At 70.5% G+C, this 55,337-nt stretch carries 51 protein-coding genes and 4 pseudogenes (1 of these 55 running past the window's edge); 29 read left to right on the top strand and 26 right to left on the bottom strand.

The features are described from left to right. The 3 genes in view from ACWIF2_RS08830 to ACWIF2_RS08820 are tightly spaced (at most 57 nt apart) and all read right to left on the bottom strand, a layout consistent with a single transcriptional unit that may run on beyond the window. On the bottom strand, positions 1-979 hold the 5' portion of the coding sequence (locus ACWIF2_RS08830) for a GH1 family beta-glucosidase (RefSeq protein ID WP_454359424.1). It extends 344 nt beyond the left edge of the window; the window shows 979 of its 1,323 coding nt (coding positions 1-979); its start codon is at positions 977-979; its stop codon lies off the left edge, out of view. Positions 980-1,036: 57 nt separating this feature from the next. Then, positions 1,037-1,303 carry a protealysin inhibitor emfourin gene (locus ACWIF2_RS08825; RefSeq protein ID WP_454359423.1) on the bottom strand — a complete coding sequence of 89 codons (267 nt, stop codon included), beginning with the start codon at positions 1,301-1,303 and terminating at the stop codon, positions 1,037-1,039. A gap of 20 nt (positions 1,304-1,323) precedes the next feature. After that, complete coding sequence (locus ACWIF2_RS08820; protein WP_454359422.1) at positions 1,324-2,385, bottom strand: M4 family metallopeptidase; 1,062 nt, start codon at positions 2,383-2,385, stop codon at positions 1,324-1,326. 343 nt (positions 2,386-2,728) lie between these two features. Between ACWIF2_RS08820 and leuA the strand changes: the two genes are divergently transcribed. The 6 genes from leuA to ACWIF2_RS08790 all read left to right on the top strand — a co-directional run bounded on the left by leuA (position 2,729) and on the right by ACWIF2_RS08790 (position 10,766). Further along, complete coding sequence (gene leuA, locus ACWIF2_RS08815) at positions 2,729-4,450, top strand: 2-isopropylmalate synthase (RefSeq protein ID WP_454359421.1); 1,722 nt, start codon at positions 2,729-2,731, stop codon at positions 4,448-4,450. Between the two features lie 186 nt (positions 4,451-4,636). Continuing rightward, a complete protein-coding gene (locus tag ACWIF2_RS08810; RefSeq protein ID WP_382493448.1) occupies positions 4,637-5,335 on the top strand; it encodes a tellurite resistance TerB family protein in 699 nt (232 codons plus the stop codon). A 166-nt stretch (positions 5,336-5,501) separates the two neighbouring features. Continuing rightward, positions 5,502-7,592 (top strand): MMPL family transporter, encoded by a 2,091-nt coding sequence (locus ACWIF2_RS08805; protein ID WP_454359420.1) that lies wholly within the window; start codon positions 5,502-5,504, stop codon positions 7,590-7,592. A 100-nt stretch (positions 7,593-7,692) separates the two neighbouring features. Continuing rightward, positions 7,693-8,871, top strand: coding sequence for a sensor histidine kinase (locus ACWIF2_RS08800; protein WP_454359455.1), 1,179 nt, complete (start codon positions 7,693-7,695; stop codon positions 8,869-8,871). Next, positions 8,868-9,530, top strand: coding sequence for a response regulator (locus ACWIF2_RS08795; RefSeq protein WP_454359419.1), 663 nt, complete (start codon positions 8,868-8,870; stop codon positions 9,528-9,530). The genes ACWIF2_RS08800 and ACWIF2_RS08795 overlap by 4 nt, the downstream gene beginning before the upstream one ends. 39 nt (positions 9,531-9,569) lie before the next feature. Continuing rightward, positions 9,570-10,766, top strand: coding sequence for a sialidase family protein (locus ACWIF2_RS08790; protein ID WP_454359418.1), 1,197 nt, complete (start codon positions 9,570-9,572; stop codon positions 10,764-10,766). Here ACWIF2_RS08790 and ACWIF2_RS08785 read toward each other — a convergent pair. The 5 genes from ACWIF2_RS08785 to ACWIF2_RS08765 are packed head-to-tail and all read right to left on the bottom strand — an operon-like array spanning position 10,763 to position 17,300. Further along, positions 10,763-11,695, bottom strand: a complete 933-nt coding sequence (locus tag ACWIF2_RS08785) for a dihydrodipicolinate synthase family protein (protein ID WP_454359417.1) — start codon at positions 11,693-11,695, stop codon at positions 10,763-10,765. The two genes, ACWIF2_RS08790 and ACWIF2_RS08785, sit on opposite strands and share 4 nt — an antisense overlap. Beyond that, positions 11,692-12,711, bottom strand: coding sequence for an oligopeptide/dipeptide ABC transporter ATP-binding protein (locus ACWIF2_RS08780; protein ID WP_454359416.1), 1,020 nt, complete (start codon positions 12,709-12,711; stop codon positions 11,692-11,694). The genes ACWIF2_RS08785 and ACWIF2_RS08780 overlap by 4 nt, the downstream gene beginning before the upstream one ends. Then, positions 12,708-14,681, bottom strand: coding sequence for a dipeptide/oligopeptide/nickel ABC transporter permease/ATP-binding protein (locus tag ACWIF2_RS08775; protein ID WP_454359415.1), 1,974 nt, complete (start codon positions 14,679-14,681; stop codon positions 12,708-12,710). The genes ACWIF2_RS08780 and ACWIF2_RS08775 overlap by 4 nt, the downstream gene beginning before the upstream one ends. Beyond that, a complete protein-coding gene (locus tag ACWIF2_RS08770) occupies positions 14,678-15,640 on the bottom strand; it encodes an ABC transporter permease (protein WP_454359414.1) in 963 nt (320 codons plus the stop codon). Before ACWIF2_RS08770 ends, ACWIF2_RS08775 begins: the two co-directional genes overlap by 4 nt. Positions 15,641-15,671: 31 nt before the next feature. Continuing rightward, complete coding sequence (locus ACWIF2_RS08765; RefSeq protein WP_454359413.1) at positions 15,672-17,300, bottom strand: ABC transporter substrate-binding protein; 1,629 nt, start codon at positions 17,298-17,300, stop codon at positions 15,672-15,674. 244 nt (positions 17,301-17,544) lie between these two features. On the opposite strand from ACWIF2_RS08765, the gene ACWIF2_RS08760 reads away from it, so the two are divergent. From ACWIF2_RS08760 to ACWIF2_RS08745, 4 genes are all read left to right on the top strand, one after another. Then, a complete protein-coding gene (locus ACWIF2_RS08760) occupies positions 17,545-18,258 on the top strand; it encodes a FadR/GntR family transcriptional regulator (RefSeq protein WP_454359412.1) in 714 nt (237 codons plus the stop codon). A gap of 40 nt (positions 18,259-18,298) precedes the next feature. Next, complete coding sequence (locus ACWIF2_RS08755) at positions 18,299-18,742, top strand: phosphatase domain-containing protein (RefSeq protein WP_454359411.1); 444 nt, start codon at positions 18,299-18,301, stop codon at positions 18,740-18,742. A 108-nt stretch (positions 18,743-18,850) separates the two neighbouring features. Further along, a complete protein-coding gene (locus ACWIF2_RS08750; RefSeq protein ID WP_454359410.1) occupies positions 18,851-20,020 on the top strand; it encodes an abortive phage infection protein in 1,170 nt (389 codons plus the stop codon). 12 nt (positions 20,021-20,032) lie between these two features. After that, on the top strand, positions 20,033-20,470 hold the full coding sequence (locus ACWIF2_RS08745; RefSeq protein WP_454359409.1) for a VOC family protein: 438 nt from the start codon (positions 20,033-20,035) through the stop codon (positions 20,468-20,470). Here the strand turns inward: ACWIF2_RS08745 and ACWIF2_RS08740 are convergent. From ACWIF2_RS08740 to ACWIF2_RS08725, 4 genes are all read right to left on the bottom strand, one after another. Next, positions 20,467-21,957: an alpha/beta hydrolase gene (locus ACWIF2_RS08740; RefSeq protein WP_454359408.1), complete on the bottom strand. Its 1,491-nt coding sequence runs from the start codon at positions 21,955-21,957 to the stop codon at positions 20,467-20,469. The two genes, ACWIF2_RS08745 and ACWIF2_RS08740, sit on opposite strands and share 4 nt — an antisense overlap. 80 nt (positions 21,958-22,037) lie before the next feature. Continuing rightward, positions 22,038-22,463 (bottom strand): N-acetyltransferase family protein, encoded by a 426-nt coding sequence (locus ACWIF2_RS08735; RefSeq protein WP_454359454.1) that lies wholly within the window; start codon positions 22,461-22,463, stop codon positions 22,038-22,040. Between the two features lie 24 nt (positions 22,464-22,487). Then, positions 22,488-22,685, bottom strand: coding sequence for a DUF397 domain-containing protein (locus tag ACWIF2_RS08730; RefSeq protein ID WP_454359407.1), 198 nt, complete (start codon positions 22,683-22,685; stop codon positions 22,488-22,490). Continuing rightward, a complete protein-coding gene (locus ACWIF2_RS08725; RefSeq protein WP_454359406.1) occupies positions 22,667-23,497 on the bottom strand; it encodes a helix-turn-helix domain-containing protein in 831 nt (276 codons plus the stop codon). Before ACWIF2_RS08725 ends, ACWIF2_RS08730 begins: the two co-directional genes overlap by 19 nt. A 116-nt stretch (positions 23,498-23,613) precedes the next feature. Between ACWIF2_RS08725 and ACWIF2_RS08720 the strand changes: the two genes are divergently transcribed. Genes ACWIF2_RS08720 through ACWIF2_RS08705 form a run of 4 tightly spaced genes read left to right on the top strand, consistent with a single transcriptional unit; the run spans position 23,614 to position 25,694 of the window. Further along, positions 23,614-23,820 carry a hypothetical protein gene (locus ACWIF2_RS08720; RefSeq protein ID WP_229845541.1) on the top strand — a complete coding sequence of 69 codons (207 nt, stop codon included), beginning with the start codon at positions 23,614-23,616 and terminating at the stop codon, positions 23,818-23,820. Beyond that, complete coding sequence (locus ACWIF2_RS08715; protein ID WP_189723394.1) at positions 23,817-24,032, top strand: hypothetical protein; 216 nt, start codon at positions 23,817-23,819, stop codon at positions 24,030-24,032. Before ACWIF2_RS08720 ends, ACWIF2_RS08715 begins: the two co-directional genes overlap by 4 nt. A 44-nt stretch (positions 24,033-24,076) precedes the next feature. Beyond that, positions 24,077-24,823, top strand: a complete 747-nt coding sequence (gene recO / locus ACWIF2_RS08710; RefSeq protein WP_189723392.1) for a DNA repair protein RecO — start codon at positions 24,077-24,079, stop codon at positions 24,821-24,823. A gap of 40 nt (positions 24,824-24,863) precedes the next feature. Further along, positions 24,864-25,694, top strand: coding sequence for an isoprenyl transferase (locus tag ACWIF2_RS08705; protein ID WP_391097412.1), 831 nt, complete (start codon positions 24,864-24,866; stop codon positions 25,692-25,694). Between the two features lie 215 nt (positions 25,695-25,909). Here the strand turns inward: ACWIF2_RS08705 and ACWIF2_RS08700 are convergent, their stop codons facing one another. From ACWIF2_RS08700 to ACWIF2_RS08685, 4 genes are read right to left on the bottom strand one after another with little or no spacing between them, the layout of a single operon-like run. Next, a complete protein-coding gene (locus tag ACWIF2_RS08700; RefSeq protein WP_454359405.1) occupies positions 25,910-26,326 on the bottom strand; it encodes a Fur family transcriptional regulator in 417 nt (138 codons plus the stop codon). 59 nt (positions 26,327-26,385) lie between these two features. After that, complete coding sequence (locus ACWIF2_RS08695) at positions 26,386-27,288, bottom strand: metal ABC transporter permease (protein WP_382493391.1); 903 nt, start codon at positions 27,286-27,288, stop codon at positions 26,386-26,388. Continuing rightward, entirely contained in the window at positions 27,288-28,055 is a 768-nt protein-coding gene (locus ACWIF2_RS08690; protein WP_454359404.1) for a metal ABC transporter ATP-binding protein, read from the bottom strand. Before ACWIF2_RS08690 ends, ACWIF2_RS08695 begins: the two co-directional genes overlap by 1 nt. A 20-nt stretch (positions 28,056-28,075) precedes the next feature. After that, positions 28,076-29,035, bottom strand: a complete 960-nt coding sequence (locus ACWIF2_RS08685) for a metal ABC transporter substrate-binding protein (RefSeq protein ID WP_454359403.1) — start codon at positions 29,033-29,035, stop codon at positions 28,076-28,078. Between the two features lie 194 nt (positions 29,036-29,229). Between ACWIF2_RS08685 and ACWIF2_RS08680 the strand changes: the two genes are divergently transcribed. The 5 genes from ACWIF2_RS08680 to ACWIF2_RS08660 all read left to right on the top strand — a co-directional run bounded on the left by ACWIF2_RS08680 (position 29,230) and on the right by ACWIF2_RS08660 (position 34,015). After that, a complete protein-coding gene (locus ACWIF2_RS08680; RefSeq protein ID WP_454359402.1) occupies positions 29,230-30,612 on the top strand; it encodes a glycine--tRNA ligase in 1,383 nt (460 codons plus the stop codon). Between the two features lie 136 nt (positions 30,613-30,748). Further along, positions 30,749-31,360, top strand: coding sequence for a LysE family translocator (locus tag ACWIF2_RS08675; RefSeq protein WP_454359401.1), 612 nt, complete (start codon positions 30,749-30,751; stop codon positions 31,358-31,360). 79 nt (positions 31,361-31,439) lie between these two features. Next, positions 31,440-32,444 carry an aldo/keto reductase gene (locus ACWIF2_RS08670; protein WP_454359400.1) on the top strand — a complete coding sequence of 335 codons (1,005 nt, stop codon included), beginning with the start codon at positions 31,440-31,442 and terminating at the stop codon, positions 32,442-32,444. A gap of 25 nt (positions 32,445-32,469) precedes the next feature. Then, on the top strand, positions 32,470-33,057 hold the full coding sequence (locus ACWIF2_RS08665) for a TetR family transcriptional regulator (RefSeq protein WP_454359399.1): 588 nt from the start codon (positions 32,470-32,472) through the stop codon (positions 33,055-33,057). A gap of 91 nt (positions 33,058-33,148) precedes the next feature. Continuing rightward, positions 33,149-34,015, top strand: coding sequence for a GNAT family N-acetyltransferase (locus tag ACWIF2_RS08660; protein ID WP_454359398.1), 867 nt, complete (start codon positions 33,149-33,151; stop codon positions 34,013-34,015). A gap of 18 nt (positions 34,016-34,033) precedes the next feature. Here ACWIF2_RS08660 and ACWIF2_RS08655 read toward each other — a convergent pair. Next, positions 34,034-34,192, bottom strand: a pseudogene (locus tag ACWIF2_RS08655) (IS982 family transposase); the annotation flags it as partial. A 133-nt stretch (positions 34,193-34,325) separates the two neighbouring features. On the opposite strand from ACWIF2_RS08655, the gene ACWIF2_RS08650 reads away from it, so the two are divergent. The 5 genes from ACWIF2_RS08650 to ACWIF2_RS08630 all read left to right on the top strand — a co-directional run bounded on the left by ACWIF2_RS08650 (position 34,326) and on the right by ACWIF2_RS08630 (position 38,285). Further along, entirely contained in the window at positions 34,326-35,513 is a 1,188-nt protein-coding gene (locus ACWIF2_RS08650; RefSeq protein WP_454359397.1) for an epoxide hydrolase family protein, read from the top strand. 141 nt (positions 35,514-35,654) lie between these two features. Continuing rightward, complete coding sequence (locus ACWIF2_RS08645; protein WP_454359396.1) at positions 35,655-36,254, top strand: molybdopterin-dependent oxidoreductase; 600 nt, start codon at positions 35,655-35,657, stop codon at positions 36,252-36,254. Then, positions 36,224-36,967, top strand: a complete 744-nt coding sequence (locus ACWIF2_RS08640; protein WP_454359395.1) for a ferredoxin reductase — start codon at positions 36,224-36,226, stop codon at positions 36,965-36,967. Before ACWIF2_RS08645 ends, ACWIF2_RS08640 begins: the two co-directional genes overlap by 31 nt. An 11-nt stretch (positions 36,968-36,978) precedes the next feature. Next, positions 36,979-37,275, top strand: a complete 297-nt coding sequence (locus tag ACWIF2_RS08635; protein WP_454359394.1) for a DUF6510 family protein — start codon at positions 36,979-36,981, stop codon at positions 37,273-37,275. Between the two features lie 272 nt (positions 37,276-37,547). Next, positions 37,548-38,285, top strand: a complete 738-nt coding sequence (locus tag ACWIF2_RS08630) for a flavodoxin family protein (RefSeq protein ID WP_454359393.1) — start codon at positions 37,548-37,550, stop codon at positions 38,283-38,285. 66 nt (positions 38,286-38,351) lie between these two features. On the opposite strand, the gene ACWIF2_RS08625 is transcribed toward ACWIF2_RS08630, so the two are convergent. Then, on the bottom strand, positions 38,352-39,017 hold the full coding sequence (locus ACWIF2_RS08625) for an RraA family protein (protein ID WP_454359392.1): 666 nt from the start codon (positions 39,015-39,017) through the stop codon (positions 38,352-38,354). A gap of 271 nt (positions 39,018-39,288) precedes the next feature. On the opposite strand from ACWIF2_RS08625, the pseudogene ACWIF2_RS08620 reads away from it, so the two are divergent. Beyond that, positions 39,289-39,581: pseudogene (locus ACWIF2_RS08620) on the top strand (hypothetical protein); the annotation flags it as partial. 45 nt (positions 39,582-39,626) lie between these two features. Here the strand turns inward: ACWIF2_RS08620 and ACWIF2_RS08615 are convergent. Together ACWIF2_RS08615 and ACWIF2_RS08610 are read right to left on the bottom strand one after the other, a co-directional pair. Further along, positions 39,627-39,833 (bottom strand): hypothetical protein, encoded by a 207-nt coding sequence (locus tag ACWIF2_RS08615; RefSeq protein WP_382493367.1) that lies wholly within the window; start codon positions 39,831-39,833, stop codon positions 39,627-39,629. Between the two features lie 116 nt (positions 39,834-39,949). Next, positions 39,950-40,149, bottom strand: a pseudogene (locus ACWIF2_RS08610) (MFS transporter); the annotation flags it as partial. Between ACWIF2_RS08610 and ACWIF2_RS08605 the strand changes: the two are divergent. Then, positions 40,125-40,395 (top strand): annotated as a pseudogene (locus ACWIF2_RS08605) (MmyB family transcriptional regulator); the annotation flags it as partial. The pseudogenes ACWIF2_RS08610 and ACWIF2_RS08605 overlap by 25 nt on opposite strands. On the opposite strand, the gene ACWIF2_RS08600 reads toward ACWIF2_RS08605, so the two are convergent. The 3 genes from ACWIF2_RS08600 to ACWIF2_RS08590 form a co-directional block, all read right to left on the bottom strand. Further along, a complete protein-coding gene (locus tag ACWIF2_RS08600) occupies positions 40,364-42,133 on the bottom strand; it encodes a caspase family protein (RefSeq protein WP_454359391.1) in 1,770 nt (589 codons plus the stop codon). The pseudogene ACWIF2_RS08605 and the gene ACWIF2_RS08600 overlap by 32 nt on opposite strands. Beyond that, the gene (locus ACWIF2_RS08595) at positions 42,130-42,522 is read right to left on the bottom strand and encodes a hypothetical protein (protein WP_454359390.1); all 393 of its coding nucleotides are present in this window, start codon (positions 42,520-42,522) and stop codon (positions 42,130-42,132) included. Before ACWIF2_RS08595 ends, ACWIF2_RS08600 begins: the two co-directional genes overlap by 4 nt. Before the next feature lie 204 nt (positions 42,523-42,726). Continuing rightward, positions 42,727-44,181: an MFS transporter gene (locus ACWIF2_RS08590; RefSeq protein WP_454359389.1), complete on the bottom strand. Its 1,455-nt coding sequence runs from the start codon at positions 44,179-44,181 to the stop codon at positions 42,727-42,729. A 78-nt stretch (positions 44,182-44,259) separates the two neighbouring features. Between ACWIF2_RS08590 and dusB the strand changes: the two genes are divergently transcribed. Next, complete coding sequence (gene dusB, locus ACWIF2_RS08585; RefSeq protein WP_454359388.1) at positions 44,260-45,393, top strand: tRNA dihydrouridine synthase DusB; 1,134 nt, start codon at positions 44,260-44,262, stop codon at positions 45,391-45,393. Here dusB and ACWIF2_RS08580 read toward each other — a convergent pair whose 3' ends face one another. The 3 genes from ACWIF2_RS08580 to ACWIF2_RS08570 all read right to left on the bottom strand — a co-directional run bounded on the left by ACWIF2_RS08580 (position 45,394) and on the right by ACWIF2_RS08570 (position 50,702). Then, a complete protein-coding gene (locus ACWIF2_RS08580) occupies positions 45,394-47,190 on the bottom strand; it encodes a sulfatase-like hydrolase/transferase (protein ID WP_454359387.1) in 1,797 nt (598 codons plus the stop codon). A 165-nt stretch (positions 47,191-47,355) separates the two neighbouring features. Beyond that, positions 47,356-49,293 carry an amylo-alpha-1,6-glucosidase gene (locus ACWIF2_RS08575; RefSeq protein ID WP_454359386.1) on the bottom strand — a complete coding sequence of 646 codons (1,938 nt, stop codon included), beginning with the start codon at positions 49,291-49,293 and terminating at the stop codon, positions 47,356-47,358. After that, complete coding sequence (locus ACWIF2_RS08570) at positions 49,290-50,702, bottom strand: MGH1-like glycoside hydrolase domain-containing protein (protein WP_454359385.1); 1,413 nt, start codon at positions 50,700-50,702, stop codon at positions 49,290-49,292. Before ACWIF2_RS08570 ends, ACWIF2_RS08575 begins: the two co-directional genes overlap by 4 nt. A 121-nt stretch (positions 50,703-50,823) precedes the next feature. On the opposite strand from ACWIF2_RS08570, the gene ACWIF2_RS08565 reads away from it, so the two are divergent. Together ACWIF2_RS08565 and ppdK are read left to right on the top strand one after the other, a co-directional pair. After that, positions 50,824-52,062: an ROK family protein gene (locus tag ACWIF2_RS08565; protein WP_454359384.1), complete on the top strand. Its 1,239-nt coding sequence runs from the start codon at positions 50,824-50,826 to the stop codon at positions 52,060-52,062. Positions 52,063-52,467: 405 nt separating this feature from the next. Next, the gene (gene ppdK / locus ACWIF2_RS08560; RefSeq protein ID WP_454359383.1) at positions 52,468-55,215 is read left to right on the top strand and encodes a pyruvate, phosphate dikinase; all 2,748 of its coding nucleotides are present in this window, start codon (positions 52,468-52,470) and stop codon (positions 55,213-55,215) included. Positions 55,216-55,337: the final 122 nt, after the last annotated feature.

Below are 55,337 nucleotides of genomic sequence, written 5' to 3'. Positions count from 1 at the left end.
GCACGACCGGCCAGCCGAAGTCCGTGACCGGGTGGCCCGCGATCTCCCGTACGGAGAAGGGCAGTTCGGCGGGCATGGAGACGCCGCCGAACTCGATCTCCGTGCCCTGCGGGGCGCCCACCCGGGTCGGCGCGTAGTAGTTGACGCCGTACCAGTCGACCGGCTCGGCGATCACCTTCAGATCGGCCTCGACGTCCCCGGGCATCAGCTCGCCGATGCCGTCCGGATACCGGCCCAGCAGCAGCGGGTCCGCGAAGAGGCGGTTCAGCAGCAGGTCGTAGAACTCGGCCGCCTCCACGTCCGCCGCCTCGGTCGAGGCCGCCCAGGTCGGGCCGTGCGAGTTGGCGACGCCGATGTCCGTGGCACCCGAGGCGCGCAGGGCCCGGACGGCCAGGCCGTGGGCCAGCAGCTGGTGATGGGCGACCGGCAGCGCGTCGAACAGCAGCTTCCTGCCCGGTGCGTGCACGCCCAGGGCGTGGCCCAGCAGGGTGTGCTCGGCCGGCTCGTTCAGGGTGATCCACTTCGTCACCCGGTCTCCGAGCCGGTCGGCGACCAGGGACACGTACTCGGCGAAGCGGGCGGCCGTGTCCCTCTCCAGCCAGTCCAGGTCCGCCGGCAGGTCCCAGTGGAACAGGGTCGGCACCGGGCGGACGCCCGCCGCGCACAGGTCGTCCACCAGCCGGTCGTAGAAGTCCAGGCCCTTCTCGGAGCGCACCCGCGGCCAGGAGACCGAGAAGCGGTACGCGTTCACGCCCAGCTCCGCCAGCAGCGCCACGTCCTCGCGGTGGCGGTGGTAGTGGTCGCAGGCCACCGCCGCCGTCGAGCCGTCCTTCACCCGTCCCGGCTCGGCCGTGAAGGCGTCCCACACGGACGGCTCACGCGCGTCCGCGGCACCCTCGATCTGATGCGCCGAGGTCGACACGCCCCAGAGGAAACCGGCCGGGAAACGGGGGATCGGGTTGCCTGCGTCAGTCACCATGCGCGGATCATCCGTACCGGTGGTAACTCAAGTCAACAGGCCGCCGCCCAGGACCTGTTAAGCCCCTTCCTTCAGGACCCGTGAGATCAGCTTGCGCTGCTCGTCCGTCAGCCGGGGGTCGGAGCAGTAGACCGTCTTGCCGTCCACCGTGAGCTGGTAGCTGAAACCGTCCGGCACCCCGACCGGCGGAGTGCCCCGGCCGGCGGCCACCGCCTGCTCGGCCAGGGCGTGCCATTCGGCGGCATCGGGGCGGCCCGAGGTGTCCACCTCGGCATGCCGCTCGATGCCCGCGAACCCGCCTGTGCGCCTCACCTGAATCCGCATGGCACCTGTCTAGTACGGAACTACAGGGTCCGCACCCCGACCTGCTCCCAGGCCTTCGAGACGGCGTCCAGTTCCTCACCGTCGCCGAAGCGCTCCCGCGCGGCCTTGACGGTGAGCGTGGCGAAGTCGGTGAACATCGCCTGCTCCTTCAGTTCGCCGCCGGTCAGTACGTCGTACCAGACCTGTCCCGCGCGCTCCCAGGCGTGGCCGCCGAGGGCCGTGGCCGCGAGGTAGAAGGCGTGGTTGGGGATGCCCGAGTTGATGTGGACACCGCCGTTGTCGCGGCCGGTGCGGACGAAGTCGTCCATGGTCGCGGGCTGCGGGTCCTTGCCGAGGACGTCGTCGTCGTACGCCGTGCCCGGCTCCTTCATGGAGCGCAGCGCCACGCCCGTCACCCGCGGGGCGAGCAGGCCCGCGCCGATCAGCCAGTCGGCCTCGGCGGCGGTCTGGCCGAGCGTGTACTGCTTGATCAGCGCGCCGAAGACGTCCGACACGGACTCGTTCAGCGCACCGGGCTGGCCGAAGTAGGTGAGGTTCGCGGTGTACTGCGTGACGCCGTGGACGAGCTCGTGGCCGATGACGTCGATCGGGATGGTGAAGTCGAGGAAGATCTCCCCGTCGCCGTCCCCGAAGACCATCTGCTCGCCGTTCCAGAAGGCGTTGTTGTAGTCGCGGTCGTAGTGCACGGTCGCGTCCAGCGGCAGGCCGTTCCCGTCGATCGAGTCGCGCTGGTACGCCGTGAGGAGCAGCTCGAAGGTGGCGCCGAGGCCGGCGTAGGCGCGGTTGACCGTGGCGTCCTTGCCGGGCTTGTCGCCCTCGCCGCGGACCTTGTGCCCGGGCAGGTCGGTGCCGTGCCGGGCGTCGTAGACCGTGCGCTGCGGCTTGCCGTCGGCGACCGAGGCGACGGCACTCGCGCCGATGACCGTGGTGAGGCGGCGCTGGGTGCGCTCGAAGGCGTCGCGCTGGAGGGTGCGGCGGGCCGGGCCGGCCAGCGCGGGGTCCTCGGCCTGGGAGAGCTTGTCGAGGACATGGGGCGGAACGATGGTGCAGAAGACGGGCTCGAAGCCCCCGTGAGTCGTCATGCCTGGCACCTTTGCACTGCGTGACGGGCCTGTCACCGGTCGCCACCATGATTGGTGAAATACGCGGACAAGCGACTTCACGCTCTGTGATTGAGTGGTATGGCAGCAGTACGACGAAGTGGCATGGCGCACTTTTTGTCCTGTATGTGCGCACGGTCCCGCATACTGATACGGATCCGCACACCTGGAGGGCCTCGGCTAGCATGCTGCGCATCATGCGTTTCGGGCTGCTTCTCCTTAGCTGCCGCGGCGAGGGCCTGTAGTCGAGGCCGACCCCCTCCCCGCGGAGCTTGGTGCTGCGTCGTCGGCCGTCCATCCGGACACTCTGAGGAGCCCCCGCATCATGGCGAACCGCCAGCAGCCCAGCACCATGCCGATCCACAAGTACGGCCGCTACGAGCAGGTCGACATCCCGGACCGCACCTGGCCGGCCAACCGGATCACCACCGCCCCCCGCTGGCTCTCCACCGACCTGCGCGACGGCAACCAGGCCCTGATCGACCCCATGTCGCCGGCCCGCAAGCGCGCCATGTTCGACCTGCTGGTCAAGATGGGCTACAAGGAGATCGAGGTCGGCTTCCCGGCCTCCGGCCAGACCGACTTCGACTTCGTGCGCTCCATCATCGAGGAGCCGGGCGCGATCCCCGACGACGTCACCATCTCCGTACTGACCCAGGCCCGCGAGGACCTGATCGAGCGGACCGTGGAGTCCCTGAAGGGCGCCAAGCGCGCCACGGTCCACCTGTACAACGCCACCGCCCCCGTCTTCCGCCGGGTCGTCTTCCGCGGCTCCAAGGACGACATCAAGCAGATCGCGATCGACGGCACGCGGCTGGTCATGGAGTACGCGGAGAAGCTGCTGGGCCCGGAGACGGAGTTCGGCTACCAGTACTCGCCGGAGATCTTCACGGACACCGAGCTGGACTTCGCGCTGGAGGTCTGCGAGGCGGTCATGGACGTCTGGCAGCCCGGCCCGGGCCGCGAGATCATCCTCAACCTGCCGGCGACCGTCGAGCGCTCCACGCCCTCCACGCACGCCGACCGCTTCGAGTGGATGGGCCGCAACCTGACCCGCCGCGAGCACGTCTGCCTGTCGATCCACCCGCACAACGACCGCGGAACGGCCGTCGCCGCCGCCGAGCTGGCCCTGATGGCCGGCGCCGACCGCGTCGAGGGCTGCCTGTTCGGACAGGGCGAGCGCACCGGCAACGTCGACCTGGTCACCCTGGGCATGAACCTGTTCTCCCAGGGCGTCGACCCGCAGATCGACTTCTCCGACATCGACGAGATCCGTCGTACGTGGGAGTACTGCAACCAGATGCAGGTCCACCCGCGCCACCCGTACGTGGGAGACCTGGTCTACACGTCCTTCTCCGGCTCCCACCAGGACGCCATCAAGAAGGGCTTCGACGCCATGGAGGCCGACGCCGCCGCCAAGGGCGTCACCGTCGACGACATCGAGTGGGCGGTGCCCTACCTGCCGATCGACCCCAAGGACGTCGGCCGCTCCTACGAGGCGGTCATCCGGGTCAACTCGCAGTCCGGCAAGGGCGGTATCGCGTACGTCCTGAAGAACGACCACAAGCTGGAACTGCCGCGCCGGATGCAGATCGAGTTCTCCAAGCTCATCCAGGCGAAGACGGACGCCGAGGGCGGCGAGGTCACGCCGAAGGCCATCTGGGGGGCGTTCGAGGACGAGTACCTGCCCAACCCGGAGAACCCGTGGGGCCGGATCCAGGTCAAGAACAACCAGTCGACCACCGACACCGACGGCGTGGACACGCTGAAGGTGGAGGCCACGGTCGACGGCCAGGACACCGTGCTGACCGGCTCGGGCAACGGCCCGATCTCGGCCTTCTTCGACGCGCTGCAGTCCGTCGGCATCGACGTGCGGCTGCTGGACTACCAGGAGCACACGATGAGCGAGGGTGCCTCAGCGCAGGCCGCCTCCTACATCGAATGCGCGATCGGCGACAAGGTTCTGTGGGGGATCGGAATCGACGCGAACACGACGCGCGCCTCTCTGAAGGCGGTCGTCTCGGCCGTCAACCGCGCGACGCGCTGACCAGTCGTAACGGGGATTGTGGGGCTCTGCCCGCCGTTGTCCGGCGGGTGGAGCCCCGTCACATACCGGCCAATCCCTGTGAGGGTCACGGAAAGGTCTCCTCCGGGGTGCTGACTCCTCCTCATGGATGTGGCTAACATCACGCAAGCGCGGCGACGCTGCCGTGCGGCGTGACGGAGGTGCGACGTGCTGCCAGGACGGGGACGAAACGGCCATGCCGCCAGGTTTTCGAGCATCCTGGGCACCCGTATCGCATGGACCGCGGCCGGTGACGGGGAGTTCTTCTGCCCCGGCTGCGGCGGCGACCGCAACTACCAGCGGCTGACCGGGCAGCGCCGCTTCACCCTGCTGGGCCTGCCCGTGCTGCCGCGCGGCGAGACCGGCCCGGTCGTCGAGTGCGCCGCCTGCCGCCGCCACTTCGGCACGGACGTCCTCGACCATCCGACGACCATCCGCTTCTCCGCGATGCTCCGCGACGCCGTGCACACCGTCGCCCTCGCGGTACTGGCGGCGGGCGGCGCCGGTTCCCGTACGGCGCTGGAGGCGGCCGTGCTCGCCGTGCGCGCGGCCGGCTTCGACGACTGCACGGAGGAGCAGTTGGCCGCCCTCGTCGAGGCGCTGGAGGCGGACACCGGCCGGATCTCCGGCGAGCCCTGCGGTGCCGGGCTGGCCATAGAGCTCCACGAGGCACTGGACCCGCTCGCCCCGCACCTCGCCACCGTCGGCCGCGAATCGATCCTGCTCCAGGGCGCCCGCATCGCCCTGGCGGACGGGCCGTACACCCCGGCCGAGCGGGACGTCCTCGCGACGGTGGGGGCGGCGCTGACCATCTGCTCGGACGATGTGACCCGGCTGCTGGCGGCCGCCGCGCGTACGCCGTCGTAGGACACGTCGTAGGACACCTCCCCGCGATACTCCCCGGGGAGTAGTCTGCGGCCAGTGTCGCCCCGGGCAGTACCCCTCAACTCGGCCTCGCGCCCGACGAACCCGTCGCCGCGCGCCGGGAGTCTGGAGAGCGTTCCAGACACCCGACGCGGAGGGAGCCCGGCTGATGGGGGACACAAGGACACGTACGGGGCGACGGCGGTCCGTGCCCTGGGTGGTGGTCGGGCTGTGGCTGGCCGCGCTCGTACTGCTCGGGCCGCTCGCCGGGAAGTTCGCCGGCATCCAGCAGAACCGCGCGGTCGACTATCTGCCCGACAGCGCCGACTCCACCCAGGTGGCCCGGATCCAGGACCGGTTGCCCGGCGGGGAGTCGACCGACCTGGTGCTGGTGTACCACCGGGACGCCGGTCTGACCGACGCCGACCGGCGCACCGCCGCCGAGCAGATCGCCGAGGTGAGCGGCGCCTACGACCTGACGGGCGGCAAGGCGCGGGGCGTCCCGTCCGAGGACGGCTCCACCCTGATGTACCCGGTCTCCAGCACCCAGCCGGGCCAGGACGAGGAGGCCAGGGACGCCTTCGTCGACGGGGTGCGCGACATCGCCGAGGGCGGCGGCGGGCTGAGTGTCGAGGTCGGCGGGCCGGGGGCGCTGAACACCGACATGAACAAGGTGTTCGGGACGCTCGACGCCACGCTGCTGCTCGCCACGCTCGGTGTCGTCACCGTGCTGCTCATCCTCATCTACCGCAGCCCCTTCCTGTGGCTCGTCCCGCTCGCCGTCGCGGGCGTCGCCGCGGCGACAGCGATGGCCGCCGGGTACGGACTGCACGAACTGTTCGACGTCACCGTCACCGGCCAGAGCGGCGGTGTGATGACCGTGCTGGTCCTCGGCGCCGGCACCGACTACGCGCTGCTGATCGTCTCCCGCTACCGCGAGGAACTGCGGCGCCACGAGCGGCCGTACGACGCCATGCGCACCGCCCTGCGCGGCTGCGGACCGGCCGTCCTCGCCTCCTCGGGGACCGTCGCGGCCGGGCTGCTGTGCCTGCTCGCCGCCGACCTCAACAGCAGCAGCGGCATGGGGCCGGTCGGCATGGTCGGGGTGCTCGCCGCGCTGGTCGCCATGACGACCCTGCTGCCCGCGGTGCTGGTCCTGCTCGGGCGGCGCGTCTTCTGGCCGCTGATCCCCGCGTTCGGGAGTGAGCCGAAGGCGCGGCGGTCGCTGTTCGCCGCGATGGGGACCTCGGCGACACGGCGGCCCGTCACCGTCCTCGTCACAGGGGGTGTCCTGCTCGGAGCGCTCGCCCTCGGCACGCTGAACCTGTCCGGGAGCATCAAGCAGGAGGACTCCTTCACCGAACGGCCCGAGTCCATCACCGCCATGCAGACGCTGGCACGCGAGTATCCCGAGCGCAGCAGCCGGCCCGTGACGGTCATCGCGCCCCGGGAACGGGCCGAGGCGGTGGGCGAACGGGCCCGGGCGACCGACGGGGTCGCCGAGGTGGTCCCCGGGCGGAGCGGGGCGGGGTGGACCGAGCTCGCCGTCTTCACCACGGCGGCTCCGGAGACCCCGGCCGAGACCCGCACCATCGAGGCGCTGCGGTCCGGGATCGACCCCGAGGGCGCGTACGCCGGCGGACCCAGCGCACAGCAGATCGACCTGGCCGACAGCGAGGCGCGGGACCGGAAGGTGATCGTGCCGCTGGTCCTGGCCGCCGTGTTCGTCATCCTGGTCGGGCTGCTGCGCAGTCTCGTCGCGCCGTTGCTGCTGCTGGCGGCGGTGATCGCGGTGTGGGGTGCGGCGTTGGGCATCGGCGGGCTGGTGTTCGAGCCGGTGTTCGGGTTCGGGGGTACGGATCCGGGGCTGGGGTTGCTGTCCTTCGTGTTCCTGGTCGCGCTGGGTGTGGACTACGGCATCTTCCTGATGCACCGGATGCGGGAGGAGTCCGTGCGGGGGGCCGAGCCGGAGGTGGCCGCGTTGACCGCGTTGCGGACGACCGGTGGGGTGATCGCCTCTGCGGGGGTTGTGCTCGCGGCGACGTTCGCTGTGCTGACGACCTTGCCGATGGTCGGGCTGGTGGAACTCGGGTTTGTCATCGCTGTGGGGGTGCTGCTGGATACGTTCCTTGTGCGTACGTATCTGGTGACGACGGCGAGTGTGCTGTTGCGGCGGCGGGTGTGGTGGCCGGGGAGGCTCTCGCGTGTGCAGGAACCGGCCGTTGAGGCTGAGCGCGGGCGGGTCCGCAGCCCGGCGTAGCGGGGTGCCGCTGCGCCCACCGTGCCGCCCCCAGCGGCACGCATGCCCGCAGCTAGCTGAGGATGTGACCGTGCAGGCGCCCACCATCGGTAGTCGGGTCATGGCCGCGATCAACCGCGACCCCCTGACCGCCCCGCACGCACTGCGCAACGACGCGCTGCTCGCCGTCTCGGTGGCCGTTGTCGCCGCAGCGCTCGCGCTGTTCGTCGACGACGGCCGCAGGCCCGACGCGCTCGGCTGGGCCCTGCTGCTCGTCTCCCACGTGCCACTGGTGTGGCGCCGCCGCCGTCCGGTACTCGTCCTGGTCGCCGTGATCACCTGCGTGTTCCCGTACCACTTCCTCGACTACCCGCACACCGCGGCCACCCAGGCCGCCTACGTCGCCCTGTACACCGTCGCCGTCACCGGCCGGCCGCTGCGCACCGTCCTGGTCGGCATCGGCGTCATCACCATGGCGGTGGGCGTGCTGCTCACCATCAGCGCACAGGAGGCGCTGGGACTGCTGAAGGCGTCCGGCTGGGTCGTCGCCGTGCTGTTCTGCGGAGTCGACGTGCGGTTCTACCGCCAGTACGTCGCCTCGATCGTGGAGCGGGCCGAACGGGCCGAACGGACCAGGGAGGAGGAGGCCCGGCGGCGGGTCGCAGAGGAGCGGCTGCGGATCGCCCGGGATCTGCACGACCTGCTCGCCCACAGCATCACCCTCATCGGCGTGCAGACCTCCGTCGCCGCCCATGTGCTGTCGGCCGACCCCGAGCGGCTCGACCGGGAGACGGTCGCCAAGGCCCTCGACGACATCGCCGAGACCTGCCGCAGCGCCCGCGGTGAACTCCGTACGACGCTGGAGGTGCTGCGCGAGCACGGCCCGCCGGAGGCCCGCGGCCCGCTGCCCGGCCTCGACGGCCTGCCCGACCTGGCTGAGGCCGCGCGGCTGGCCGGTGCCCGGGTCGAGCAGACCGTACGGATACGGCAGGCACCGCCCGCCGTCGGCGCCGCCGTCTACCGCATCGTGCAGGAGGCCCTGACGAACGCGGTGCGGCACGCGGGACCCGGCGTCTCGGTCCGTGTGGAACTGGACGAGCGGCAGGGCGCCCTGCGTCTGTCGGTCAGCGACGACGGCACCGGACCGGACCCGGGCGGCACCCCGGGCTTCGGACTCGTCGGAATGCGGGAGCGGGCCCGCAGCGTGGGTGGCACACTCGACGCCGGACCGCGTCCCGGGGGCGGCTTCGAGGTGGCCGCGGTCCTGCCGCTGACCACGACGGGGAAGAGGACCGGATGACCATCCGCGTACTGCTCGCGGACGACCAGACCCTGGTGCGGGAGGCGTTCGCGATGCTCGTGGAGTCGGCCCGCGACATGGAGGTCGTCGGCCAGGCCGCCACCGGCAGACAGGCCGTGGAGCTGGCCCGCAGCGGGCGCGCCGACCTGGTGGTGATGGACATCCGCATGCCCGACCTGGACGGTATCGAGGCGACCCGGCTCATCGCGGCCGACGACGATCTCGCCGGCGTCCGCGTCCTGGTCCTCACCACCTACGACACCGACGAGTACATCGTGGACGCCCTGCGCGCCGGCGCCTCCGGGTTCCTGGTCAAGGACACCAGGCCGGCCGAACTCCTCGACGCCATCCGCACGGTCGCGGCCGGGGACTCCCTGCTGTCGCCCGGGCCCACGGCACGGCTGATCGAGCGGTTCCTGCGCAGCCCCTCGGCACCGGCGACCGGCGGGCCGGAGTGCCTGTCCGAGCGCGAGCGGGAGGTGCTGGCGCTGGTCGCACGCGGCCTCAACAACACGGAAATCGCCGAGGTGTTGGGCCTGAGCCCGCTGACCGCCAAGACCCACGTCAGCCGCATCATGGGCAAGCTGGCGGCGCGGGACCGGGCGCAGTTGGTCATCGTGGCGTACGAGTCGGGGATCGTGACACCGGGGAACATCTGACGGACAGGCACCATCCGACGCCGCCGCTTCAGGAGCAGGATGAGACTCCTCAGCCGCACCCTCCTCGTCACCACGGTCCTCTTCTCCGCCGTCACCGCGACGACCACCGCGACGACCTCCGCCTCGGCCACCCCCGGCTGTACGTCCTCCGTCCCGTACGTCTCGGGCGAGGGCGGCTACGACACGTACCGCATCCCCGCCACCGTCACCACGGGCAAGCACACCGTCCTCGCCTTCGCCGAGGGCAGACGCGGCGGCGCGGGGGACACCGGCGCCATCGACGTCGTCCTCAGACGCTCGGCGGACGGCGGCTGCACCTGGGGCCCGCTCACCGTCGTCGCCGCAGGGAAGGGCGACACCCGGGGCAACCCGGCCCCCGTCGTCGACCCGCGCACCGGCGCGGTCGTGCTCCTCACCTCCTACAACAGCGGCAAGGTGACGGAGGCCCAGATCATGCGGGGCGAGGTCACGCCCGAGCAGAGCCGCCGGGTGTTCGTGCAGCACAGCCGGGACGACGGCCGGCACTTCACCGCACCCCGCGAGATCACCGCGCAGGTCAAGCGCCCGTCGTGGCGCTGGTACGCGACCGGACCCGGCCATGCGATCGCCCTCACCCGGGGCCCGCACACGGGCCGGCTGGTCGTCCCCGCCAACCACTCGGCGGCCCCGCCCGCCGGCTCCCCGGACACCGGCCAGGAACCCCGCTACTACGGCGCCCACGCGCTCCTCAGCGACGACGGCGGCAGGACCTGGCGGACGGGCTTCGTCGACGACTCCTACGACGGGGTGAACAACGCCAACGAGTCGATCGCCGCCCAGCTCCCCGACGGCAGGGTCTACTTCAACGCCCGCGACCAGCACGGCACGAGCCCCGGCAACCGCCTCGACAGCCACTCGCGCGACGGCGGCCGGTCCCTCGACCGGCCCTACACCGTGCAGCCCACCCTGAACGAGGTCCCCATCGTCCAGGGCAGCGTCCTGCAACTCGCCGGGAAGCGCGCGCCGTTGCTGTTCTCCGGCCCGTCCGTCCCCACCGCGCGCCGGGCGATGGCCGTCTGGCGCAGCACCGACGGTGGCGCCACGTTCACCAAGGCGCTCACGCTTTCCCAGCAGCCCGCGGCCTACTCCGACCTGGTCCCGCTCGGCCGGAAGACGGTGGGGATCCTCTATGAGACGGGGGCGCAGGGGACCTACGAGACGATCGAGTTCCGCCGCGTCCCCGTCGGTGACCTCTAAAGCAGCCCGGCCGCCGCCAGGTACTTCCCGACCCGCTCCACCTCGTCCGGCGAAAGCGGCACCTGAGGCTCCGCCGTCGCCGGGCAGTCGATCACGCCCCGCAGACGCAGCGCGGCCTTGAAGGCGCCGATCGCCGAGGAACCGGGGCCCATCCGGGCCGGGTCGCCGACCGTCACCATGCCGAACAGGGCGCACAGCCGCTCCTGTTCGGCACGGGCCTCCTCCCAGTCCCCGGCGCGGCACAGGCGGTCCAGGCGGACGTAGCCGTGCGGGTCGACGTTGCCGAGGCCGGGCACCGTTCCGTCCGCGCCGAGCGCGAGCGCCGCGTCGACGATCAGCTCGGAGCCGGTCAGCACGCTGAAGCCGGTGATGCCCTGGCGGTCCCGTGCGCCGGTCAGGACCTGGCGGAAGGCGGCCAGGTCGCCGCTGGAGTCCTTGAGTCCGGCCAGGACACCGTCGGCGGCCAGTTCCAGGACCACATCCGCGGGCAGCTTCGTGTGGACGGCGGCGGGAAGGTCGTAGGCGATGACCGGGACCGGGCTGCCGGCCGCGACCGCGCGGAAGTGGCGGGCGATCTCCGCCGGGTGGGTGCGGGCGTAGAACGGGGCGGTGACGACGACCGCGTCCGCTCCGGCCGCCGTCACCGACGCGACATGGTCCAGGACCCGGGCCGTCGTCATGTCGATCGCCCCGGCCAGCACCGGGAGCTGCCCGCTCACATGGGCCGCGACCGACTCGACGACCAGCCTGCGCTGCCGGTCCGGCAGATACGCCGCTTCCGATGTCGAGCCGAGCACGAACAGTCCGCTCACCCCGCCGTCCAGCAGATGGTCGACGAGCCTGAGCAGCGAGGGGACGTCCACCTCGCGGTCCGGTGTCAGGGGCGTGCACACGGGCGGGATGACACCGGTCAGCGGGGTGAGGGTCATGGAGCCTCCATCGGGGCGCTCTGCCGGACGAGGTCGCGGGTCGACTCGTCCTCCTGGACAGGATGGTGGCAGCGGAACCGGTGCGCGGGTGCCGACGCGGCCGAGAAGTCCGGCATCGCCTCCGCACACGTCCCGTCCGCCTTCCAGCAGCGCGTCCGGAACGGGCAGCCGCTCGGCGGGCGGGTCGCCGACGGCACCGGACCGACCAGCGGGATCGGGTCGATCGGGTCGAGCAGGCCGGGCGTGGCGGAGAACAGCGCGCGGGTGTACGGGTGCCGGGCCCGGTCGGTGACCAGGGCGGCGGGGGACTCCTCCACGATCCGGCCCAGGTACATGGTGATCACACGGTCGCTCATCCGCCGCACGGTCTGGATGTCGTGCGAGACGAAGACCAGGGCCAGCCCCAGGCGTTCCTTCAGATCCAGCAGGAGGTTGAGGATCTGGGCCCGGACGGACACGTCCAGGGCGCTCGTCGGCTCGTCCGCCACGACCAGGTCCGGGTCCAGCGCCAGCGCCCGGGCGATCGCGACGCGCTGCCGCTGCCCGCCCGACAGCTGGCCCGGCAGGGCGTCGGCGAGGGCCCGGGGGAGACCGACGAGCGACATCAACTCCCGTACGCGGTCCTCGCGACTGCTTCTGGTGCCCCGGTCGTGCACGTCCAGCGGGTCCCGCAGGATCTGCCGGACGGGCAGACGGCGGTTCAGGGCCGTCGACGGGTCCTGGAAGATCATGCCGGTACTGCCGCCGACGGCCCGCCGGCGCTCCGCGGCCGGCATCGACCACAGGTCCCGGCCCCGGAAGGAAACGGTCCCCTGGGTCGGCCGCTCCACCCCCACCAGCACCTTCGCCAGTGTCGACTTCCCGCAGCCCGACTCGCCGACCACACCGACGGTCTCGCCGGGCGCGATGGCGAGGTCCGCGCCGGTCAGGGCGTACACCCGGTCCCGGGTGAACAGGCCGCCGCTGCGGGCCTTGTGGACGACGTGTGCGTCCGACAGCTCCACGAGCGCACTCATGACACCGCCTCGGGTTCGGTGGCCGACAGCTCTATGGCCGGGTGATGGCAGGCCGCCGTGTGCGTCTCGGGGCCGGCCAGGACCGGAGCCGTCGTACGGCAGATCTCGCTCGCGCGCGGGCACCGGTCCGCGAACCGGCAGCCCGCCGGGAAGTCCGCCGGAGAGGGCACGACGCCCTTGATCTGCGTCATCCGCTCCTGCGCCGACTCCAGCGACAGCACACTGCCGAGCAGACCGCGCGTGTAGTGGTGGGCCGGTGCCTCCACCAGGTCGGCGGTCACGCCCGTCTCCACGATCTGCCCGCCGTACATCACCACCACCCGGTCGGTGACGTCCGCGATCAGCGCCAGATCGTGCGAGACGAGGATCAGCGCGAAGCCCAGCTCCTCGCGCAGCCGGAGCAGCAGCTCTATGACCTGGGCCTGCACGGTCACGTCGAGGGCGGTCGTCGGCTCGTCGGCGACGATCAGCTTCGGGTCGCGCGACAGGGCCATGGCGATCAGGACGCGCTGGCGCTGCCCCCCGGACAGTTCGTGCGGATAGCTGCGCAGGGTGCGCTCGGGGTCCAGGCCGACCATCGTCAGCAACTCGGCCGGACCGCGCCGCCCGCCGCGCCGGACGACCTGCTTGAGCTGGGCGCGGATCGTCATCGCCGGGTTCAGCGACGACAGCGCGTCCTGGTAGATCATGGCCATCTCGTGGCCCAGGAGCTTGCGGCGTACGCGCATCGGCTCGGCGATCAGATCCCGCTGCCGGAACCGCACCTGTCCGCTGACGCGCGCCCCCTTCGGCTGGAGGCCCATCACAGCCAGCGCGGTCAGCGACTTGCCGCAGCCCGACTCGCCGACCAGGCCCAGCACCTCACCGGGACGCACCTCGAAGCTGATGCCGTCCACGATGTCCACGCCGCCGTGCCGCTGGTCGAAGCCGATCGCGAGGTTCTCCACCGCGAGCACCGGCTGACCGTCCCGGGGCAGCCGGCGGGCCCGGGCCCGCAGTCGCCGGGCCGCCTCCGCCAGGCCGGGCAGTTGCACGACCTCCCCGCTGCCGGGCTCCGGCGCCTCGAGCCGGTCGTCGCCGGGCGCCTCCACCTCCCGGGCCGACGGGGCCGCCCACGCGTCGGACACGCCCTCGGACAGGATGTTCAGCGACAGCACCGTGACCAGCATCAGCAGCCCGGGGAACACGGTCGCCCACCAGCCGCCGGTCAGCACCATGTTCTTGCCGTCCGCGATGACACTGCCCCAGGACGGGTCGGGCGGCCGGACACCGGCCCCGATGAAGGACAGCGACGCCTCGAAGACCACCGCCTCGGCGACCTGGACCGTGCAGAACACCAGCACCGGCGCGGCACAGTTGATCGCCACGTGCTTCAGCACGATGTGCGGGGTCCGGGCGCCGATCACCCGTTCCGCCGTCACATAGTCCTCGCCGTACTGGTCGAGGACGTTCGCCCGGACGACCCGTGCCACCGGTGGCGTGAACAGGAACGCGATCGCGCAGATCAGCACCGTGATGCCACCGCCGAACACCGCCACCAGCACGGCGGCCAGCGCGATGCCAGGGAACGCCATCACGACGTCCAGACAGCGCATCAGCGTCTCGTCGACCGCCTTGCGCGAGGTGGCCGCGATCGCCCCGAGCAGCGCGCCGACCACCAGCGCCAGGCCCGTCGCGCCGAGCCCGATCGCCAGCGACCACCGCGCCCCGTACATCAGCCGGCTCAGGATGTCCCGGCCGAGGCTGTCCTGGCCCATCCAGTGCGCGGTGGACGGATGCCCCGTGCCGTCGACCGGCGGCTGCTGGTCGAGCGGGTCGTGCGGGGCGAGGACCGGCGCGAACAGCGCCATCAGCACGACGACCGCCAGGAAGCAGACGGCGACCTTCGACAGCAACGGCAGCCGCCGCCAGCCGCGCAGCCGTACCCCGGGCCGGGACAGCGTCTCGGTGAGGCTCTTGCGGGTCATCATGTGGTCGCATCCCTCAGTCGCGGGTTGACCAGCAGGTAGAGGGCGTCGATGGCGAGGTTCACGACGACGAACCCGGCCGCCGTCGTCAGGACGACGCCCTGGACGACGGCCGGATCGCCGTTCTTCACGGCGTCGATCATCAGCTTGCCCATCCCCGGCAGCGAGAAGATCGTCTCGATGACGACCGCGCCGCCGAGGAGATAGCCGACGCGCAGGCCGAGCACGGTGAGCGGGTTGATGAGCGCGTTCCGCAGCACGTTCCGACCCACGACAACCCGGGGTGGCAGTCCGCTGCCGATCGCCGTTCGTACGTAGTCCTTGTCCAGTTCCTCCACCACGGCCGTCCGCACGATCCTGGTCAGCTGCGCCGCCACCGGCAGCGACAGCGCGAAGGCCGGCAGGGTCATGGTCTTCAGCCAGCCGGTGAAGGAGTCGGCCGGGTTGATGTAGCCGCCGGTCGGGAACCAGCCCAGGTCGACCGCCAGGTACTGGATCATCAGCAGCGCCAGCCAGAAGCCGGGCGCGGCGACACCGGTCAGCGACACGACCCGGATGATCTGGTCGGGCAGCCGGTCCCGGTAGATCGCCGCGGTCACCCCGCCCAGCAGGGACAGAACGACCGCGATGCCGAGCCCCAGGAAGGTCAGCTGCAGGGTGAGCGGCAGCGCGGTGGTGACCTGGTCGATCACCGGCGCCCGGGTCAGCGCGCTGGTGCCCATGTCGCCGTGCAGCACGTCGGCGACGAAGTCCACGTAGCGCACGGGCAGCGGGTCGAGCAGGCCGTGTTCCTCCCGGAAGTCGTGCAGTTGCTGGGGTGTCGGGTTGGCGCCCTGGAAGAACGCGGACGCCGGGTCGACGTCCGAGAACCGCATCACCAGGAACACGAACAGCACGATGCCGAGCATCAGCGGCACGAGCAGGGCGATACGGCGGAGCAGGATCCGTACGACGGCGATCACGTGGCGAGGGCCCCCTGTCCGGACAACACGGCTAGGCCCACTTGGCCTGGAGGAGGTTGATACCGGGGTACGGCTGCGGCCTTATCCCGCTGAGCCGCTTGGGGTTCCAGGCCGTCATCAGCTCGTTGTGGACGACCGGGTAGAGCACGGCCTGTTCGGCGACCACGTCGATGTAGTCCTGGACCATCGTCTTCTTCTTCCCGGCGTCCGGCTCCCGGGTGGCCCGGTCCATGTCCCTGAAGAGCGCCTTGGCGACGGAGTTGCCCGCCCACCGCGTGTACTGCATCCACAGGTTCTCGGGCCCGTAGTTGTAATGCATGATCAGATCGGCGTCGAGGCCGAACTGGTTGGGGTTGGAGGCGGCGGCGACCACCTGGTAGTCCTGCTTCTGGTCCATCTTGGTGAAGACGGCGGTGGTCTCCTGCGGCGACAGGGTCGTACGGACACCGATCGCGTCCCAGGAGGACTTGATGGTCGGCAGGCAGTCCACGATCCAGCTGACGTTCACCGCGAGGATCTCGATGCTCAGCCCCTTGACCCCGGCGGCCTTGAGCAGCGCCTTCGCCTTGTCCGGGTCGTAGTCGTAGACGGTCTTGGCCCGGCGGTAGGAGGGGTTGCTCTCGTCGAGGAAGGAGCTCGACGGCTTCCCGCGGCCCTTGAGCGCGACCTCCACCATCTTCCCGGTGTCGATGGCGTAGTGCAGGGCCTGGCGCACCCGCACGTCGTCGAAGGGCTTGTGCTTGGTGTTGAACATCAGGAACAGGTTGTTCATCCCGGCCCCGCCGGCGACCGTCATGCCGCCGCTCTCCAACTGCCCGATGTTGGCGTACGGGATGTTGTCCGCGATCTGCGCCCCCGCGCTCGACCCCGAGATCTTCGCGACGCGGGGCGCGGCGTCCACGATCGTCAGCCAGTTCATCTTCTGGAAGGCGGGCTTGCGCGGCCCGTTGTAGTCGGCGAACGCCTCGAAGGTGGTGTTCGACTTGGGGTGGTGGGCGGTCTGCCGGTACGGCCCCGACCCGACGGCCAGCCCCTTGATGGCGTCGTCCCAGCCACCCGGCTTGGAGAACACGTGCTTCGGCATGATCTTGGCGAGCGTGAGCCGGGAGAGCCCGTCCGGGAAGGGGAACTTGAGCACCAGCTCCACGTTCTGCGCGTCGATCTTCCGGACCTCCTTCAGCCAGCTCGCGAAGAACCCCTTGGCGAGTGTCTGGGTGTCCGGGTCGAGGATCCGCTGGAAGACGAACACCACGTCGTCGGCGGTCACGGGCTTGCCGTCGTGGAACTTCGCACCGGCCCGCAGCGTGAACTTCCAGGACGTGCTGTCCGGGTCCTTCGGCACCTCGGTCGCCAGGGCCGCGTACGGCTCGCGGGAGATCGGGTCGGTGTCCAGCAGGCCCTCGTAGATGTGGTTGTTGGCGGCCATGCAGAACGCGGACGCCGTCTGGGTCGGGTCCCAGCTGCCGTCGTTGCCGTAGCCGATCACCGCGGTGAGCGTCCGGTCCTTGCCGTCGCCCCCGCCGGTCTCGTTGGTGGACTCCGGCCCGGACGAACAGGCCGACAGCGACGCGGAGACGGCCGCGGCCGCGCCCAGCGCGCCGGTGTACTTCAGGAAGGTCCGGCGGTGCGGCGCCGGTACGTCGTGGGTCACGTCGCGCACGGGTCCTCCAGCGGTGAGGTCTGGAACGGTGTGAAGGGGCGGGAGATACGACGTCCTACGTCCTGGCGGTCAGCGCGACCATAGGAGGGGGCGTGAGGGCGGTCAAGGGGTCGCACACGAATGGCGTATCTGCCAGAGGTCGCACCAATGGCGCTGTGAAATGGCGCGAGTTGACGGCCTATCAGGGCCAGCCGGGTACTGGGTACCGCCAGAGGTGGGACGTGGGACGTCCGGGGCGCGTACGATGCGGCGCATGTCCGAGGAGCCCAGGACCAGCCGGATACAGCGCCAGGTCGTCCAGCTCATCCTCGACCGCAGACTCACCGCCGGCGCGCCGCTGCCCACCGAGGCCGAACTGATGGAGGACCTCGGCGTCAGCCGCAACTCCGTCCGGGAGGCCCTCAAGGCCCTCCAGGCCCTCGACATCGTCGAGATCAGACACGGCTACGGCACCTATGTCGGCCAGGCCTCCCTCACCCCGCTCGCCGACGGCCTGACCTTCCGCACCCTGGCCAGGCACGACGACGACACCGGCGCCCTCGCCGAGATCCTCCAGGTCCGCGAGGTACTGGAGGAGGGCCTGATCCGCCGGGTCGCCGCGACGCTGACCGAGGCGGAACTGGACAAGCTGGAGGGCGTGGTGACCCGTATGGAGTCGGCCGGTGCCATGGCCCGGTCCTTCCCCGACCTCGACCGCGAGTTCCACGAGGCCCTGTACGCCTCCCTCGGCAACGCCCTCGTCCCCCAGCTCCTCGCCGCCTTCTGGACCGTCTTCCGGCGGGTCTCCGGCGCCCGCGGCTGGACCGACGACCCCACCCCCGAGATCACGGTCCGCCGCCACCGCGACATCGTCACCGCCCTGCGCGCCCGCGATGTGGAGGGCGCGCAGCGGGCGATGGCGGTCCACTTCCGGGGGATCGAGGCGCGGGCGGCGGAGGAGTCGCGGGGGGTGGGCTGAATCCGCTCCCCGGCGGGCGGGCGCGGAGCAGGATGAGGGCATGACCGATCTGTGGAACGAGAGTGACGCCGGCGTCCTGAGACTGCCTTCGGGCCGGTTGGTACGAGGGCGGGGCCTCCGTCACCCGCTGGACCCCGGCGCGCCCGTGCCCTCCTACGGTGTCTACCTGCTCGGCAAGCAGCCGCCCGGGGTTCCCTGGGAGTCGGGCTGGATCCGCTGGCCCGACTTCCGCCTCCCGGCGGACCGGGCAGCCGCCCGTGCGTCCCTGGCAGCCGTCTGGGAACGGGCCGCCGGGGAGCGCGTGGAGATCGCCTGCGGTGGAGGACGTGGCCGCACGGGCACGGCCCTGGCCTGCCTCGCGGTGCTGGACGGGGTGCCGGGGGAGGAGGCGGTGGCGTATGTGCGGCGGCACTACGACCGGCATGCGGTGGAGACGCCGTGGCAGCGGCGGTACGTGCGCCGGTTCGGGGAGGGGGGAGCCTGATAGCCCTTATGAGCCTCTCCTTCGGCGCGGCGGCTCATACCTTGGTCGCGCCGCCGTAGACCGACGGCCGACAGCGGACTCGGCACCCGCCTCGGCACAGTGACCGGCATGGAAGAGACCAAGGGGAGCAAGCAGGCAAAGGGGATCAGCCGGGCCGCGTTCCTGGCCGGGACGGCGGCGGTGGGGGTCGCCGGGGTGGTGGGACCGACGGGGCAGGCCCGGGCGAGGGAAGCCGGGCACGGCCGGGGACTGCGCCGGCACGGCGTCGTCTACACCGTCGGAGCGGGGGAGACGCCGGGTACGGCGTGGAGCGCGCGCCGGATGCGGGCCGACGTACGGGCCATCCGTGACGACCTGCACGCCGACACCATCGACGTCACGGGGGACGGCGTCGAACGGCTCACCGCCACCGCCGCCGAGGCCGCCGAACGCGGGCTGCACGTCTGGCTGCAGCCGACCCTCGGGGACGCTCCGCAGCGGGACATCCTGGAACACCTCGCCGAGACCGGCCGGTTCGCGGAGCGGCTGCGGCGGCAGGGCGCGAGTGTCGACCTCAGTGTCGGCTGTGAGTTCTGGCTGTTCGTCCCCGGCATCCTGCCGGGCGAGACGGTCCTGGATCGCATCAGGCACCTCCAGAACGGCACGGTCGACTGGCCGCGGACGCTGCGCCGCCTCGCCGAGTTCACGGCCAAGGCCGCGAGGGTCGGCCGCTCCGTCTTCAACGGCAACCTCAGCTACGCCGCCGCCCAGAGCATCGACGACCCGGACTGGAGCCTCTTCGACATCGTCGGCATCGACTACTACTCGTACTTCGAGAAGCGGTCCGACTACGTCCGGGAGCTGAAGCGGTACCTGCGCTGGGGCAAGCCGCTCGCCATCACCGAGTTCGGAACCTGCGCGTACGTCGGCGCCCCCGAGACGGGCGGTATGGGCTGGGACATCGTCGACCACGACAAGGAGCCACCGGAGATCAAGGGGGACCCGGTCCGCAGCGAGCGCGTCCAGGCGGAGTACGTGGGCGAGCTGCTGGACGTCTTCACGGCGATGGGCCTGTACGGGGCGATGACCTTCGAGTTCATCAGCGCGGACGCCCCGCATCGCCCGGACGAGCCCCGGCTCGACCTCGACATCGCGACCTACGCCATCACCAAGGCGATCAAGGACCGTCCGGACGACCCGGCTTCCGGCTGGCACTGGGAGCCGAAGGAGGCGTTCCACGCGGTGGCCCGCCGCTACGCCCGACGGGCGCGGCCCGGGTCGCGGAGGGACCATGGCTGAGGAGGTGCGCCTATGGAATGGACCCTTGAGGTGATCACCGTACCGGTCGCCGACGTGGACCGGGCCAAGGCTTTCTACGTGGACCGATGCGGTTTCCGAGCCGAGATCGACGCGTCGTTCTTCGAGGGCGTGGGCCGCTTCGTCCAGCTCACGCCGCCCGGCTCCCGCTGCTCCATCGTGCTGGAGTCCGGCATGCCGGACGCACCGGGGCAGCCGGGCATGCCCCCCGGGTCGCTGCAGGGCCTCCAGCTCTGTGTCACGGACATCGAGAAGGCCAGGGCGGAGCTGGTGGGACGCGGGGTGGAGGTATCGCCGGTCCTGCACGTGAGTGCGTCCGGCTGGGCGGAGGGCCGGGGCGAAGAGGGCTGGAACTCCTTCCTCTTCTTCCGGGACCCCGACGGAAACGGCTGGGCGATCCAGGAGGCCCCGGCCCCGCTCGCCCAGCGCTAGGCGCAGTACGTGTCCCGGTCCGGGCGCTCCCCCGTCGCGAGGAAGCGGGAGACGGTCCGGTCGCCGCAGGTGTTGCCGTTGGCGAGGTAGGCGCCGTGGCCCGTGGAGTTCACCGTCACCATGACGGCCCGGTCGCCGAAGGCACGCCGGAGCTCGCGGGCCCCGCTCAGCGGGGTCGCGACGTCCCGCTCGTTCTGCACGAGCAGGATGTTGGAGGGGCCGTCGCCGGTGATCCGTACCGGCGGCTCCTTCGGCGTGAACGGCCAGGCGGCACACGGCATCGCGCCGCGCGGCATGCCGGCCGTGAGGGGGAACTCGGCCCGGCTCTTGTCGGTCCCCTTCTGGTAGTGGGCGGTGGACTTGGGCCAGGCGATGTCGTTGCAGAGGATGCCGACGCCGACCGCGGCGGCGTTCTGCATCTCCGACTCGGGCGGAGCCTCGGGTACGGGCGGCACGGTGCCCTTACGCGTGGCCAGGATCATTTCCGCCAGCACGGGGTAGTCGTCGGGGCCGTACAGGCTGTTCAGCATGGTCTGGCGCAGGACGTTGCCGTTCAGCTCCGCGGGGTCGGCACCGGGCCAGGGGAGGGGCTCGCGGTCGAGTCGCTCGGCGAGGCGCAGGAACTGGGGCCGTACATCGGCGGCCTTCCTTGCCAGCCGGTGCGGGTTCCCGGGCCGGGACGCCCACTTGGCGAACTCCGGGAAGTTGTCCTCCACGCCGTCCTCGAACGCGGCGAGCCAGGCGCGTCCCACGCGGGTGTGGTCGGGGTTGTCGTTGCTGTCCAGCACGATGCGGTCGGTGCGGTGCGGGAACAACTGGCTGTAGACGGACCCGACGTACGTGCCGTACGAGTCGCCCCACGCGGAGATCCGGCTCTCGCCCAGCGCGGCCCGGATACGGTCGAGATCACGGGCGTCGTTGGCGGAGCTGATGTGCCGTATCAGCTCACCGCCGTTACGAGCACAGGCGCCGGCGATACGCCGGGCGGTGGCCATGGTCTCGGTGACAGAACCGTCCGGGTCGGGCCAGGGCAGCTTGGCGAGGGCGAGATCCTTGCTTTCGAGCCCACATGAGGCGGCACTGGAGGGAGCCATGCCCCGCGGCGCGAACCCGATCAGGTCGTAGACCTCCCGCACGCTCTGCGGCAGCCGCTGCCCCTTGCCGGACGGATCCGCGAGACTGACCCCACCGGGCCCGCCGGGGATGAGTAACAGCGCGCCCCGGCGAGCGGACGGCTTCTCACTCGGGATCCGGGACACGGCGATCTGGATCTTCCGCCCGTCGGGGTCGGAGTAGTCCATGGGCACGTCGACGGTGGCGCACTGTTGCCGGGGGTCGAGGCCGGGGCCGGAGCACTTGATCCATGTGAGGGGCTCGCCACTGGCGTCGGCGGGGGCGCCGGCGGCGGACGCGGGTAGCGAGATGGTCAGTCCGAGCAGGACGCCGGAGGCCGCGAGCAGTGAGGCGTTGCGCTTGAGCTGCTTCATGGGACGAGCCTGGCGGTTCTTCGACCTGCTCCCTATCCGGGTAACCGCCGGATGGCTCCTGAGGTTTACCCCCGGGTCGGTCACGTGGGGAGGCGGAGCATGAAGACGTCGACCGGGTCCTGGGTCTCGACCGTGAATCCGTGGCGTTCGTAGAGACGGCGGGCCGGGCTGCCCTGGAGGACGTTCAGGCGTACGGGTTCGGCGTCGGCGTCGGTTCGGGCCAGCAGGGTGCGCAGGACCGCCGAACCCAGGCCGCGGCCCTGGAGGCCGGGATCCAGGTAGAAGTGCTCCAGCCAGGTCCCGTCCTCGGCCGGACGCAGCGTGACGCTGCCGGCGAACGTGCCGCCGGCCTCGAGGACCGAGGTGTGCCGAGGGGTGAACCCGTCGCGCAGCCGCTGCCTGACCCGGTGCGCGTCGTAGCGGCCCAACCGCTCCAGATCCGGGCGCATCACGACCGCCCGCAGCTCCGCGATCGTCTCGACGTCCGCCGGTGCGGCGGGGCGCATGGTCCAGTGCACGCCCGGATTATGTCAGCGGCGGCGGTGATGACGTATGAACAGGCCCCAGGCGGCGGCCCCGACCAGGACTACAGGGCTGTTGCTCAGCTTGCTGTCGCGGATGGGCACGGTGCCGGGGATTCCGTCGGCGACCTCGACGCAGTTGCCGCCATCGCCGTTGCTGTAGCTGCTCTTTCGCCAGCGGACGTTGCTCAGGTCGTAGGAGTGCATCGTCTGAAATCCTCAGCCGCCGATCGGACCAGGGCGAGGGACGCCTCCGGCGACAGCGCGGCACCCCTGAGCAGATCGTAGGCGCGCTGTGCACGCTTCACCATGGCCGGGTCGTCGATCAACGTTCCCGAAAACGACGTCTCTGTATAGGCGACGGGCGGCGCGTCCTCGAACTCCATGAACCGTAGCGAGCCGTTGTTGGCCGGAGCCCCTGCCGAGAACGGGAGCACCTGCAGCACCACCTTGCGTGCGCCCGCGAGGTCGGCCATGTGGTCCAGGGCCTGGGCTGCGACGTCAGGACCGCCGACCGGGATCCGGAGCACGCTTTCGTGCACGATCACCCAATACACGGGCCTTGTAGCGTCGTCGAGGATCTGGGCGCGTTCCACGCGGGCGGCGACTCTGTCCTCGATGAACTCGTCCGCCGCGAATGGGTGCGTCGCCAGGGTGAGTGCCCTCGCGTACGCAGGCGTCTGAAGAAGACCCGGCACGACCGTCGGTTCGAACTCGCAGATCGCTGTCGCCTGCTTCTCCAGCGCGAGAACCTCCGCGAAATAATCCGCATACCGCTTATCGTCAATCAGCTTCCTGCACAACCGCTCGAAAATACCGTCGGTTTGCAGCACCCCGTCGATGCGCTGCGCCACATCCAACTGTGGCTTGCGAATGGCCTGTTCGAACTGGCCGATGTATCCGCCGGAGACGAAAACCCGTGACCCCAGCTCCGCCTGGGTGATCCCCGCGTCCTCCCTCCGCCGCTTGAGCTCCGTGCCGAAGAACTCCCACGCCGCCTGCCGAGAACCGTTGGCCATTGCCGAACCCCTTTGTGCTGCCCCGCAGTTGTAGGGCACAGACCCCTCCCGAGTGTAGGCGCGCAGCGTCACCGTAGGGATGCGAAGAGTGAAACCGCGAAAGGAAGGGGAGCACGGTGGAGGCACGACACTCGGCGCACTGCGTCGAAGAAGCGGAGGACGCGGTGAAAGAATTGCGGGCAGAACTCGCGAAGGCGGGAATTACCCTGCCGTCACTGGGCCTGGACCCGGTGAGTCTTGCGCGGGAAGCACCCTGTCCGCTCGTGGAATTGGGCCGGTGTTCCGTGGAGACCGCCCGGCGGCTCGCGGCGGTGCTGCGATGAAGCCCCCGGTCGGCGCGTATGTCGTGGACACCCGCAGCGGACGCATCGGCATCGTCATGGGGCATGAGGGGCCCTACGTGCAGCTGCGGCCGTACGGAGGCGGGAAGGAATGGGACGTGGACCCCGGCGCCGTCCGGCACGCCACCCCGGCCGAGCGGCTGAGCGCGGCGACGGCGTACGCCAACGCCCGCAGCAGGGGAGAGGTCCCTTGACCCGGGTAACCCGGAGGGCCCGGTGACCCTGCGAGAATGACGCCATGAGTCTGTTCCGCGACGACGGCATCGTGCTGCGCACCCAGAAGCTGGGTGAGGCGGACCGGATCATCACGCTGCTCACGCGCGGTCACGGACGGGTACGGGCCGTGGCCCGGGGCGTGCGCCGGACGAAGTCGAAGTTCGGTGCGCGCCTCGAACCCTTCTCGCACGTCGACGTGCAGTTCTTCGCCAAGGGGAGCGAGCTGATCGGGCGCGGGCTGCCGCTGTGCACGCAGAGTGAGACCATCGCGCCGTACGGTGGCGGGATCGTCAGCGACTACGCGCGGTACACCGCCGGGACCGTCATGCTGGAGACCGCCGAGCGGTTCACCGATCACGAGGGGGAGCCGGCCGTGCAGCAGTATCTGCTGCTCGTCGGCGGGCTGCGGACCCTCGCCAGGGGAGAGCACGCCCCGCATCTCGTGCTCGACGCCTTCCTGCTGCGCTCCCTCGCCGTCAACGGCTACGCCCCGAGCTTCACGGACTGCGCGAAGTGTGGGATGCCCGGGCCCAACCGGTTCTTCTCGGTCGCCTCGGGCGGTTCCGTCTGCGTGGACTGCCGGGTGCCCGGCAGCGTCGTACCCTCGCCTCAGGCCCTGGAACTCCTCGCCGCGCTGCTTACGGGAGACTGGGACACCGCGGACGCGTGCGAGGCGCGGTACGTCCGCGAGGGCAGCGGGCTGGTGTCCGCGTATCTGCACTGGCACATGGAGCGCGGGCTGCGTTCCCTGCGGTACGTCGAGAAGTAGAGCAGCCCGGAAACAAGCGAGCACGAGGAGCGAGAGACACATGGCCGTACGCGGGATCCTGGGGCGCCAGCGCCGGGAGTACAGGACGCCGGAGCCGCACCCGTCCGGCGCACGGCCGCCGAAGCTCGGAGAGCTCGTCCCGAAGCATGTGGCGATCGTCATGGACGGCAACGGCCGATGGGCCAAGGACCGGGGCCTGCCGCGTACCGAGGGCCACAAGGTCGGCGCCGAGCGGGTGCTGGACGTGCTCCAGGGCGCCATCGAGATGGGCGTGGGTGCCATCTCCCTGTACGCCTTCTCCACCGAGAACTGGAAGCGCTCGCCCGACGAGGTGCGCTTCCTGATGAACTTCAACCGGGACTTCATCCGCAAGACCCGCGACCAGCTCGACGAGCTGGGCATCCGGGTGCGCTGGGTGGGCCGGATGCCGAAGCTGTGGCGTTCCGTGGCCAAGGAGCTCCAGATCGCCCAGGAGCAGACCAAGGACAACGACAAGCTGACCCTGTACTTCTGCATGAACTACGGCGGCCGGGCCGAGATCGCCGACGCCGCGCAGGCGCTGGCCGAGGACGTGAAGAGCGGGAAGCTCGACCCGTCGAAGGTCAACGAGAAGACCTTCTCGAAGTACATGTACTACCCGGACATGCCGGACGTGGACCTGTTCCTGCGCCCGAGCGGTGAGCAGCGCACCTCCAACTACCTCATCTGGCAGAGCGCCTACGCCGAGATGGTCTTCCAGGACGTGCTGTGGCCGGACTTCGACCGCCGCGACCTGTGGCGGGCGTGCCTGGAGTTCGCCTCGCGCGACCGGCGGTTCGGCGGGGCCATCCCGAACGAGGAGCTGCTGGCCATGGAGGGCAAGCAGGAGTAGGCCCCACCGGCCCCCCCTGGCCCCACCGGCCTCCCCGGTCCCGGCAGCCCCTGCGGCGGCAGCCGGGCCGAGGCCGGTTGCCGACCAGTTGCCAAGGGCAGCGAGTTCTACGACTTCAAGGAACTCGAACGCTGCTTCAACCGGAGCTGACGGGCACTGACCTCAGGGGCGCGGGGAACTGCGCGAACAACCACAACGCACCCGCAGCCGACAACTCACCGGTCAGCGGCCGCACAATCCGCACAGGTCCCAAAAATCTCCACCGTATGAGCCACGTTCACATACCCGTGCTCCGCGGCGATGGCATCCGCCCACTTCTCCACGGCAGGCCCCTCCACCTCGACGGCCTTGCCGCACCCCCGGCACACAAGGTGATGGTGATGGTCGTCCGTGGAGCAACGGCGGTAGACGGACTCGCCGTCGGCGGTACGCAGGACGTCGACCTCACCGGCGTCGGCCAGGGACTGCAGCGTGCGGTAGACCGTGGTGAGCCCGACCGAGTCGCCCTTGTGCTTGAGCATGTCGTGCAGGTCCTGCGCACTGCGGAACTCGTCGACCTCCTGGAGCGCTGCCGATACGGCGGCACGCTGCCGGGTGGCGCGGCCCTTCACGGGCGGTCCTGCGGTCGTCACCGGTTGCCTCCTCACGTCTGCCTTGCCCGGGTCATTGTGCCAGCCCGGGGTGGGGGCGGTCAGACGCCGACTTCGTCGGCCGCCCCCCGGGTACCCGGAATCGCGCACTCGCCGGGGTCGTGGGCGGATTGCGCGGAAGCCCGGGCGCGGGCGCGGCGGCGGGCCAGCGGAGCCGCGAGTGCCGTCAGCACGATGAACGCGCCGATGGTCAGCAATACGATCGTCGCACCGGGCGGGACGTCCTGGTAGTACGAGGTGACCGTGCCGCCGATCGTCACGCTCACACCGATGGCGACGGCGATCACGAACGTGGCCTTGAAGCTGCGGCTGATCTGCTGGGCCGCCGCGACGGGCACCACCATCAGCGCGCTGACCAGCAGCAGGCCGACCACGCGCATCGCCACCGTGACCGTGACGGCCGCGGTGATCGCCGTCAGCAGGTTCAGGGCGCGCACTGGAAGCCCCGTGACCCGGGCGAACTCCTCGTCCTGGCTGACCGCGAACAGCTGCCGGCGCAGGCCGAGCGTGACCAGGACGACGAAGGCGGCCAGCACGCAGATCGCCGTGACGTCCGACTCGGACACCGTCGACAGGGAGCCGAACAAGTACGACGTCAGGTTGGCGTTGGAGCCCGTCGGCGCGAGGTTGATGAACATCACACCGCCGGCCATGCCGCCGTAGAAGAGCATCGCGAGGGCGATGTCGCCGCGGGTCTTGCCGTACCAGCGGATCAGCTCCATGAGGACCGCGCCGAGGACGGAGACGAGGGTCGCCATCCACACCGGGGACCAGGTCAGCAGGAAGCCGAGGCCGACGCCGGTCATCGCCACGTGGCCGATGCCGTCGCCCATCAGGGCCTGGCGGCGCTGGACCAGGTAGATGCCGACGGCGGGGGCGGTGATGCCGACCAGGACGGCGGCGAGCAGGGCCCGCTGCATGAAGGCGTAGTCGAGGAAGTCCATCAGCTCAGCAGTCCCGTACGGATCGGTTCGGCGCCCGCCGGTGCGTGCGGGTGTACGTGGTCGTGGCCGGGGAGGGCGTGCTGCCCGACCGCCTTCGGGGGCGGTCCGTCGTGCACGACGCAGCCGTCGCGCAGCACGACCGCCCGGTCGATGAGGGGCTCCAGCGGGCCCAGTTCGTGCAGCACGAGCAGCACGGTGGTGCCCTGGGCGACCTGCTCGCGCAGGGTGTGCGCGAGCACCTCCTGGCTGGCCAGGTCGACGCCCGCCATCGGCTCGTCCATGATCAGCAGCTCGGGCTCGGAGGCGAGGGCGCGGGCGATCAGGACCCGCTGGTGCTGGCCGCCCGAGAGGGCGTCGACCGAGTCCTTGGCCCGGTCCGCCATGCCGACGAGCTCCAGTGCCTGCCGTACGGCCTTGTGGTCGGCCTTGCGCAGCACGCCGAAGCGGGCCCGGGACAGGCGGCCGGAGGAGACCACCTCGGTCACCGTGGCGGGCACGCCGCCCGCGGCCGTGGTGCGCTGCGGGACGTAGCCCACGCGCCGCCAGTCGCGGAACCGCGCGCGAGGCGTGCCGAACAGCTCGATCTCGCCGGCGCCGGTCTGCACCTGGCCGATGATGCTGCGCACGGCCGTGGACTTGCCGGAGCCGTTCGCGCCGAGCAGCGCGACGACCTCGCCGCGGCGCACGGTGAGGTCGATGCCGCGCAGGACGGGGCGCGAGCCCAGTTCCGCGCGGACGCCGCGCAGGGATACGACGGGCTCGGTCATGCCGTCCTCCGATGGGTGAGTCACTTGGCTCCCAGGGCCGTCCGCAGGGCCTTGAGGTTGGATTCCATGACCTGGAAGTAGTCGTCGCCCCGGGACTTGTCGGTGATGCCCTCGAGCGGGTCGAGGACGTCGGTCTTCAGGTTCGCGTCCCGGGCCAGGGTCTTCGCGGTCCGGTCGGAGACCAGCGTCTCGTAGAAGACGGTGGTGACGCCGTCGGCCTTGGCCTCCTGCTGGAGCTCCTTGACCCGGGCGGCGCTGGGCTCGCTCTCGGGGTCCATGCCGGAGATGGCCTCCTGGGTGAGGCCGTAGCGCTCGGCGAGGTAGCCGAAGGCGGCGTGGTTGGTGAAGAAGACCTTGGACTTGCTGTCCTTCAGGCCGTTCTCGAAGTCGCTGTTCAGGCCGCCCAGCTTCTTGACCAGGGCCGCGGTGTTCTTCTTGTAGTCGGCCGCGTGGTCCGGGTCGGCCTTCTCGAAGGCCTTGCCGACGCCCTGGGCGATCTCGGCGTACTTCACCGGGTCCAGCCAGACGTGCGGGTCGCGGCCGTGCTCCTCCTCCTCGGAGGAACCTTCGGAGTGGCCCTTCTCACCCTCGTGGCTGTGCCCGGCGCCGCCGTGGTCCTCGAGGTGGGTCAGGGAGGCCGCGTCTATCTTCGTCTCTATGCCGGTCTGCGAGACGGCCTCGTCGACGGCGGGCTGGAGGTCCTTGAGGAAGAGCGCCGCGTCGGCCTCCTCGAGCTGGGCGCGCTGCTTGGTGCTGATCTCCAGGTCGTGCGGTTCCTGGCCGGGTTCGGTCAGACTGGTGACGTTCGCGTGGTCGCCGCCTATCTGCTCGGCGAGGAAGGCCATCGGGTAGAACGACGCGACGACGTCGAACTTCTCCGTGTTGCCCGTCGCCGCGCTGTCGCTGGAGCAGGCGGTCAGAGCGCCGAGGCCGAGAGAGGCGGCCGCGGCGGCGGGTATGAGGCGTCGTCGTACGTTCATGACACTCATTTTCAACAAATATGGAAACCGTTGTCAACAAACGTCCTGAACTGGGCCCGGAAACAGGGCGCGCGGCCCTCTGGCGGTCGCCGAGGGGGGAGCGATTTGATTGGAGGGGCGTCCCCGCCGGTAACCTGAATCATTCGCTGGAAGCAACTCGCTCCGTCGCCCGTCGTCGTAATGAAGAGAGCACCGTGGCCGCCGACAAGATCGACACCATCGTCAGCCTGAGCAAGCGCCGTGGCTTCGTATTCCCCTGTAGTGAGATCTACGGCGGTCAGCGCGCCGCCTGGGACTACGGCCCGCTGGGTGTCGAGCTCAAGGAGAACCTCAAGCGCCAGTGGTGGCGCTACATGGTGACGTCGCGCGAGGACGTGGTCGGTATCGACTCGTCCGTCATCCTGGCCCCCGAGGTCTGGGTCGCCTCCGGCCACGTCGCCACGTTCACGGACCCCCTCACCGAGTGCACCTCCTGCCACAAGCGGTTCCGCGCGGACCACCTGGAGGAGGCCTACGAGGAGAAGAAGGGCCGCGCCCCGGAGAACGGGCTCGCGGACCTCAACTGCCCCAACTGCGGAAACAAGGGCACCTTCACCGAGCCCAAGCAGTTCTCCGGCCTGCTGTCGACCCACCTCGGCCCGACGCAGGACTCCGGCTCCGTCGCCTACCTGCGGCCCGAGACCGCGCAGGGCATCTTCACCAACTTCTCCCAGGTGCAGACCACTTCGCGCCGCAAGCCGCCGTTCGGCATCGCCCAGATGGGCAAGTCCTTCCGCAACGAGATCACGCCCGGCAACTTCATCTTCCGCACCCGCGAGTTCGAGCAGATGGAGATGGAGTTCTTCGTCAAGCCGGGCGAGGACGAGAAGTGGCAGGAGTACTGGATGGAGCAGCGCTGGAACTGGTACACCGGTCTCGGCCTGCGCGAAGAGAACATGCGGTGGTACGAGCACCCGAAGGAGAAGCTCTCCCACTACTCCAAGCGCACCGCCGACATCGAGTACCGGTTCTCCTTCGGCGGCAGTGAGTGGGGCGAGCTCGAGGGTGTGGCCAACCGCACCGACTACGACCTCGGCGCCCACTCCAAGGCCTCCGGCCAGGACCTCACCTACTTCGACCAGGAAGCCGGCGAGCGCTGGACGCCGTACGTCATCGAGCCCGCGGCCGGTGTCGGCCGGGCGATGCTCGCCTTCCTGCTCGACGCCTACGTCGAGGACGAGGCGCCCAACGCCAAGGGCAAGATGGAGAAGCGCACCGTGCTGCGCCTCGACCACCGTCTCGCGCCGGTCAAGGTCGCGGTGCTCCCGCTGTCCCGGAACCCGGAGCTGTCCCCGAAGGCCAAGGGCCTCGCCCAGGCGCTGCGCCAGAACTGGAACATCGACTTCGACGACGCCGGCGCCATCGGCCGCCGCTACCGCCGACAGGACGAGATCGGTACGCCGTTCTGTGTGACCGTCGACTTCGACACGCTCGAGGACAACGCGGTCACCGTCCGCGAGCGTGACTCGATGAAGCAGGAGCGGGTGTCCCTCGATCAGATCGAGGGGTACCTGGCGGCCCGCCTGGTCGGCTGCTGATCGCCCTTCGCGTGCACGACGGTGCCGGGTTCCTCTTCGGAGGGGCCCGGCGCTTTCGCGTTCACGGGAGTGGTCCTCCAGCGGGGCGGCCGATTGGACCTGTTCCCCGGGGTGGCGCCTCGCGAGCATGGCCCTCATGAGTATCGCGTTCCTGCTGACCACTCTGGTCGTCGTCGCCACGCCCGGCACCGGTGTCGTCTACACCCTCGCCGCCGCGCTCTCCCGTGGGCGGCGGGCCGGTGTTGTCGCCGCGTTCGGGTGCGCACTCGGGATCGTGCCCCATGTGCTGGCCACGGTGACCGGGCTGGCGGCGCTGCTGAATGCCAGTGCCGCTGCCTTCCAGGTCCTCAAGTACGCCGGTGTCGCCTACCTCCTCTACATGGCGTGGGCGACCGTGCGGGACACGGACGCGATCGCCGTCGAGGAGGGCACCACCCCGGACTCGGCGCGGCACGTGATCGTCCGGGCCGTGCTGATCAACATCCTCAACCCGAAGCTGACGATCTTCTTCTTCGCGTTCCTGCCGCAGTTCGTGAGCCCGCACGAGCCGCACGCGCTGACGCGGATGCTGGCGCTGAGCGGGGTGTTCATGCTGGCGACGTTCCTGGTCTTCGCGGCGTACGGCGTCCTGGCCGCGTCCGTCCGCAGCCACGTCACCTCCCGGCCGAGGGCGATGGCGTGGCTGCGGCGGGGGTTCGCGGGGTCGTTCGTGGCGCTGGGGGCGAAGCTGGCGTTCACGGCGCGGTAGTCGCTGGGGGCGAGCATCAGCGGACTGTAACGGCTGACAGATATTGAAATCTGTCATCTGTCATGGCAGGGTGGTTGGCATGACGATGCGAACCCGCCCCCTCGGAACCACCGGCCCCCAGGTCTCCGCCCTCGGTCTCGGCTGTATGGGCATGTCCGCGCTGTACGGCGAGGCGGACCGGGCCGAATCCATCGCGACCCTCCACGCGGCGCTCGAAGCGGGCGTCACACTGCTCGACACCGGCGACTTCTACGGCATGGGTCATAACGAGTTGCTGATCGGCGAGGCCCTTCGCGCGGCCCCCGCGGCCCGGCGTGAACAGGCGCTGGTCAGCGTGAAGTTCGGCGCCCTGCGCGGCCCGGACGGCAGCTGGCTGGGCTATGACGGCCGGCCCGCCGCCGTGAAGAACTTCGCCGCGTACTCCCTCCAGCGGCTCGGCGTCGATCACATCGACGTCTACCGCATCGCCCGCCTCGACCCGGACGTGCCGATCGAGGAGACCGTCGGCGCGATCGCGGAACTCGTCGAGAAGGGCTACGTGCGGCACATCGGCCTGAGCGAGGTCGGCGCCGACACCATCCGCCGCGCCGCCGCCACCGCGCCGATCTCCGACCTCCAGATCGAGTACTCCCTCATATCGCGCGGCATCGAGGACGAGATCCTGCCGACCACGCGTGAGCTGGGCATCGGGATCACGGCGTACGGGGTGCTCTCCCGGGGCCTGATATCGGGCCACTTCACGGCGGACCGGCAGCTCGGCGCGGGAGACTTCCGGGCGATGTCGCCGCGCTTCCAGGGCGAGAACCTCCGGCACAACCTGGACCTGGTCGAGGCGCTGCGGAAGATCGCCGAGCAGAAGGGCGCCAGCGTCGCGCAGACGGCCATCGCCTGGGTGCTCTCCCGCGGTGAGGACATCGTGCCCCTGGTCGGCGCCCGCCGCCGCGACCGGCTCACGGAGGCGCTGGGCGCGCTGGACGTGACGCTGGACGCGGCCGACCTGGCCGCGATCGAGGAGGCCGTGCCGGCCGGTGCCGCCGCCGGCGACCGCTACCCGGCGGCCCAGATGGCGCACCTCGAGAGCTGAACCGGGCTCCGGGTACGGTCAGGGCATGGCACCGACCAGCGAGACCCTGACCGCCGAGCGCATCCTCGAGGCCACCGAGGAGGTGCTGCGGCGCCACGGCCCGGCCAAGGCCACCGTCGTGGACGTCGCCCGGGCGCTCGGTGTCAGCCATGGCAGCGTCTACCGCCACTTCCGCACCAAGGCGGCGCTGCGCGAGGCCGTCACCAAGCGCTGGCTGGACCGCACGTCCGGGGAGCTGTCCGGCATCGTCGCCGGGGGCAGCGTCCCGGAGGCCCGGCTGCGGGAGTGGCTCGCCGCGCTGTTCGCCGCGAAGCGCCGAAAGGCTGGCGAGGACCCGGAGCTGTTCGCCACGTACATGGTCCTCACCGACGAGGCCGGTACGGCGGTCGGCGAGCACATCACCGACCTCACGGCCCAACTGGCCCGCATCATCCGGTCCGGCGTGGAGACCGGCAGCTTCACCGCCACCGACCCGGAGGCCTCGGCCCGCGCGGTCTTCCAGGCGACGGGGCGGTTCCACGACCCCTGCTACGCGCGGGAGTGGGAGCAGCCCGGTGTGGAGGGGGAGTTCGAGCTGGTGGTGGAGCTGGTGGTGCGAGGGCTGCGGCCCTGAGGGGATCGCCGTACCGGGTGCGCGCCGGCCGGATGGGGCACAGGATGGGAAGGGAGGGGTGGGTCGCCGCGCGGGGTGCGCTGTAAAGGGGATGGCGATCGTGGATCTCATACTGCGCCCGGGTACTTCGGCCGATGCCGCAGAGTGCGGAAGGATCTGCTACGAGGCCTTCGCCGGCATCGCCGAGGAGCACGCCTTCCCGCCCGACATCCCGAGCCCCGAGGTGGGTGTCGCGCTGATCGAGGGAGCCCTGACGCACCCGGGCTTCTACAGTGTCGTCGCCGAACTCGACGGGCGGATCGTGGGCAGCAACTTCCTCGACGAGCGCTCGACCGTGGTCGGGGTCGGGCCGGTCACCGTCGACCCCACCGTGCAGAACGCGGGCGTGGGCCGCCGCCTGATGCGGGACGTGATGCAGCGGGCCGACGAGCGCGGGGCGCCGGGCATCCGGCTGTTGCAGAGCGGCTACCACAACAGATCGTTCTCGCTGTATGTGAGCCTGGGCTTCGCCCACCGGGCCACGATGGCGTGTGTGCAGGGCCCGCCGATCCGGAGCGCGATGCCGGGGTATGTGGTGCGGGAGGCCACGGACGCGGACCTCGGCGCCTGCAACGACGTATGCCGGCAGGTCCACGGCGTCGACCGTGGCGGTGAGCTCGCCGACGCGCTCAAACAAGGCACCGCCCGAGTCGTCGAGCGCGGGGGACGCGTCACCGGGTACGCCACCGACCTGGCCTTCTTCGCGCACGCGGTGGGCGAGACCACACCGGACCTCCAGGCGCTGATCGCGTCGGCCCAGCAGTTCGGAGGCCCGGGCATCCTCGTACCGGTGGGCGACAGCGCGCTGCTCAGGTGGTGCCTGTCCAACGGCCTCAAGGTCGTACAGCTGTTGAGCCTGATGACCATCGGCCTGTACAACCGGCCCGACGGGGCGTATCTGCCCTCGATCCTCTACTAGACGAGTCATTTCGACTGGTCAGTGGTCGTAGGCGACCAGTGATCGAGTGATCGGCTGGCGCGTCTTGTGGTTGTGCCGGATTGCTGCGGCCATCGCGAGGATGCGCTGGGCGGGGCGGACTGCGACGCCTTCGAAGGTCCGGCCGCCGTGCTGTTCCAGGTCGAGCCGGCCCTTGAGGAATCAGCCTGAGCAGTGTGGCGAGGGTCCCTGACCGAGCGCAGACTGGAAAGTGGACCAGAGGTGTTCACGGGCGCGCCGCGCGGACAAGAGCGCGAGGCTTGCCGCCCGTCGGCAACCGAGGAGCGCCGTCATGCCCGTCACGGCCGAAGGAACAGACATCCGCCCGTTCCGGATCGAGGTTCCGGAGAACCAGCTCACCGAGCTGCGCCGCCGGGTCGAGGCGACGCGCTGGCCTTCCAAGGAGCTCGTCACCGACCGCTCGCAAGGAGTGCAACTGGCAACACTTCAGGCGCTCTCCCGCTACTGGATGCTCGAGTACGACTGGCGCAGGTGCGAGGCGAGACTGGACGCACTGCCGCAGTTCACGACCGAGATCGACGGGGTCGAGATCCACTTCACCCACGTCAGGTCGTCGCATGAGAACGCGTTGCCGCTGATCATGACGCACGGCTGGCCCGGCTCGGTCGTCGAGCTGCTGGAGACCGTCGGCCCGCTGACCGACCCGACCGCTCACGGCGGCACCCCCGAGGACGCATTCCACCTGGTGCTGCCGTCCCTGCCCGGCTACGGCTTCTCGGGCGAGCCGACCGAGCTTGGCTGGGGGAACGGGCGCATCGCGAGCGCGTGGGCGGAGCTGATGAACCGCCTCGAGTACCCGCGCTACGTCGCCCAGGGGGGCGACGTGGGCGCAGCCGTCACCGACGCGATGGGCCGTCAGGCACCCGCGGGGCTGCTCGGCATCCACGTGAACCTGCTCGCCGGGGCGATCGCGATCAAGGACCAACTGCCCAGGGAGTCCGAGCAGGAACGCGCGGCGTTCGACGCGCTGAACGTGTTCATGACGGACGGCTTCGGCTACTTCCTGGAGCAGACCACCCGGCCGCAGACGATCGGCTACTCCCTGCTGGATTCACCCGTCGGGCTGGCTGCATGGATGCTGGACCACGACACGGACAGCTACTACAAGATCTCCCGCGCGTTCGTCGACCGCGAGCCCGTGGGCAATCTGACCCGGGACAACATCATCGACAACATCATGATGTATTGGCTGACGGGCACCGGCGCCTCGGCGGCCCGGTGGTACTGGGAGTTCGGACGCGAGATAGCGTCCGGCCAGGCTCCTCCGCCGGTGTCGGTTCCGGTCGGCTTCACGACGTTCCCCGGCGAGATCTGGGCCGCCCCGCGCAGCTGGGTGGAGAGTGTCTACCCGGGCCTCGCGTACTTCAACGAGGTCGGCCGGGGCGGCCACTTCGCTGCCTGGGAGGAGCCGGAGCTCTTCTCCGCCGAGGTGCGGGCAGCGTTCAGGCCCCTGCGCTGACGACGTCCAGTCGTGCCAAGACGACACCGCACCCGGCCGGCACAAACGCCGGGTGTGCCGGCCGCGAAGGATCGGATGCCGGCCCGGCACGACCGGCCCGCTCCCGGTCCTGACCGTTGCGCTGAGGAAGGTTATGCGCGTATGCCCATCATTTCGCCAGGATTCCACGGCCGGCGGCCCGCCGACGGCAAGAAGCTTCCGCCCGGCCAGTACGAGACGTTCGACTTTCCGGTGCTTTCCGCCGGCCCGACCCCCCATGTGCCGCAGGAGGACTGGGAGCTTGCGGTCGTCACGGAGGAAGGGCGGCGCCACAGCTGGGACTGGGCGGCCCTGCGGGCGCTGCCGACGGAGACTCCCACGGTCGACCTGCACTGCGTGACCAAGTGGTCGAAGTACGACACCGAATGGCGGGGCGTGTCCTTGGACGTCCTGCTCGAAGATGTCGAGACGGCGGCGGACTTCGCCCTCGTCCACTCCTACGGCGGCTACACCACCAACATCCCGCTGGAGGACCTCCTCGACGGCAAGGCATGGATCGTGCACGACTACGACGGCCAGGAATTGGCGCCCGAGCACGGCGGCCCAGCCCGGCTTCTCGTTCCCCACCTGTACCTGTGGAAGTCCGCGAAATGGGTACGCACGATCGAGCTTCGCCTCGACGACCAACCAGGCTTCTGGGAAAGCGCCGGCTACCACAACTACGGAGACCCATGGCAAGAGCAGCGATACCAAGGCGACTAGGTGAACGACTTCGCTGGAGAACCGCTCAGGTGGCGGACCGGCGTACGGAGTCGGCAACGGCCACCACGCTCGTCCTGAGCGTGCCGGACTGGCCCGGCCACCTGGCAGGCCAGCACGTCGATGTCCGGCTGACGGCGGAGGACGGGTACAGCACGCAGCGCAGCTACTCGATCGCGTCGGTGTCGAACGGCGAGCATGTGGAGCTCACGGTACAGCGCGTGACCGGTGGGGAGGTCTCGCCCTATCTGGTGGACAAGCTCCTGGTCGGGTGCCTCGTAGAGATCCGCGGCCCCGTTGGCGGCTGGTTCGTGTGGCAGCCCGAGCAGCCGGAGCCGGTTCTGCTGGTGGCAGGCGGCTCCGGAATCGTGCCGCTGATGTCCATGGTCCGCACCAGGGAGTCGGTCGGCAGCCGCGTCCCGTTCCGCCTGCTGTACTCCCTACGGGGTCCGGCGGACCTTCTCTACGCCGCCGAGCTGCGCAAGGGGGCGCCCGGGTTGGACACGTCGTACATCTATAGCCGGGTGACACCTGACGGATGGCGTCGGCCGGCGGGCCGACTAGCACCGGAGGACCTGGCGAGAAACGGCTGGCCCCCGGAGTTCGAGCCGGCCTGCTATGTATGCGGCCCCACCGGTTTCGTCGAGAAGGCCGCCGCCTACCTGGTACTTCTCGGCCATTCCCCTGATCGCGTCCGTACAGAACGATTCGGCTAGCGGAGGGTGACATGATGGTTTCGGACGGCTACACATTCCGCGAGCCCACCTATACGGACGGCAACGCGCTCGCAGGGCCCTTCTCGGAGATTTTCGCGGTCGATGTCACCGCCGCGACCAGCCGGTGTGCGCACTGCAGCCGCACGGGTCCCCTCGGCGGGCTACATGTGTACGACCGCGCCCCCGGCCGCATCGCCCGCTGCCCGGGATGCGGGGAGGTCATGATCCGCATGGTCCACGGCAATGGAGAGGTCTGGCTCGACATGAGCGGCACCGCGGCGCTTGCCATTCCCCTGGACGACCAGTGAGCAGGAGATGAGAGTGTGCGCCGCGGCGGGAACGGATCGCCGCCGCTGTCACCGGTAAGTCCCCGGGGCCGGGTCCCGTTGATGCGTTCTTCTGCGGTGGCAGGGAAGGGGGTCGGCACTCGTGGACAGTCGGCGGCCGTGCAGCCGTTGGGCTGGTGGTGTGGTCCTCGGTCGCAACCCGTGCCGCAGCCGCCGCAGAAGGCACTTGGCCAGCACCATGGACGGCGTTGCACCGCCGTGACGGCACGGTGGCAGAATCCCAGGAGCGCTCTGTGACCGCCCAGCCGCCGACTGCCGATTCGCTGCCTGACCGCTACGACGACCTCCGCGCCCTCGTCGTCAACTGCACCCTCAAGCGATCGCCCGAGGTGAGCAACACCCAAGGACTCATCGACAAGAGCCGGGCGGTGATGGAGGCACAGGGAGTCCAGGTCGACGTCGTACGAGCTGTCGATCACGACATCGCGACCGGTGTGTGGCCGGACATGACCGAGCACGGGTGGGAGAGCGACGAGTGGCCGGCCCTGTACGAGCGGGTGATCGCGTCCGACATCCTTGTGCTGGCGGGGCCGATCTGGCTGGGTGACAACAGCTCCGTCATGAAACAGGTCGTCGAGCGGCTGTACGCGTGCTCGGCACTCCTCAACGACCGCGGCCAGTACGCGTATTACGGGCGGGTCGGTGGGTGCCTGATCACGGGCAACGAAGACGGAGTGAAGCACTGCGCCATGAACGTCCTGTACAGCCTCCAGCACCTCGGGTACACCATTCCACCGCAGGCGGACGCGGGCTGGGTCGGTGAGGCCGGGCCAGGACCCTCGTATCTCGACCCCGGATCGGGTGGGCCGGAGAACGATTTCACCAATCGCAACACCACCTTTATGGCCTGGAACTTGATGCATCTCGCCGCCATTCTCAAGCGGACCGACGGCATCCCCGCTCACGGAAACCAGCGCGCCGAGTGGGACGCAGGAGCCCGCTTCGACTATCCGAACCCCGAACACCGATGAGCTGGCGGGTGGGCGGCCGTGTGACGTGGATGCCGTTGCTGCCCGTCAGGGCGGGGTTGCCGGCGGCTACTCCTTCGGCGCACCGTCGTCTCCACGATCGCCCTCCCGGCGATTCTTTTCTACGTAGCGTGCTTCGTCGCTCACCACTTGTACGGCCTCCTCGAGGACAGCCAGAACCTCCGCCCCCGGGATAACCGCCGCCCCGGCGGCGTCGGCGAACACGTAGTCTCCGGGACGCACCACCACACCCGACACCACCGCGGGCCGGTTCGCCTCGAACGGGGTGACGGCGTCCCCACCCCATCGCACGGCTTCGCCACTGCAATATGCGGCGAACTCGTACTCCGACAGCTCTGCGAAGTCACGCAGGCGACCGTCCGTCAGGATTCCGGCGAGCCCGTGGACAGCGAGCGGGGACAGCTTGACCTTGCCGCCGAGCGACGCGTCCGGGTACCCGTTGCTCGCCAGAACCAGCACCCGTCCCTGACCCCCGTCGCGGATGGCCTCGCGGAAGAGTTCGGCGAAGTTGTAGCGCTCGGGCGGCAGAGCCTTCTGGCACGAGGGCAGATAGGAAACGGTGACGGCCGGGCCGAAGAGCAGGCGATCCGGCGTGGGGCTCTTCAGGTCGGTCAGATGGCATCGGTGCCGATGAAATCGCCCCATCGCGTCGACGACGTCAGCGGTCCGGACACGAACTGCCAGTTCGCGCAGTCGCGACTCTTCCTCCACCATCGGACCTCCTGCTGGCCGGAACCGTCAGGCTCGGACATGGGGCCGGGGTTCGTCCCAAGTGTGGGCCGGCAGTCAGGTGCATGCTTAGCACTTTGGCCGCGGCCTGGCCTGCGGCGGCGGGAACGGCGCCGCAGGCAACGTCGCCGAGCTCTTCGAGCAGCACTCTCCATCTTGCGCCGCATACGGAGCGACTGCTACACGAGAATCACGCGCCCGGTGCCAGTGCCGGTGCGCGCGGGCCTCGCCGTCGGCCTCCCATCAGCCCGATGGCCGCCTGCAAGGCCGGCCGCCGCAGCTGACGGACTTCCGAGCTCGTCTGCCTCGCCGTCGCGCAAGCGCTGCTGGGCTTCACCTCGGAGTCGCGGTGGCTGTGATTCGTGCACTCTCGCCTGGGCGCAATGTTCCCGTACGTGCCCGTGCAGCCGGGCTGGAACAAGCGGCTGAGGGCCGCGTTGCCTGGTGTGCACCCCGGCCGGCATGCCGATCCTGTGGGCGCTGGCGAACCCGACGATAGACGAGCGCGAGGTACTGACCGCAATGCTCGACCGCGAACCCGAGACGGTCACGGACATTCGGAATGACTCGTCCAGGGCCGGCCCGCCCGGCCGTTCAGGCCGCCGTCGGGTCCACCGTCGCCTGATGGGCCTCCGCCAGATGTTCCTCCGCCTTCAGCCAGGGCAGGAACTGCGCTCCTCTGCGCCAGCCGCAGGTGTCGCATCTGATCGTGCGCTGCATGCCCGTGCGCTGTACCCGCACCACGTGTTCGCGGCCGTGCTGGTCCCAGCGGCTCACCTTGCTCGTGTCGATCTGCGTCATGACGCCTCCCGCGTCCAGGAATCCGGCCCGTCCGGTCCGCTCGCAGTAAGGAGTGTGCGGCAAGACCAACATCAACAGGGTTTCCCCGGATGCGAGTTATCAGGCCGCGAACTGTCTCAGACGACCTCGCGCGGCAGCCTGAGGCTCAGCAGGCCCGTCAGCCCACCCCGGCGAGCTGTACCAGCAGCGTCGTGACCAGGGCGTCCCGCATGCCCATCCCCGGGACCAGGGACAGGAACAGCGTGCCCAGGGTGGCCACACCGAGGGCCAGTGCCGACTGCTGAGTGGTGATCATCACGCCTGATGGCGGCCCGCTTCCGCGCCGCGATGGCCGGCCATCTCACCGAGCCCGCCTGGAAGATGCTGCGCAAGCGCCTGCGCACGGAGTCCCCCGAGTTCCGCACGGCCTGGGACCGCCACGAGGCGCCACGTCGGCCGCATCACCGTCGACCACACGGACCTGTGGCTGACACCGGGAGCGGGGCCGCGGATCGTGACATACGTGCCATCGGACGAGGCAGTGTCTCTCCTCACCAATGCGGGCTGCCCACCAGGTAGGTGATGCCCGCGAGTACGGCCAGGATGAGTACCGGGATCGCCAGGCCCTTCGCCACTGCGGTCAGGGCGTGCGTGCCGCTCGCCGTCTTGCCCGTGTAGAGCTTTCGCCGTGCTCCCAGTTCGTGCCGGGCGAAGGCGCCGGCGACCAGCGCCAACGCACCGGTGATCAGGCACACGATGAGCGGTGTGAGTGCTCCGTGCTCGCGGATGTTGTCCTCGATACGGCCGTACACCCCTTCGTCGCCCCGCTCGGTGATGGCCGTTACCCCCGCCTTGAGGGCCAGTACGAGCGTGATGACCGCCGTGACGGCGAGAGCGAGGGCGGCACCGGCCAGGACGGGAGCGGGTCCGGACGGGGAGGTCGGGGGCGGCTTCTTGGGAGGGGGCGGGATGCGCGTGGGCCCGACGACCACCGGGTCCCGCTTGCCGCCCGACTCGGCCGTCCGCCCTTTGGAGTTCGGAGGCTCGCCTCCGCGCTCGGGTACCGGATCCACCACCGCCTCGACGTGGATCAATGCCTCGTCGGCCACACCCTTCAGCACGATGTCGCCGGACAGACGCCCCCCGGCCGTCGTGTCGACGTGGACATCCAGGCCCCGCTGGGTCGGATCGACCCGCAGCCACGTCTGTTTGGACTGGGCCACGCAGTGACGGGCCAGCGGTGGGCCGTGCAGGGTCACCGACTGCTTCCGAGGGGGCGAGCCCCTTGGTACCTGGCCGAAGTCCAGGTGGTCCGGGGACGGTGCCAGGTGGATCTTGCTCAAGGCGTCGGACGCCAGTTCGGCGATCGGCTGGATGTCGTTCCGCGCGACCTCCTCCAGGTGCTGACGCGCCCCTTCCGCCATGGGCAGCTCCCTGCGCTGGAGTCGTTTGCGCAACTCCGTCACCGCGCCCTGCCGGGTGAGGAAGTCGTCGCTGTTCATGGCCGCCCGCAGGGAGGGCGGCGAGGGATCGGCGACGATCTTGATGCGGCCCCGCCGACTCTGTGCCAGATGCAGCTCCCCGCGCAGCTCCGCCGCCTTCTTCGGCGTCTGATGGGGGTTCTGCTCCTGTACGTGCCTGTAGACGTACTCGTACAGGTCGTCCAGGGAGACTTTCCCGTCCGCGTCGAGGTCGGCCTCGCCGGTCTCCAGGCCCTCGACGACCGCGTGCGTGAACAGCGAAGGCCGCGGACCGGAGTTCTCCGCGAGTTTGCTGCCCTCGAAGGCGTACTCCATGGAGTCCGACGCGGTGATCACGGCCCACCCCCGCCCCGTGGCCGGCTCGCCCTTCGCGAACGACTCGAGGACGTTGATCTCTCCGGAAGCGCGCACAGAGGTCGAGCCCCGGGAGAAGGCGCCGCCGTAGCAGCAGTCGAGGAACAGGACGGTGCGGCCCGCCCGGGTGCCGTACATGCAGCTTCGGACGAACTGCGAGGGGACGGCCGTTGCGGCCAGCAGCGGGGGCTCGGTGTCGCTCGCGGCCAAGTACAGCTCGCCGGACTCGCTCTTGATGCCGTGACAGGAGAAGTGCAGCAGGAGCGTGTCGGCGCGGCCGCGCTCGTTGAAGAAGCGCTGGATGCGCCTGCGCATCAGGTCGGCCGACGCGTTGTGCACGACCTCCACCTCGAAGTCGCCGATCTGCGGGTCGTGCAGCACCCTCTCCAGGGCGGCGGCGTCCTGGGCGGGCGCCTTGAGCTTCTTGAGCCCCTGGTCGGTGTACCGGTCGTTGGCGATGATCATCGCGTGTCTGGATTCCGTCATGGCTCGGCTCCAGCCGGGGAATGGCGCTCGACGAAGATCCTGAACGCCTCCGCGACCTGTTCGTCGGTCGCCTCGGACACCTCCAGGACGTCGTCGCCCATCTGCAGACGCATGGACGGGCGGGTGTCATGGCGCCGGCCCAGCCACGACCGGAGCACGGTCGCCACCTGGCTCAGCGCGGTCGCCGAGCTGCCCAGGGCCACCAGCAGGGCACCGATCTGAGTGACGTCAACGGCCCGCGCTCCGGACGGGGCCTCCCCGCCGGGGAGTGTCGTGACGTCGTCCACGTCGAGCTCGAGCAGTTCCTCGCGCAGGTAGGCGGTCAGTTCCGCGACATGTTCGGCTTCCGCGTCCTCTTCGGCGAGGAGGATGTGCAGTGTGTTGTCCACCGGCTCAGCCCCTTTGTTCGCAACGGTCGGGGCGGCGCAGAGTCGGACGATCGGTGGGCTCTACGTCTTCACTTCCAGTTTCTGCTGCTCAGAACGGGGTGGCAAGTCGCGGACGGTGGAATGAGATTGAGGGTTCAACGGTCAGGTTCCTCACCTAACCGCCCGGGATACGCCCCGTGTTGTCCAACAGGCAACGAACCACGGCTACGTGGCACGGTCCGCGGTCACCATCACATCCCGCACCTCAGCCGCCTCCAGCCTCTCCGCGGCCCGCTCGGCGGTCCCCCGGGCCCACCGCCCACTCGTCACCGCCCCCAGCGCCAGCACCGCGAACCCGCAGGCCGCGAGGATCCACCACCCCGGCCGGGCCGCCGACACGAACGTCTCCCGATACGACGACGAGCCCACGCCGGAGGCGAGCACGGCCCCCACCACCGCGACGCCGAGCGTCTGCCCGAGCTGTCGGCTCGTCGAGGCCACCGCCGCGGCGACACCCGCCTGCGCACGCGGCATCCCGGACACCGCCGTGTTGGTGATCGGCGCGTTGACGAAACCGAAGCCGATGCCGAAGAGGACGTACCCGGCGAAGAGCGTGACATTGGACGTCTCGGCCTCGAACGCGGCGAACAGCACGCCGCTCGCGGTCATCGCGAAGCCGGCGATCACCAGCGGGAGACGTGGGCCGCGGGTGCCGACCAGGCGGCCGGAGAGCGGGGCGCACAGGAACGTCGGAGCCGCCATCGGCAGCATCCACAGGCCCGCCTCCAGGGCGGTCAGACCGCGGACGTTCTGGAGGTACAGCGTGGACAGGAAGAGGAACCCGCCGAGCGCGGCGAACGCGCTGACCGCGATGACCGTGGCCCCACTGAACGGCGCCGAGCGGAAGAACCGCAGATCGATCAAGGGTTCCGTGCGGCGCGGCTCGTACCAGAGCAGGCCGAGGAGGGCGGCCAGGGCGACCGCGGCCAGCGGGGCGATGGAGGCGAACGGCGTGGTCGGCGCCTCGATGATCGCGTACGTCAGGGAGCCGAAGAGGGCGATCACCAGGAGCTGGCCGACCGGGTCGGGGCGGCGGGCCTTGCCGGCGCGGGACTCGGGGACGAAGCGCAGGGTGAGAAGCAGGGCCGCGAGGCCCACCGGCAGGTTGATCCAGAAGATGGAGCGCCAGCCGACCGACTCGACGAGCAGGCCGCCGACCAGCGGGCCGGCGGCCATCGATATGCCGACGACCGCGCCCCACACGCCGATGGCGCGGGCCCGCTCACGCGGGTCGGTGAACGTGTTGGTGATGATCGACATGGCGACCGGGTTCAGCATCGAGCCGCCCACCGCCTGCACCATCCGGAAGGCGACCAGCGCCTCCAGGTTCGGAGCGAGGGAGCACAGCACCGAGCCGATGGTGAAGACGATCAGGCCCGCCATGAAGACGCGCTTGCGGCCGATGCGGTCGGCCGTGGAGCCCGCGAGCATCAGTAGCGAGGCCAGGACCAGGGTGTAGGCGTCGATCGTCCACTGCAGGCCGGACGTGCTGGCGTGCAGGTCCTGCTGCATGGACGGCAGGGCCACGTTCAGGACCGTGTTGTCGAGGCTCACGATCAGCAGGCTCATACAGCAGATCGCGAGCACCAGCATGCGGCGGCGGGGGCTGAGCTCGGGCATGCGTGCCATCGTACGCCGATTTCAATAGTGTGGCTAACTAATGAATTTTACCGTCTCATTGCACGGCACAATGGATGCATGTCCACGCCCCTCCAGATCGGCCCGCACACCGTCCAGCCCCCCGTCGTACTGGCCCCCATGGCCGGGATCACCAACGCGCCCTTCCGCACGCTGTGCCGGGAGTTCAGCGGAGGTAAGGGCCTGTTCGTCAGCGAGATGATCACCACCCGGGCGCTGGTCGAACGCAACGAGAAGACCATGCAGCTCATCCACTTCGACGAGACGGAGCGGCCCCGGTCGATCCAGCTCTACGGCGTGGACCCGGCGACCGTCGGCAAGGCCGTCCGCATGATCGCGGAAGAGGACCTCGCCGACCACATCGACCTCAACTTCGGCTGCCCGGTGCCGAAGGTCACAAGGAAGGGCGGCGGCTCCGCGCTGCCGTACAAGCGGAACCTGCTGCGGGCCATCCTGCGCGAGGCCGTCAGCGGCGCCGGCGATCTGCCCGTGACGATGAAGATGCGCAAGGGCATCGACGACGACCACATCACCTTCCTGGACGCCGGCCGGATCGCCGTCGAGGAGGGCGTCACCGCCATCGCGCTGCACGGCCGCACCGCCGCCCAGCACTACGGCGGCACCGCCGACTGGGACGCCATCGCCCGGCTGAAGGAGCACGTGCCGGAGATCCCGGTGCTCGGCAACGGCGACATCTGGTCGGCCGAGGACGCGCTGCGGATGGTGCGCGAGACCGGCTGCGACGGTGTCGTGGTGGGGCGTGGCTGCCTCGGGCGGCCGTGGCTGTTCGCCGACCTGGTGGCCGCCTTCGAGGGGCGCCCCCAGGACATCGCCCGCCCGGCGCTGCGCGAGGTCGCCGACGTCATGGTCCGGCACGCCACCCTGCTCGGCGAGTGGATCGGGGACGAGGCGCGCGGGGTCATCGACTTCCGCAAGCACGTCGCCTGGTATCTGAAGGGCTTCGCGGTCGGCTCCGAGATGCGCAAGCGCCTCGCGATCACCTCCTCGCTCGAAGAGCTGCGCTCCGGCCTGGACGAGCTGGACCTCGACCAGCCCTGGCCCGCCGGCGCCGACGGGCCCCGGGGCCGTACGTCCGGCAACAACCGGGTGGTGCTGCCGGACGGCTGGCTGAAGGACCCCTACGACTGCGCCGGGGTCGGCGAGGACGCCGAGCTCGACACCTCCGGCGGCTGATCAGCCCTCCGAGCGGTGCGGTGTGGAGCCGTACGCCTTGAGGAAGCGGTCGCGGAAGGCGCTCATCTTCCACACCGGGGCGTCGGGGTCGGGCTTGAGGCCCTCCGTCCAGTTCCAGTCGGCGACCTTGTCGAGGACCTTCGGGTCCTTCGCGACGATGGAGACCGGCACGTCGCGGCTGGCGCGGATGCCGCTGACCCGGGCCATGGGCTGGTGGTCGCCCAGGAAGACCAGGACTGTGTCGTCGGTGCCGTAGCGCTCCAGCCACTGGGTGAGGCTGGTGAGCGAGTACTGGATGGACTTGCCGTACTCCTGCCGGGACTCGGTGGTGTCGGTGAGGACGTCCGAGGCCTTCTTGCCGGCCTTCTGGACGGCGTCGAAGCGTGAGCCGTCGCCGAGTTCGTCCCAGTCGACCATCTTCGGGAGCGGCGCCCAGGGCTGGTGACTGGAGGTCAGGATGACGAACGACATCAGCGGCTTGTCGCGCTTCTTGCCGTGCACCTGACGCTGGAACGCCTCCAGCGCGTATTGGTCGGGCATGGTCGACCAGCTGAACTTCGGGCCCTTGTACCCCAGGTCGTAGGCGTCGTAGAGCTTGTCGAGGCCGTACCACTTCTCCTCCGGCCAGCCCTTCTGCACGCCCGGCATCACGCCGACCGTGTCCCAGGCGCCGCTCTTGCGGAACGCCTTGGTGAGGGTGAGGTGGTCGCCCGCGGTGACCGTGCGGTACCGGCGCTGGTTGTCGATCCACAGGCCGGACATGGTCGTGGAGTGGCCGAGCCAGCTGCTGCCGCCGAAGGTCGCCGAGGTCAGCCAGCCGCTGCGGGCGGCGAAGCCGGCCTTCTCCAGGGCCTTGCCGCTGGTGTCGAGGGTGCGGTCGACGCCGGGCGCCATGATCGGATCCTCGACGGCGCTGCGGCCGTAGCTCTCGATGAACGTGAAGATGACGTCCTTGCCGCGCAGGTCGGGCAGGAGCTGGTCGGGCGGGGTGTTGCCGAAGGTGTCCGCCTGGGCTTGCTTGGCGAAGGCCGCCTCGTCGCGCAGGGACTCCACCGTCCGCTGGGCGTGGACCCTGAGCGCGCCGGCGCCGCGCTCGGAGGCGATCGGCCCGCCGAAGAGCGTCAGGCCCATCGCGGAGCAGGTGACCCAGACCACGCCGGCGATCAGCGCGCCCCGGGCCGCCCGGGGCCGGTGGCGGACGAGCAGGTCGCTGAGCCGGACCGTCGCCGCGACCATGACGGCCGCCAGCAGCAGGACCAGCACGATCGCGCCGACGGCGGCGGCGGTCGCGACACCGCCGCCCAGGGTGTCCCCGACGTACGCCTGGGCGTCGGGCAGCAGGTCCCAGTCCAGCGCGGCGTTGAAGCCCCGGCCCAGATACTCGTTGAACCCCATGTCGAGCAGGTTCACGGCGGTCAGCGCGGTCAGGCCGAGCCCGTACAGCGTCGCCGCGGCCAGCCGGGGCCGGCGCGGCAGCCACAGCATCACGACGGCCCCGACGACCGCCTCGGCCGGTATGCGCGTGAAGCTCTTCGGCCCCACGGCGGGGAGGGTGTTGGGCAGCAGCAGGGCGCCGAGGATCAGGGCGGCGGCGAGGGCGGTGGTGGTCCAGGAGAGGGCGCGGGAGGCGCCGGGGTGGCGGGTGCGCCAGGTGCGGAGGCGGGTGAGGCGGGATCCGAGGGCGGGACTCTCCGTCTCCTCGGTGACGACCCCCTCCTTCTCCGCACGCTCCGTCTCGGACTCGGCCCCCGGGGCACCCGGCTGCGATGACTGGCGGAGGCGTGTGAAGACAGGCACCCGGAGGTCCTTCCCGTACGAAACCCGGCGAGGTGGCGGACCCGCGTGGGGGTACGGGTCCGCCTCAGTTCCGTACGGGGCGCCCACCAGGTGCGTTCAGCCCGCCGGGCCAGCGCTCGGCAAACACCCGGCAAACGCCCGGCCAACCGTCCGACCGGCCGCTCTTCAGACGCCCCCGACCGCCGTGAGCAGTGCCAACGGGGCCGAGGCCGAGCGAGATTCGCGTACGCACGCGTGCGGGTACGGCACCGGCTCCGGGTGGGTGTCGCGGCCGTAGCCCGCGAGGACCTCCGGGAGCCGGTTGCCGGTCGCGGTCGCCGCGTCGACCAGGCCGCGGGCGACCGCGCGGGCCTCGTCGTGCAGTCCGTAGCGGGCCAGGCCCAGTGCGATCAGCGCGTTGTCGTGCGGCCAGACCGAACCGCGGTGGTAGGAGAGCGGGTGGAAGGCCGGCTGGCCCGCGGCCAGGGTGCGTACGCCCCAGCCGGAGAAGAAGTCCGGTTCGAGGAGGCGCCGGCCGACCTGTTCGCCGTACTCCTTGTCCAGCAGGCCCGACCACAGCAGATGCCCGGCGTCGGAGGCCAGGGCGTCGACCTGGTCGCCCCGGCCGTCGAGCGCGAGCGCGGGGAAGGAGTGCTCCGCCATCCAGAAGTCCCGCTGGAAACGGTCGCGCAGATCACCGGCCGCCTGTTCCAGCAGGTCCGCGTACGTCCCGTCCTGCCACACCGTGCGCGCGAGCCACGCCGTGCGGCGCAGCGCGTCGTAGGCGTAGCCCTGGGCGCCCGCGGCCGTCACCGGCCCGTGGGGGCGGGTGCCCTCGGCGGAGCAGATGGCGCCGGGGGAGTCCTTCCAGTTCTGGTTGGCGAGGCCGCCCTGGTCGGCGCGGTAGACGAGGTAGCCGCGCGAGGTCAGGCCGCCGTGGTCCAGCATCCAGCCGACCGCCGCGCGGGCGTGTGGCTCCAGACGGCGGGCCAGGACGGTGTCGCCGGTCTGTTCCGCGTAGGCGCCGAGGAGGACGAGGAACAGCGGAGTGGCGTCGACCGAGCCGTAGTAGCGGCCGTAGGGGACCTGGCCGAAGTGGGCCAGTTCGCCGTGCCGCACCTCGTGGACGATCTTTCCGGGCTGGGCGACCTCGCTCGCGCCGGCATCCGTGGCCTGGGTCGCGGCGAGCGCGGGCAGGGTGGCGGCGGCCAGCCGGGGCCGGTAGGGCAGCGCGAACAGCGACGTCAGCAGGGCGTCCCGGCCCAGCAGGGTCAGGAACCAGGGGGCGCCGGCGGCCGGGACCCGCAGTTCCTCGCCGTCCGGGCCCTTCGCCGGGACCTGGAGCGCGGCGAGGTCGGCGAGGCCCCGGGAGCAGGCGGCGGCCAGCTCGGGCCAGCCGGCCGGGAAGGCCAGGCCCTCCACGAACTCGCCCTCCCGGGCGAGCAGTTGCTCCCGAACGGCGGCGGGGGAGCGGGGGACGCGCAGGGCCCGCTTCTCGCCGTGCGGGCGGGCCATGACCCGCAGGATCAGCTCGGCCGTGCCGTGCGGTTCGAGCTCCAGGGTCCACACCAGGCGGCGGGCGCCGGTGCCGGTCTCCTCCACGGCGTTCGGATGGGGGTCGGCCGTCACCGTCGTGCACGAGCGCCACTCGCCGCGCCGGTAGGTGAACTCCACGCCGTGGCCGAGGACCTGGCGGGAGCGGACCGCACCGGCCTTGGTGTAGGTGCGGTGATCGGAGCGCAGCTCGAACTGGTCGGTGAAGTCGGCGTCGGCGGTGAGCGCGAGGCGGACCGTCGTCGGCGTCGGGCGGTTGCTGGTGATGCGCAGCGACTCCACGAACGAGGCGTCGCCGACGGCCTGTTCACGGAAGAGCGTGCAGGCGGGCGGCTCGTTGCGGCCGCCGCGCGGCACGAGGACGCAGCGCGCGGTGTCCCCGTCGGCCACCGGCGTCAGCGTGTCGGGCACGGCCCCGTCCACGGTGAGCTGCCACCGGCTGAGATGCCGTGCGTCCCGTACGAACATTCCGTCCGGGGCGCTGCCGCCCCGGTAGCCGCTGATGTCGCCGCGGTCCCCCACGGCGGCGAACGTCCCGCCGTGCACGAGCAGATGATGCCGGTCCGTCATGCCCGGTCCCCTCCCTTGATCGCCGTGACGCCGTTTCTGTCCCCTGCGGGCCGGTCGTGCAGCAGGTCGAGCGTGAGCGCGGCGGTCCAGCCGAAGCCGGTGGCGCCGCAGGCCTGTGTCGTGTACGGGTCGACGTACTCCGCGAAATCGGAGGCGCCGGCGGTGTGCAGGATGCCCTTGCGCAGGGCGTCGGCCCGGCCGCGCTCGCCGTGCAGCCGCAGGCCGCCCTCCAGCAGCCAGTTGGTGTTGAACCAGGCCGGGCCGCGCCAGTAGCGGTGCGGGTCGAAGGCCTCGCCGAGCAGGTCGTAGCTGGGCACCAGGCGGGTGGTGCCGCCGAGGCCGAAGTGCGGGCCGCACATCGTGCGGACCAGGGTGCCGGCGAGGTCGCGGGGCAGGGACGGCAGCAGCAGCGGGATCAGCCCGGAGACCCCGCGCTCGGGGATCAGCTCCCCGGCGCGCACGTCCCGGCACAGGAACATCCCCGCGGCGGGCTCCCACAGCCGCTCCACCAGGGCCGCCGTCAGCCGCTCGGCGCGGGCCTGCCGGGCCGAGCCCGCCGCGCCCAGCTCGTGGGCGATCCGGGCCAGGGCGTACTCGGAGGCGATGAGCAGCGCGTTGAACGCCGGGTCCTCCACGGCGAACTCTCCTGCCCCGTCGGCGTATCCGCGGTCCCGGTAGTCGCTCGCCAGCCGCACGTACCGCCCGTAGTCCAGGTCCGTCGGCCGGTCCTCGGGGGAGCCGTGGTCGAGGTCGGCGCGGCGGAAGGAGCGGGCCGGGGCCGGGGTGACCCGGGAGAGCGGACGGTCCCAGCAGGGGCTGTTGTCCATGCCCTGCTCCCAGGGGTGCACGACGGACACCAGTCCGCCCCCGCCCAGGTCGCGCTGGTGCAGCAGATACCGGTGCCAGGCCGCGAGGCGGGGATACACCCGGGTGAGGAAACCGCGCGCCCGCGACAGACCCGGGTCGGCGAGGTGCACCAGCCACGCTGCCAGCGCGTGGACCGGTGGTTGCACGATCCCGGAGGTCTGTACGGTGCGCGGGGCGCCCGCGGTGCGTCCCGCGGTCGAGGAGCGCCAGAAGTCGGGGCTCGGGAAGTACGCGTCGAGGGGGACGGAGGGGTTGAAGACGATGTGCGGGATCCGCCCGTCCGCCCACTGGGCCGCCAGCAGCGTGTCCAGTTCCGTCTGGGCGCGTAACGGCGAGACGTGCCGCAGGCCGATCGCGATGAACGCCGAGTCCCACGACCACTGGTGCGGATACAGGCTGCGCGAAGGGACGGTGGACGTCCCCGTCCAGCCTTCCTCCAGCACCGCGGCGGCCCTGATGTGCAGGGGTGAGGCGGTGCTGGACGGATCGTATGCAACGGTGCGTCCCGTAGGACGTAGGGCGCGTTGGGCGGTGCGGTCCACTCGGGGCTCTCCGGAAAGACGTCCGGCCGGCAGGTTCGGCTGCGGCTACTGTGGGGTTACGTCTATTTAACACGCAAAACCCACTATGTAAGGCAAGGTTGGGAAACACAAGGGGGTGTGCATGACCGGACAGCCCGGGATGACGGGGCAGAGAACGGGACGAGGGGTCGGCCAGGCGAGCGCCGGCGAACTGCTCGAACTGGTGCGCAGTCGCCGCGCGGTGACCCGGGGCGCGCTCCAGCAGGCGACCGGACTGTCCAGGGCCACCGTCGGGCAGCGGCTCGACCGGCTGTTCCGCGCGGGCTGGCTGCGCGAGGGCGCCGGGGGGCCGGTGGACTCCCCGCTGGGCGGACGCCCCTCCATCACCCTGGAATTCGACGACGAGCACGCCGTCGTCCTGGCGGCCGACCTCGACACCCGGCACGCGCGGGCGGCCGTGCTGTCGCTGAGCGGCGAGATCCTCGCCGAGCACTCCGGCACCCTGGTCATCGAGGACGGGCCGGACGTCGTGCTCGGCGAACTCGGCCGCTGGTTCGCCGAGCTGCTGGAGAAGGCGGGCCGCCCGGCCGAGTCGGTGTGCGGTGTGGGGCTCGCGGTGCCCGGCCCGGTCGACACCGAGACCGGCCGCGTCGTCCAGCCGCCGATCATGCCCGGCTGGGACGGCTACGGCATACGGGGGCGGCTGGCCCGGGCGCTCACCGAGCACACCGGCGCCGCCTCCGTGCCCGTGCTGGTGGACAACGACGCCAACCTCATGGCGTACGGCGAACAGCGCAGCGGCTACCCCGACTGTTCGGCCTTCGTGCTGGTCAAGGTCTCCACCGGCATCGGCGCCGGGGTCGTGGTGGACGGCTCGGTGTTCCGGGGCGTGGACGGGGGCGCCGGGGACATCGGGCACATCCGGGTGCCGGAGGGCGCCCAGGCGCTGTGCCGGTGCGGTTCGTACGGCTGTCTGGCCGCCGTCGCGAGCGGTGGGGCCGTGGCGCGGCGGCTGGCGGAGGCCGGGGTGCCGGCGGCCTCCGGCTCGGATGTGCGGGACCTGCTGTCGTCCGGGCACCCCGAGGCGGTCGGTCTAGCGCGGGAGGCCGGGCGCCGGGTCGGGGACGTGCTGGCGACCGTGGTGACCCTGCTGAACCCCGGAGTGCTGATGATCGCCGGGGATCTGGCCGGAACTGCCTTCCTGACAGGTGTGCGCGAACTGCTCTACCAGCGGGCGCTGCCCCGCTCCACGGCCCACCTGGAGGTGGTGACCTCACGGCTGGGCGAGCGTGCGGGGCTGGTGGGAGCGGGTGCGATGGTCGTCGAGCATCTGTACGCCCCCGAACGGGTCGAGGAGCGGCTGCGGGCGCTCGGCGTGTGACCGGGACATTTCGCCCCCGCTACACGTCCGCATGGTGAAATCCGGCTGGCTGTGGCAGCGTGATTCTCGCCACCCCTGATAAGGGTTGCGCTCAGATGAGCGGATCTTGAGCGGCTGCACTTCTCCAAAGGGTGGCACTGAGTGCCATGCTTTGATCGTTCATCGATCGAACTCAAGCGTGGTGAACGACGCTCAGATGAGCGATCCGAGAGTTCGATAGAGGTTTATGCGTTCAAGAAGTGAACACATGCGGCTGTGATTGCTTGCCAAGCCTTGACTTTCGATCCGCTGGCGGACGAGTGGTTACAGGCGCATGACGCGCGCATGGACGTACCCAGACGCCTTCGATCTGGGTATGTTCCTGGCCGTCAGGGCAGCCACCGCGTCCTCGAGGAGTCGAGACCCGTGTCGGAAAACAAAGATCTCCCGGTAGCCGAGCAGGCCGCGAGCGTTGAGGGCGTGAAGTTCGTTTACGACTTCACCGAGGGCAACAAGGACCTCAAGGACCTCCTCGGTGGCAAGGGCGCGAACCTCGCCGAGATGACCAACCTGGGCCTTCCGGTCCCGCCCGGCTTCACGATCACCACCGAGGCCTGCAAGGTCTACCTCGACAGCGGCGAGGAGCCGGCGGCACTGCGTGACGAGGTGAGTGCACACCTCGACGCGCTCGAGGCCCGTATGGGCAAGAAGCTCGGCCAGGCGGACGACCCGCTGCTGGTGTCGGTGCGCTCGGGCGCCAAGTTCTCCATGCCCGGCATGATGGACACCGTCCTCAACATCGGCCTCTCCGACAAGTCGGTGCAGGGCCTCGCCAAGCAGGCCGGCGACGACCGCTTCGCCTGGGACTCCTACCGCCGCCTCATCCAGATGTTCGGCAAGACCGTCCTCGGCGTCGACGGGGAGCTCTTCGAGGACGCGCTGGAGGCGGCGAAGGCGGCCAAGAAGGTCACGGTCGACACCGAGCTGGAGGCGGCCGACCTCAAGAAGCTCGTCACCAAGTTCAAGAAGATCGTCAAGACCGAGGCCGGCCGGGACTTCCCGCAGAGCCCGCGCGAGCAGATGGACCTCGCCATCCACGCGGTCTTCGACTCCTGGAACACCGACCGGGCCAAGCTCTACCGCCGCCAGGAGCGCATCCCGCACGACCTGGGCACGGCCGTCAACGTCTGTTCCATGGTCTTCGGCAACCTCGGCCCGGACTCCGGCACCGGCGTCGCCTTCACCCGCGACCCCGCCTCCGGCCACCAGGGCGTCTACGGCGACTACCTGCAGAACGCGCAGGGCGAGGACGTGGTCGCGGGCATCCGCAACACCGTGCCGCTCGCCGATCTGGAGCAGATCGACAAGAAGTCGTACGACCAGCTGATGCAGATCATGGAGACGCTGGAGAACCACTACAAGGATCTCTGCGACATCGAGTTCACCATCGAGCGCGGTGTGCTGTGGATGCTCCAGACCCGCGTCGGCAAGCGCACCGCGGGCGCGGCCTTCCGTATCGCGACCCAGCTGGTGGACCAGGGCCTGATCGACGAGGCCGAGGCGCTCACGCGTGTCAACGGCGCCCAGCTCGCTCAGCTGATGTTCCCGCGCTTCGACGAGAGCGCGAAGGTCGAGCAGGTCGGCCGGGGCATCGCGGCCTCGCCGGGCGCGGCGGTCGGCAAGGCGGTCTTCGACTCGTACACGGCCGTGAAGTGGTCGCGTTCGGGCGAGAAGGTCATCCTGATCCGCCGTGAGACCAACCCCGACGACCTGGACGGCATGATCGCCGCCGAGGGCATCCTGACCTCGCGCGGCGGCAAGACCTCCCACGCGGCCGTCGTCGCGCGCGGCATGGGCAAGACCTGTGTCTGCGGCGCCGAGGAGCTGGAGGTCGACACCAAGCGCCGCCGGATGACCGTGCCGGGCGGGCACGTCGTCGAGGAGGGCGACGTCGTCTCCATCGACGGCTCCTCCGGCAAGGTCTACCTCGGTGAGGTGCCGGTCGTGCCCTCGCCGGTCGTGGAGTACTTCGAGGGCCGGATGCACCCGGGCGCCGACGACGCCGACGAGCTCGTCGAGGCCGTCCACCGGATGATGGCCTTCGCCGACCGCAAGCGCCGGCTGCGCGTGCGTGCCAACGCCGACAACGCCGAGGACGCGCTGCGGGCCCGCCGCTTCGGCGCCCAGGGCATCGGCCTGTGCCGCACCGAGCACATGTTCCTCGGCGACCGGCGCGAGCTGGTGGAGCGGCTGATCCTGGCCGACACCCAGAACGAGCGCGAGGAGTCCCTCAAGGAGCTGCTCCCGCTCCAGAAGCAGGACTTCGTCCAGCTCTTCGAGTCGATGGACGGCCTCCCGGTCACCATCCGGCTCCTGGACCCGCCGCTGCACGAGTTCCTCCCGGACATCACCGAGCTGTCCGTCCGGGTGGCCCTCGCCGAGTCCCGCCAGGAGCCGCACGAGAACGAACTGCGCCTGCTCCAGGCGGTCCACCGCCTGCACGAGCAGAACCCGATGCTGGGTCTGCGCGGCGTGCGTCTCGGCCTGGTCATCCCCGGCCTGTTCACCATGCAGGTCCGGGCGATCGCCGAGGCCGCGGCCGAGCGCAAGGCCGCCAAGGGCGACCCGCGCGCCGAGATCATGATCCCGCTCGTCGGCACGGTGCAGGAGCTGGAGATCGTGCGCGAGGAGGCCGACAAGGTCATCGCCGAGGTGGAGGCTGCCTCGGGCGCGCAGCTCAAGCTGTCCATCGGCACGATGATCGAGCTGCCGCGCGCCGCCCTGACCGCCGGTCAGATCGCCGAGGCGGCCCAGTTCTTCTCCTTCGGCACGAACGACCTGACCCAGACGGTGTGGGGCTTCAGCCGGGACGACGTGGAGGCCTCGTTCTTCACGGCGTACCTGGAGAAGGGCATCTTCGGAGTCTCCCCGTTCGAGACGATCGACCGTGACGGCGTGGGCTCCCTGGTGAAGCTCGCCGCCAAGGCCGGCCGCGAGACCCGCCCCGACCTCAAGCTCGGCGTCTGCGGCGAGCACGGCGGCGACCCGGAGTCGGTCCACTTCTTCCACGAGGTCGGACTCGACTACGTCTCCTGCTCCCCGTTCCGCATCCCGGTGGCCCGCCTGGAGGCCGGCCGGGCAGCGGTCCAGTCCCAGGGCAGCGACCACCGCTAGACCCGCGGCCCGCTTCAGGGCCACCCAGAACCCGGAGCCGTCGTCGGTCCCCGACCCTCACCGATCGCGGCGGCTCCGGACTTCGGAGGAGAACGGGGGCGGCACCTTGTGCGGAGGTGCCG

This window comes from Streptomyces sp. NPDC055506 (assembly GCF_053643595.1).
This window is presented reverse-complemented; position numbering and strand designations above follow the sequence as displayed.

What these genes read in the sequence shown, in the direction of transcription:
- ACWIF2_RS08635 (WP_454359394.1), top strand. Translation starts at nt 36,979, where the DNA reads ATGATGGTTTCGGACGGCTACACATTCCGCGAGCCCACCTATACGGAC.
- ACWIF2_RS08740 (WP_454359408.1), bottom strand. Translation starts at nt 21,957, where the DNA reads ATGAAGCAGCTCAAGCGCAACGCCTCACTGCTCGCGGCCTCCGGCGTC.
- ACWIF2_RS08780 (WP_454359416.1), bottom strand. Translation starts at nt 12,711, where the DNA reads ATGAGTGCGCTCGTGGAGCTGTCGGACGCACACGTCGTCCACAAGGCC.
- ACWIF2_RS08745 (WP_454359409.1), top strand. Translation starts at nt 20,033, where the DNA reads ATGGAATGGACCCTTGAGGTGATCACCGTACCGGTCGCCGACGTGGAC.
- ACWIF2_RS08665 (WP_454359399.1), top strand. Translation starts at nt 32,470, where the DNA reads ATGGCACCGACCAGCGAGACCCTGACCGCCGAGCGCATCCTCGAGGCC.
- ACWIF2_RS08660 (WP_454359398.1), top strand. Translation starts at nt 33,149, where the DNA reads ATGGCGATCGTGGATCTCATACTGCGCCCGGGTACTTCGGCCGATGCC.
- ACWIF2_RS08600 (WP_454359391.1), bottom strand. Translation starts at nt 42,133, where the DNA reads ATGACGGAATCCAGACACGCGATGATCATCGCCAACGACCGGTACACC.
- ACWIF2_RS08795 (WP_454359419.1), top strand. Translation starts at nt 8,868, where the DNA reads ATGACCATCCGCGTACTGCTCGCGGACGACCAGACCCTGGTGCGGGAG.
- ACWIF2_RS08615 (WP_382493367.1), bottom strand. Translation starts at nt 39,833, where the DNA reads ATGACGCAGATCGACACGAGCAAGGTGAGCCGCTGGGACCAGCACGGC.
- leuA (WP_454359421.1), top strand. Translation starts at nt 2,729, where the DNA reads ATGGCGAACCGCCAGCAGCCCAGCACCATGCCGATCCACAAGTACGGC.
- ACWIF2_RS08750 (WP_454359410.1), top strand. Translation starts at nt 18,851, where the DNA reads ATGGAAGAGACCAAGGGGAGCAAGCAGGCAAAGGGGATCAGCCGGGCC.
- ACWIF2_RS08575 (WP_454359386.1), bottom strand. Translation starts at nt 49,293, where the DNA reads ATGACGGACCGGCATCATCTGCTCGTGCACGGCGGGACGTTCGCCGCC.
- ACWIF2_RS08690 (WP_454359404.1), bottom strand. Translation starts at nt 28,055, where the DNA reads ATGACCGAGCCCGTCGTATCCCTGCGCGGCGTCCGCGCGGAACTGGGC.
- ACWIF2_RS08730 (WP_454359407.1), bottom strand. Translation starts at nt 22,685, where the DNA reads ATGCACTCCTACGACCTGAGCAACGTCCGCTGGCGAAAGAGCAGCTAC.
- ACWIF2_RS08825 (WP_454359423.1), bottom strand. Translation starts at nt 1,303, where the DNA reads ATGCGGATTCAGGTGAGGCGCACAGGCGGGTTCGCGGGCATCGAGCGG.
- ACWIF2_RS08640 (WP_454359395.1), top strand. Translation starts at nt 36,224, where the DNA reads ATGGCAAGAGCAGCGATACCAAGGCGACTAGGTGAACGACTTCGCTGG.
- ACWIF2_RS08790 (WP_454359418.1), top strand. Translation starts at nt 9,570, where the DNA reads ATGAGACTCCTCAGCCGCACCCTCCTCGTCACCACGGTCCTCTTCTCC.
- ACWIF2_RS08695 (WP_382493391.1), bottom strand. Translation starts at nt 27,288, where the DNA reads ATGGACTTCCTCGACTACGCCTTCATGCAGCGGGCCCTGCTCGCCGCC.
- ACWIF2_RS08650 (WP_454359397.1), top strand. Translation starts at nt 34,326, where the DNA reads ATGCCCGTCACGGCCGAAGGAACAGACATCCGCCCGTTCCGGATCGAG.
- ACWIF2_RS08725 (WP_454359406.1), bottom strand. Translation starts at nt 23,497, where the DNA reads ATGGCCAACGGTTCTCGGCAGGCGGCGTGGGAGTTCTTCGGCACGGAG.
- ACWIF2_RS08675 (WP_454359401.1), top strand. Translation starts at nt 30,749, where the DNA reads ATGAGTATCGCGTTCCTGCTGACCACTCTGGTCGTCGTCGCCACGCCC.
- ACWIF2_RS08590 (WP_454359389.1), bottom strand. Translation starts at nt 44,181, where the DNA reads ATGCCCGAGCTCAGCCCCCGCCGCCGCATGCTGGTGCTCGCGATCTGC.
- ACWIF2_RS08715 (WP_189723394.1), top strand. Translation starts at nt 23,817, where the DNA reads ATGAAGCCCCCGGTCGGCGCGTATGTCGTGGACACCCGCAGCGGACGC.
- ACWIF2_RS08775 (WP_454359415.1), bottom strand. Translation starts at nt 14,681, where the DNA reads ATGATGACCCGCAAGAGCCTCACCGAGACGCTGTCCCGGCCCGGGGTA.
- recO (WP_189723392.1), top strand. Translation starts at nt 24,077, where the DNA reads ATGAGTCTGTTCCGCGACGACGGCATCGTGCTGCGCACCCAGAAGCTG.
- ACWIF2_RS08820 (WP_454359422.1), bottom strand. Translation starts at nt 2,385, where the DNA reads ATGACGACTCACGGGGGCTTCGAGCCCGTCTTCTGCACCATCGTTCCG.
- ACWIF2_RS08800 (WP_454359455.1), top strand. Translation starts at nt 7,693, where the DNA reads ATGGCCGCGATCAACCGCGACCCCCTGACCGCCCCGCACGCACTGCGC.
- ACWIF2_RS08625 (WP_454359392.1), bottom strand. Translation starts at nt 39,017, where the DNA reads ATGGTGGAGGAAGAGTCGCGACTGCGCGAACTGGCAGTTCGTGTCCGG.
- ACWIF2_RS08705 (WP_391097412.1), top strand. Translation starts at nt 24,864, where the DNA reads ATGGCCGTACGCGGGATCCTGGGGCGCCAGCGCCGGGAGTACAGGACG.
- ACWIF2_RS08735 (WP_454359454.1), bottom strand. Translation starts at nt 22,463, where the DNA reads ATGCGCCCCGCCGCACCGGCGGACGTCGAGACGATCGCGGAGCTGCGG.
- ACWIF2_RS08645 (WP_454359396.1), top strand. Translation starts at nt 35,655, where the DNA reads ATGCCCATCATTTCGCCAGGATTCCACGGCCGGCGGCCCGCCGACGGC.
- ACWIF2_RS08565 (WP_454359384.1), top strand. Translation starts at nt 50,824, where the DNA reads ATGACCGGACAGCCCGGGATGACGGGGCAGAGAACGGGACGAGGGGTC.
- ACWIF2_RS08760 (WP_454359412.1), top strand. Translation starts at nt 17,545, where the DNA reads ATGCGGCGCATGTCCGAGGAGCCCAGGACCAGCCGGATACAGCGCCAG.
- ACWIF2_RS08670 (WP_454359400.1), top strand. Translation starts at nt 31,440, where the DNA reads ATGACGATGCGAACCCGCCCCCTCGGAACCACCGGCCCCCAGGTCTCC.
- ACWIF2_RS08805 (WP_454359420.1), top strand. Translation starts at nt 5,502, where the DNA reads ATGGGGGACACAAGGACACGTACGGGGCGACGGCGGTCCGTGCCCTGG.
- dusB (WP_454359388.1), top strand. Translation starts at nt 44,260, where the DNA reads ATGTCCACGCCCCTCCAGATCGGCCCGCACACCGTCCAGCCCCCCGTC.
- ACWIF2_RS08785 (WP_454359417.1), bottom strand. Translation starts at nt 11,695, where the DNA reads ATGACCCTCACCCCGCTGACCGGTGTCATCCCGCCCGTGTGCACGCCC.
- ACWIF2_RS08755 (WP_454359411.1), top strand. Translation starts at nt 18,299, where the DNA reads ATGACCGATCTGTGGAACGAGAGTGACGCCGGCGTCCTGAGACTGCCT.
- ACWIF2_RS08685 (WP_454359403.1), bottom strand. Translation starts at nt 29,035, where the DNA reads ATGAACGTACGACGACGCCTCATACCCGCCGCCGCGGCCGCCTCTCTC.